This is a genomic window from Leeuwenhoekiella parthenopeia (assembly GCF_020782115.1).
Classification (GTDB): domain Bacteria; phylum Bacteroidota; class Bacteroidia; order Flavobacteriales; family Flavobacteriaceae; genus Leeuwenhoekiella; species Leeuwenhoekiella parthenopeia.
Genome location: NZ_JAJGMW010000003.1, coordinates 112,992 through 170,662 on the forward strand (window position 1 = coordinate 112,992; position 57,671 = coordinate 170,662).

Annotated in this window: 53 protein-coding genes (2 of these 53 cut by a window edge); 17 read left to right on the forward strand and 36 right to left on the reverse strand. The window is 42.0% G+C overall.

Annotated features, from left to right (window positions below):
- Window positions 1-150: the 5' end (the start) of a hypothetical protein gene (locus LLW17_RS03225; protein ID WP_228228828.1), read on the reverse strand. It extends 729 nt beyond the left edge of the window; the window shows 150 of its 879 coding nt (coding positions 1-150); the start codon lies at window positions 148-150; its stop codon lies beyond the left edge, outside the window.
- A 44-nt stretch (window positions 151-194) separates the two neighbouring features.
- On the opposite strand from LLW17_RS03225, the gene LLW17_RS03230 reads away from it, so the two are divergent.
- Complete coding sequence (locus LLW17_RS03230) at window positions 195-539, forward strand: TM2 domain-containing protein (protein ID WP_228228829.1); 345 nt, start codon at window positions 195-197, stop codon at window positions 537-539.
- Between the two features lie 77 nt (window positions 540-616).
- On the opposite strand, the gene LLW17_RS03235 is transcribed toward LLW17_RS03230, so the two are convergent.
- From LLW17_RS03235 to LLW17_RS03260, 6 genes are all read right to left on the reverse strand, one after another.
- Window positions 617-1,639 carry a phytase gene (locus LLW17_RS03235; protein WP_228228830.1) on the reverse strand — a complete coding sequence of 341 codons (1,023 nt, stop codon included), beginning with the start codon at window positions 1,637-1,639 and terminating at the stop codon, window positions 617-619.
- Window positions 1,640-4,468 (reverse strand): TonB-dependent receptor, encoded by a 2,829-nt coding sequence (locus LLW17_RS03240; protein ID WP_228228831.1) that lies wholly within the window; start codon window positions 4,466-4,468, stop codon window positions 1,640-1,642.
- Between the two features lie 164 nt (window positions 4,469-4,632).
- Window positions 4,633-6,195 carry a tetratricopeptide repeat protein gene (locus LLW17_RS03245; protein WP_228228832.1) on the reverse strand — a complete coding sequence of 521 codons (1,563 nt, stop codon included), beginning with the start codon at window positions 6,193-6,195 and terminating at the stop codon, window positions 4,633-4,635.
- Window positions 6,196-6,361: 166 nt separating this feature from the next.
- The gene (gene rpmA / locus LLW17_RS03250; protein ID WP_165145304.1) at window positions 6,362-6,625 is read right to left on the reverse strand and encodes a 50S ribosomal protein L27; all 264 of its coding nucleotides are present in this window, start codon (window positions 6,623-6,625) and stop codon (window positions 6,362-6,364) included.
- 34 nt (window positions 6,626-6,659) lie between these two features.
- Window positions 6,660-7,319, reverse strand: coding sequence for a 50S ribosomal protein L21 (gene rplU, locus LLW17_RS03255; RefSeq protein ID WP_228228833.1), 660 nt, complete (start codon window positions 7,317-7,319; stop codon window positions 6,660-6,662).
- A gap of 100 nt (window positions 7,320-7,419) precedes the next feature.
- On the reverse strand, window positions 7,420-7,887 hold the full coding sequence (locus LLW17_RS03260) for a DUF4199 domain-containing protein (protein ID WP_228228834.1): 468 nt from the start codon (window positions 7,885-7,887) through the stop codon (window positions 7,420-7,422).
- 205 nt (window positions 7,888-8,092) lie between these two features.
- Here LLW17_RS03260 and LLW17_RS03265 point away from each other — a divergent pair, with 205 nt between their 5' ends.
- Window positions 8,093-9,412, forward strand: coding sequence for a M16 family metallopeptidase (locus LLW17_RS03265; protein ID WP_228228835.1), 1,320 nt, complete (start codon window positions 8,093-8,095; stop codon window positions 9,410-9,412).
- A gap of 52 nt (window positions 9,413-9,464) precedes the next feature.
- Window positions 9,465-11,534 carry an insulinase family protein gene (locus LLW17_RS03270; RefSeq protein WP_228228836.1) on the forward strand — a complete coding sequence of 690 codons (2,070 nt, stop codon included), beginning with the start codon at window positions 9,465-9,467 and terminating at the stop codon, window positions 11,532-11,534.
- A gap of 31 nt (window positions 11,535-11,565) precedes the next feature.
- Here the strand turns inward: LLW17_RS03270 and LLW17_RS03275 are convergent, their stop codons facing one another.
- The 5 genes from LLW17_RS03275 to mutY all read right to left on the reverse strand — a co-directional run bounded on the left by LLW17_RS03275 (window position 11,566) and on the right by mutY (window position 16,108).
- Window positions 11,566-12,459, reverse strand: a complete 894-nt coding sequence (locus LLW17_RS03275) for a DMT family transporter (RefSeq protein WP_228228837.1) — start codon at window positions 12,457-12,459, stop codon at window positions 11,566-11,568.
- A gap of 50 nt (window positions 12,460-12,509) precedes the next feature.
- The gene (gene gldD / locus LLW17_RS03280; RefSeq protein WP_228228838.1) at window positions 12,510-13,076 is read right to left on the reverse strand and encodes a gliding motility lipoprotein GldD; all 567 of its coding nucleotides are present in this window, start codon (window positions 13,074-13,076) and stop codon (window positions 12,510-12,512) included.
- Window positions 13,077-13,092: 16 nt separating this feature from the next.
- Window positions 13,093-14,421, reverse strand: coding sequence for a gliding motility-associated protein GldE (locus tag LLW17_RS03285; protein WP_228228839.1), 1,329 nt, complete (start codon window positions 14,419-14,421; stop codon window positions 13,093-13,095).
- Window positions 14,422-14,465: 44 nt separating this feature from the next.
- Window positions 14,466-14,930, reverse strand: a complete 465-nt coding sequence (gene ssb / locus LLW17_RS03290) for a single-stranded DNA-binding protein (protein WP_228228840.1) — start codon at window positions 14,928-14,930, stop codon at window positions 14,466-14,468.
- Between the two features lie 92 nt (window positions 14,931-15,022).
- Complete coding sequence (mutY, locus tag LLW17_RS03295) at window positions 15,023-16,108, reverse strand: A/G-specific adenine glycosylase (protein ID WP_228228841.1); 1,086 nt, start codon at window positions 16,106-16,108, stop codon at window positions 15,023-15,025.
- 125 nt (window positions 16,109-16,233) lie between these two features.
- Here mutY and LLW17_RS03300 point away from each other — a divergent pair, with 125 nt between their 5' ends.
- From LLW17_RS03300 to LLW17_RS03310, 3 genes are all read left to right on the forward strand, one after another.
- Window positions 16,234-16,530, forward strand: coding sequence for an HU family DNA-binding protein (locus LLW17_RS03300; protein WP_099645595.1), 297 nt, complete (start codon window positions 16,234-16,236; stop codon window positions 16,528-16,530).
- Window positions 16,531-16,840: 310 nt separating this feature from the next.
- A complete protein-coding gene (locus LLW17_RS03305) occupies window positions 16,841-18,379 on the forward strand; it encodes an Rne/Rng family ribonuclease (RefSeq protein WP_228228842.1) in 1,539 nt (512 codons plus the stop codon).
- 201 nt (window positions 18,380-18,580) lie between these two features.
- Complete coding sequence (locus tag LLW17_RS03310; RefSeq protein ID WP_228228843.1) at window positions 18,581-19,063, forward strand: regulatory protein RecX; 483 nt, start codon at window positions 18,581-18,583, stop codon at window positions 19,061-19,063.
- Here LLW17_RS03310 and LLW17_RS03315 read toward each other — a convergent pair.
- From LLW17_RS03315 to LLW17_RS03325, 3 genes are all read right to left on the reverse strand, one after another.
- Window positions 19,060-19,926, reverse strand: coding sequence for a cupin-like domain-containing protein (locus LLW17_RS03315; protein WP_228228844.1), 867 nt, complete (start codon window positions 19,924-19,926; stop codon window positions 19,060-19,062). The two genes, LLW17_RS03310 and LLW17_RS03315, sit on opposite strands and share 4 nt — an antisense overlap.
- A gap of 18 nt (window positions 19,927-19,944) precedes the next feature.
- Window positions 19,945-21,024 carry a biotin synthase BioB gene (gene bioB / locus LLW17_RS03320; RefSeq protein WP_228228845.1) on the reverse strand — a complete coding sequence of 360 codons (1,080 nt, stop codon included), beginning with the start codon at window positions 21,022-21,024 and terminating at the stop codon, window positions 19,945-19,947.
- A 104-nt stretch (window positions 21,025-21,128) separates the two neighbouring features.
- Complete coding sequence (locus tag LLW17_RS03325; RefSeq protein ID WP_228228846.1) at window positions 21,129-22,349, reverse strand: beta-ketoacyl synthase N-terminal-like domain-containing protein; 1,221 nt, start codon at window positions 22,347-22,349, stop codon at window positions 21,129-21,131.
- Window positions 22,350-22,554: 205 nt separating this feature from the next.
- On the opposite strand from LLW17_RS03325, the gene LLW17_RS03330 reads away from it, so the two are divergent.
- Window positions 22,555-22,983, forward strand: a complete 429-nt coding sequence (locus tag LLW17_RS03330) for a cytochrome c oxidase assembly factor Coa1 family protein (RefSeq protein ID WP_228228847.1) — start codon at window positions 22,555-22,557, stop codon at window positions 22,981-22,983.
- A 7-nt stretch (window positions 22,984-22,990) separates the two neighbouring features.
- Here LLW17_RS03330 and LLW17_RS03335 read toward each other — a convergent pair whose 3' ends face one another.
- From LLW17_RS03335 to LLW17_RS03355, 5 genes are all read right to left on the reverse strand, one after another.
- Window positions 22,991-24,055: a Fic family protein gene (locus tag LLW17_RS03335; protein WP_228228848.1), complete on the reverse strand. Its 1,065-nt coding sequence runs from the start codon at window positions 24,053-24,055 to the stop codon at window positions 22,991-22,993.
- Window positions 24,056-24,185: 130 nt separating this feature from the next.
- Entirely contained in the window at window positions 24,186-25,451 is a 1,266-nt protein-coding gene (bioA, locus tag LLW17_RS03340) for an adenosylmethionine--8-amino-7-oxononanoate transaminase (RefSeq protein ID WP_228228849.1), read from the reverse strand.
- 52 nt (window positions 25,452-25,503) lie between these two features.
- A complete protein-coding gene (gene bioD / locus LLW17_RS03345) occupies window positions 25,504-26,124 on the reverse strand; it encodes a dethiobiotin synthase (RefSeq protein WP_228228850.1) in 621 nt (206 codons plus the stop codon).
- Window positions 26,117-26,533 carry a putative signal transducing protein gene (locus tag LLW17_RS03350; protein WP_228228851.1) on the reverse strand — a complete coding sequence of 139 codons (417 nt, stop codon included), beginning with the start codon at window positions 26,531-26,533 and terminating at the stop codon, window positions 26,117-26,119. The genes bioD and LLW17_RS03350 overlap by 8 nt, the downstream gene beginning before the upstream one ends.
- Before the next feature lie 26 nt (window positions 26,534-26,559).
- Window positions 26,560-27,813: an aminotransferase class I/II-fold pyridoxal phosphate-dependent enzyme gene (locus LLW17_RS03355; protein WP_228228852.1), complete on the reverse strand. Its 1,254-nt coding sequence runs from the start codon at window positions 27,811-27,813 to the stop codon at window positions 26,560-26,562.
- 474 nt (window positions 27,814-28,287) lie between these two features.
- Between LLW17_RS03355 and LLW17_RS03360 the strand changes: the two genes are divergently transcribed.
- The 4 genes from LLW17_RS03360 (at window position 28,288) to LLW17_RS03375 (ending at window position 31,466) form a co-directional block, all read left to right on the forward strand.
- Window positions 28,288-28,803, forward strand: coding sequence for a DUF2975 domain-containing protein (locus LLW17_RS03360; protein WP_228228853.1), 516 nt, complete (start codon window positions 28,288-28,290; stop codon window positions 28,801-28,803).
- Window positions 28,804-28,813: 10 nt separating this feature from the next.
- Window positions 28,814-29,395 (forward strand): DUF2975 domain-containing protein, encoded by a 582-nt coding sequence (locus tag LLW17_RS03365; protein ID WP_228228854.1) that lies wholly within the window; start codon window positions 28,814-28,816, stop codon window positions 29,393-29,395.
- Between the two features lie 3 nt (window positions 29,396-29,398).
- Window positions 29,399-29,626 (forward strand): helix-turn-helix domain-containing protein, encoded by a 228-nt coding sequence (locus LLW17_RS03370; protein WP_228228855.1) that lies wholly within the window; start codon window positions 29,399-29,401, stop codon window positions 29,624-29,626.
- Window positions 29,627-29,690: 64 nt separating this feature from the next.
- Window positions 29,691-31,466: a M61 family metallopeptidase gene (locus LLW17_RS03375; protein ID WP_228228856.1), complete on the forward strand. Its 1,776-nt coding sequence runs from the start codon at window positions 29,691-29,693 to the stop codon at window positions 31,464-31,466.
- A 2-nt stretch (window positions 31,467-31,468) separates the two neighbouring features.
- Here LLW17_RS03375 and LLW17_RS03380 read toward each other — a convergent pair whose 3' ends face one another.
- From LLW17_RS03380 to LLW17_RS03405, 6 genes are all read right to left on the reverse strand, one after another.
- Window positions 31,469-31,765, reverse strand: a complete 297-nt coding sequence (locus LLW17_RS03380) for a hypothetical protein (protein WP_228228857.1) — start codon at window positions 31,763-31,765, stop codon at window positions 31,469-31,471.
- A gap of 411 nt (window positions 31,766-32,176) precedes the next feature.
- Complete coding sequence (locus LLW17_RS03385; RefSeq protein ID WP_228228858.1) at window positions 32,177-32,455, reverse strand: F0F1 ATP synthase subunit delta/epsilon; 279 nt, start codon at window positions 32,453-32,455, stop codon at window positions 32,177-32,179.
- Window positions 32,456-32,552: 97 nt separating this feature from the next.
- Entirely contained in the window at window positions 32,553-34,061 is a 1,509-nt protein-coding gene (gene atpD / locus LLW17_RS03390) for a F0F1 ATP synthase subunit beta (RefSeq protein ID WP_228228859.1), read from the reverse strand.
- Between the two features lie 219 nt (window positions 34,062-34,280).
- Window positions 34,281-36,131 (reverse strand): glutamine--fructose-6-phosphate transaminase (isomerizing), encoded by a 1,851-nt coding sequence (gene glmS, locus LLW17_RS03395; RefSeq protein WP_228228860.1) that lies wholly within the window; start codon window positions 36,129-36,131, stop codon window positions 34,281-34,283.
- Between the two features lie 3 nt (window positions 36,132-36,134).
- Entirely contained in the window at window positions 36,135-37,736 is a 1,602-nt protein-coding gene (gene bamH, locus LLW17_RS03400) for a BamH family beta-barrel-assembly machinery protein (RefSeq protein ID WP_228228861.1), read from the reverse strand.
- Between the two features lie 12 nt (window positions 37,737-37,748).
- Complete coding sequence (locus LLW17_RS03405; protein WP_228228862.1) at window positions 37,749-38,558, reverse strand: glycogen/starch synthase; 810 nt, start codon at window positions 38,556-38,558, stop codon at window positions 37,749-37,751.
- 107 nt (window positions 38,559-38,665) lie between these two features.
- On the opposite strand from LLW17_RS03405, the gene panC reads away from it, so the two are divergent.
- From panC to radA, 5 genes are all read left to right on the forward strand, one after another.
- Window positions 38,666-39,514, forward strand: a complete 849-nt coding sequence (gene panC, locus LLW17_RS03410) for a pantoate--beta-alanine ligase (protein WP_228228863.1) — start codon at window positions 38,666-38,668, stop codon at window positions 39,512-39,514.
- Window positions 39,515-39,532: 18 nt separating this feature from the next.
- A complete protein-coding gene (panD, locus tag LLW17_RS03415) occupies window positions 39,533-39,883 on the forward strand; it encodes an aspartate 1-decarboxylase (protein WP_228228864.1) in 351 nt (116 codons plus the stop codon).
- 18 nt (window positions 39,884-39,901) lie between these two features.
- On the forward strand, window positions 39,902-40,870 hold the full coding sequence (locus LLW17_RS03420; RefSeq protein WP_228228865.1) for a lysylphosphatidylglycerol synthase transmembrane domain-containing protein: 969 nt from the start codon (window positions 39,902-39,904) through the stop codon (window positions 40,868-40,870).
- A gap of 74 nt (window positions 40,871-40,944) precedes the next feature.
- Entirely contained in the window at window positions 40,945-42,081 is a 1,137-nt protein-coding gene (locus LLW17_RS03425; RefSeq protein WP_228228866.1) for an alpha/beta hydrolase, read from the forward strand.
- Window positions 42,081-43,442, forward strand: a complete 1,362-nt coding sequence (gene radA / locus LLW17_RS03430) for a DNA repair protein RadA (protein ID WP_228228867.1) — start codon at window positions 42,081-42,083, stop codon at window positions 43,440-43,442. The genes LLW17_RS03425 and radA overlap by 1 nt, the downstream gene beginning before the upstream one ends.
- 78 nt (window positions 43,443-43,520) lie before the next feature.
- On the opposite strand, the gene LLW17_RS03435 is transcribed toward radA, so the two are convergent.
- From LLW17_RS03435 to LLW17_RS03460, 6 genes are all read right to left on the reverse strand, one after another.
- On the reverse strand, window positions 43,521-44,267 hold the full coding sequence (locus tag LLW17_RS03435) for a succinate dehydrogenase/fumarate reductase iron-sulfur subunit (RefSeq protein ID WP_099645570.1): 747 nt from the start codon (window positions 44,265-44,267) through the stop codon (window positions 43,521-43,523).
- A 26-nt stretch (window positions 44,268-44,293) separates the two neighbouring features.
- A complete protein-coding gene (locus LLW17_RS03440) occupies window positions 44,294-44,665 on the reverse strand; it encodes a four helix bundle protein (RefSeq protein ID WP_228228868.1) in 372 nt (123 codons plus the stop codon).
- Between the two features lie 34 nt (window positions 44,666-44,699).
- Window positions 44,700-46,703, reverse strand: a complete 2,004-nt coding sequence (locus LLW17_RS03445; RefSeq protein ID WP_228228869.1) for a fumarate reductase/succinate dehydrogenase flavoprotein subunit — start codon at window positions 46,701-46,703, stop codon at window positions 44,700-44,702.
- Between the two features lie 3 nt (window positions 46,704-46,706).
- On the reverse strand, window positions 46,707-47,363 hold the full coding sequence (locus LLW17_RS03450) for a succinate dehydrogenase cytochrome b subunit (RefSeq protein WP_228228870.1): 657 nt from the start codon (window positions 47,361-47,363) through the stop codon (window positions 46,707-46,709).
- Window positions 47,364-47,611: 248 nt separating this feature from the next.
- Complete coding sequence (locus tag LLW17_RS03455) at window positions 47,612-48,001, reverse strand: DUF2721 domain-containing protein (protein WP_099645566.1); 390 nt, start codon at window positions 47,999-48,001, stop codon at window positions 47,612-47,614.
- A gap of 10 nt (window positions 48,002-48,011) precedes the next feature.
- Window positions 48,012-50,855: a WD40/YVTN/BNR-like repeat-containing protein gene (locus tag LLW17_RS03460; RefSeq protein ID WP_228228871.1), complete on the reverse strand. Its 2,844-nt coding sequence runs from the start codon at window positions 50,853-50,855 to the stop codon at window positions 48,012-48,014.
- A gap of 249 nt (window positions 50,856-51,104) precedes the next feature.
- On the opposite strand from LLW17_RS03460, the gene LLW17_RS03465 reads away from it, so the two are divergent.
- Complete coding sequence (locus LLW17_RS03465; protein WP_228228872.1) at window positions 51,105-52,397, forward strand: aminopeptidase P family protein; 1,293 nt, start codon at window positions 51,105-51,107, stop codon at window positions 52,395-52,397.
- 146 nt (window positions 52,398-52,543) lie between these two features.
- Here the strand turns inward: LLW17_RS03465 and LLW17_RS03470 are convergent, their stop codons facing one another.
- The 4 genes from LLW17_RS03470 to LLW17_RS03485 form a co-directional block, all read right to left on the reverse strand.
- Window positions 52,544-52,984, reverse strand: a complete 441-nt coding sequence (locus tag LLW17_RS03470) for a hypothetical protein (protein WP_228228873.1) — start codon at window positions 52,982-52,984, stop codon at window positions 52,544-52,546.
- A 118-nt stretch (window positions 52,985-53,102) separates the two neighbouring features.
- Window positions 53,103-54,467 (reverse strand): endonuclease, encoded by a 1,365-nt coding sequence (locus LLW17_RS03475; RefSeq protein ID WP_228228874.1) that lies wholly within the window; start codon window positions 54,465-54,467, stop codon window positions 53,103-53,105.
- 62 nt (window positions 54,468-54,529) lie between these two features.
- Window positions 54,530-55,690, reverse strand: coding sequence for a hypothetical protein (locus tag LLW17_RS03480; protein ID WP_228228875.1), 1,161 nt, complete (start codon window positions 55,688-55,690; stop codon window positions 54,530-54,532).
- Window positions 55,691-55,701: 11 nt separating this feature from the next.
- Window positions 55,702-57,671 carry the 3' portion of a TonB-dependent receptor gene (locus LLW17_RS03485; RefSeq protein ID WP_228228876.1) on the reverse strand. 565 nt of this gene lie beyond the right edge of the window, so the window shows 1,970 of its 2,535 coding nt (coding positions 566-2,535); the start codon falls outside the window, past its right edge; the stop codon is at window positions 55,702-55,704.

Below are 57,671 nucleotides of genomic sequence, written 5' to 3' on the forward strand. Positions count from 1 at the left end.
ATCGTTTACCTTTTCAAAGGTAAGCCGGTAACTGATGAAGGACGAATCATTTAGTTTTATAACCCCCAGGTAGTCATAGCTTTGAGCAAACAGGCTAATCGATGAAAAGAGAAAAATTAAGAAAAAGGAAAATTTATTTTTAAGAATCATACTTTTTACTCGTACTTTTAGGAAACTAATTTAATACATTAACTATGAACTTAAGAATTACTTTTCTTTTTGCTTTACTACTTATGGTAAGCATTCCGGCATTTGCAGGATTCCCTGTAGAGCGCCGTGCAGCAGCAGAAACAACTACTCTTGTTGCAAACGAAGATGAAGCTGCTGACGAACTGGTAAGCCCTGCTGCTTATGCACTAGATAGCCAAATGACAGCCCTTTTACTATGGGTTTTCTTATGGCCTTTTGCTGCTCACCGCTGGTATCTTAAAAGTCCAATAGGATGGAACATTTTATTTATCCTCACTTTTGGAGGTTTAGGTATCTGGGCAATTGTTGACCTTATCGACATCATTACCGGAAGCTATCCCGGACTATAGTCTAAAGCCTTTTTAAATTATAAAACCCGCCAGAGTCCTGGCGGGTTTTTTTATTGGTCACTAATTTTGAAGAACGTTTATTTCAGTTTACCCAAATCGTAATAATAAAAAGTACCATCATCATTCATCGCGACAAACAAACCGTTTTTAAACGTTCCATTTAAAGGAACAGTAACCACCTCACAACCATCTGTTTCGGTAGTTGTAAGGTTTAAAGCCTTAATAAATGCGTTAGTCTTACGATCGTAAAGATTAAACTGCCCACGCTGCTGGTCTGAAACGATAATCATCCCACTACCATCAGGGTAAGATGCAATCGCAATCCCTTCAATGTCTTCTAAAAAATCCTCCTGACCAAAAGCTGCCAGTTGCTCATTCCCTTTAGAAGGTTCTGCATAATATTTTTTTACGCTATCCCCTTCGTCAGAATAGTAAACATAGCCCAGAGCATCATCAACAGCAATAGCCTCTATTTCTTTCTTACCACTAAAGCTTCCAAACTTACGCACAAGGTCAAATCCTACAAGGCTGTCTGCTTTTGAAGTAATTTTATATTGGTAGAGGTAATTCTCCAAAGGACCTGTTTTGCGCCCCACTATTGCATAAAACGCTCCATCAATTGGAGATTTATAAAGGCTCACCCCCATTGGGTATTGAAATGCTTCATTGCTATCATCGTCAAAAACCGGAAAGCCCCCGCCGTCCAATGCTTTCATATCGGGCACTGAGTAGATGCGTAGCATTTTCCGTTCCCGCTCGGTAAAGGCAATGATGTCTGTTTCGGTAGAATCGGTTAAAGGAAAACCATATCGCAAATCGACATTATTGGGACGCTCAATATTTGTAATCGATTTTTCGGGAATGATCTTTCCTTCCAAATCAAAGGCGAAAACTCCCCCGTCTGTATCCTTATCTGTACCAAAAACAATGCTGGCCGAAGCATCTTGTGCATTAATCCAGATCGCAGGATCATCGGTATCATAGTTTACGTGTTCGGTAATAATATCCGGTTTAATTTCGGTCAATTGCGACTTTTTACTTCCGCAGGAAACTAAAATAATTACTGTGCTGCATGCAGCGATATACTTAAATTTTTTCATCTAGAATAAATCATATTTTATACCAAAGGTCAAACGTGTGCTGTAGTATTCCATTTGCATGGTAAGGTTTTTCACTCCCTGATAATAACGCAATGGCTGGTTTGTAATGTTGTTTAAATTGGCATAAACCTGAAGGTTTCTGGATATGAAAACGGTCGCGTTAAAATCCAGGAAAAACTGCTCGTCATAAAAACGATCTTCAAAGGCATTACCGCCTAATTCATCTATATAGGCATCAGAATAGTTTGCCGAAAGACGAGCACTAAACACCTTATCTGCATACGAAAGTGATGCGTTAAACATATTAGGTGAAGAACCCGGCAGTTCCAGATCACCGCGCATATCGCCGTCTTCGTTAGCAATACCTTTAGCTTCAGAATTTAGATAGGTGTAGTTAGCATAAATACCGAAGTTTTTAAGGAAGCCGGGAAGGAAATCAAGCTGACGCTGAAAGGCTAATTCTGCGCCAAAGATGCGTGCTTTATCCCCATTTAGCGGCTTATATAATTCATAACCCGTGGTTTCTTCTTCTGAAACACTGGTGTAAATAAAATCATTCAAATCTTTGTAAAACACCCCTCCCGAAAGAATCCCAACAGAACTGAAGTATCTCTCAGCCATAAAATCAAAATTCATCGAAGTGGTAGGATTCAACTGCGGGTTACCAACAGAAACCTCATCATCTTCACGCTGCCTGTACGGCACCAGGTCGATGTAATTAGGCCTTGCCAATGTGTTAGTCCAGGCAAAACGCAATACCGTATTTTCTGAAGCATTATACTTAAAATGTACACCGGGTAAAACATTGGTATACGTACTCTCATCATTGATCTGCGTAAATGCTTCGGGTTCATCAACGTCAAAGCTGTTACCGGTACTTTCAATACGCGTATTTTCGACACGAAGCCCCGCAATAACACTCAGTTTATCTGACAGTTTTTGATTGGTCATCACATAACCTGCATAGACATTTTCGGTTACGTCAAAATTGTCACCCAGATACTCATCGGGTACTGCTTCGCCTTCAAATGCCGCATTATCATTCAGGTTAAGGCTGCCCAGAAACTCTGGTGACGCAAAAACTCCCGGCTTATATTTAGCTCCCGCCAAAAAATCATTGTCATTATAACTACGCTGATCTACCATTGCCAGGTTGTCTAACGCAGCGTTAAGCGGTGTATATTCGAAGAAATTATTGGCTCTGTTTTTATTTTTAAAACGGCCACGCACCCCAAACTTTACGGTGCCATCACCATGGGTAAAGAAATCTGCAGGAAGCTCAAAATTTGCAAAGAAATTCACATCCTTTTCTTCGGTAAACTGATATTCTTCAGTCAATTCATCTAATTCAAATTCTGAAAAATCTTCTGCAGCTACGGGTGTATGAATAGGCTTACGTGTATCGTTGATTTCGTTGTTAATTTCACATTCTGTAGCATACACCAGATAACGCTCGTTAGGCCGCTCTTCTGACGCCTTGGCATAAGAACCCATCCAGGTGAATTTCAGGTTTCCAAAAAGGTGATTCCCACCTAAACTGTAATTCTGCATCCGTTGATCTTCAAGGCGTCTGTTCTGAGTTCGACCACCGGGGATACCTCCTTTAGTCTCCCGCTTTACTTCTACCGGAAAACGGGAAGGTGTATTGTTTACCATATCAAAATCGCCTTGCAGAATGTCTTCAGCATCTAATACCTCGCTTGAATAAGCGAAGCGATTTTCACGGTCGTCCCGCCAGTTGTACATGGTTTTCAGGTAAACCTCGTTGTTTTCATCGAAATTGTAATCAAAATTGGCGGAAAAACTGCGTCTTACACGTTGCACCAAATACTTGCGGTTTTCATAAACACTGGCATAGGGATTTACAGCTTCTTCCACTTCCTCGCCATCTGCATTGGTGTATGAAAAAGTATCAGACCATTCAGCTTCTACATTATCACTGCCAAAATCATTATCATTTATAGAGGCTGAAACCATCCAGCCAAATTTTTTATCCCTGGTGCGGTCACCTACTAGAAACGATCCGCTCCAAATACGTTTATCGGTGATAAAATTGATTCCCGAGCCACCTGTGGCCGAAAGTCTGAAACTTTGCGGAGTAGAGCGCGTCACCAGATTTACCGAACCCCCTAAGGCATCGGCATCCATATCAGGGGTTACGGCCTTATTCACCTCAATGGTCTGGATCATATCAGAAGGAATAAGGTCCATCTGCACATTACGGTTATCTCCTTCTGCTGAAGGGATACGGCTTCCGTTTAAGGTCACCGAGTTTAATTGTGGAGCAAGACCTCTAACGATAATGTTACGGGCTTCGCCCTGATCAACCTGCATCGTGATCCCGGGAATACGCTTAGTCGCGTCACCAATATTAGCATCCGGAAATTTCCCAATTTGATCTGTAGAAACAACATTGGTGATGTTTACATTGTTTTTCTGCGTATTTAATGCTCTGGCCTGACCACCCGCACTAAACCCTACAAGTTGTACATCGTCAAGTTCTGTTTCTTCCGAAGCCAATAAAATAGAAACTGAGGTAGTCTTTCCCGCTGTTACGGTTATTTCTTTATTGGTATCTGAAAAACCAAGATACTTAATAGTAAGGGTATGGTTGCCTTCCGGTATTTCCACAAAGGTGAATTTTCCGTCCTGATTAGAAACAGCACCTTTATTAAGGTTCTTTATCATGATTGCGGCACCGGGAACGTTGATGCCGTATTCATCTGTTATTACTCCCTGAATAATGCCCTCCTGTGCAGATAATCCGGAATAATTTAAGGTAAAAAGCAGCGTTACAATAAGCAACTTTAAACTGGTAATTAATTTCATTTTTTTGATGTTTTGTTTGCACCAAATTTACCGGAGCCCTTTAAAGACGGGCTAAATTAAAGTCTAACAAATTGTAAAGATTCAGGATTTTAGAGGGCTACATCAAGGCAACAATTACCTAAATTTTACACAGCCTTAACCTTTGTGAAAAGAACAGGCCTCTTTTATAAATTCAACATAAAACCGGCGAGCTCTTCCTGTGTTTCAATAGGAAGTTTCTTGCGTAAACGATACCGGGCGACCCGTACGCTGTCTGGAGTAATTCTTAGGATAGAGGCGATCTCTTTTGAAGAAAGATTCAAACGTAAAAGCAGACATAAGCGCAGCTCTGTTGCGGTGAGTTTTTGAAGGGATTTCTCATTTAAATTGGTGACAAACCCGGGATGTATCTCTTCAAAAAGCAGCATAAACTGATCCCACTCGTTATCCTCTTTCAAATGCACTTCCAGATCCTGTGCAATTTCATTGATTTTAGCAGGGAGGTCCATGCGCTTACGCGAACTCAACTTTTGCAAGGTACCCGATACGTCTTCGATCACCTTATTCTTTTGAGCAATGGTTAAACTGTATTTTGATAAGGTTGCGGTCTTAAGCTGAATCTCACTTTCCAGATTGCGTGCTTTCTCTGCCCGGGTCTCGAGTTCGGCTTCCAGAGCCCGCTGTTTATAAAGCTGAAGATCTAAAGCAGCCTGACGCTTCTTTTTCTTTAAATAGAACACTATGATGCCCGAAGCTATAAGTGTAAAAACCAATAAAGACAAGGCCAATAACCGGGCTTTAGAAGTTTTGTTTTGCTCTTGCAGTAAGGCTATTTGAGCCTCATTCTCGCGGGTATCAAAAATAGTTTGTAAGGCATTGAGCTGGCTGAAATTCTGAGAGTAAAACTGATCTTCCTTAAGCTTCTCATACTTAAGTAAAAACCGGTGGGCATTTTCAAAATCCCCGATTAAAGCATAGGTTTTTGATAAATCCTTATATGCACTGGTGATTTGATGTGTATTGGCATAGTTCTGTGCCAGGTTCAGAGCCTGGTAGGTTTTAGTTAGTGCCGTAGAATAATCTCCTGTTTTCCGGTAAATATCAGACAGGTTGTTTAGGGCATTAACCTGTCGCTCATCTCCGACTGCTTTAAAATACACATAGGCTTTTTCAAAATACAGATAGGCCTTTTTAAAATCCCCCAAATCCTCGTAAACACTGCCTATACTTTCATTTACCGATGCCTCGCCCACAGCATCCTTTAAAGTTTCATAAACCGCAAGACTTTGGCGCTGAAACGCCAAGGCTTTATGAGGATTCTCCTGCTTTTCCCAGCAGGCCCCTATGAGTTGTAAACTTTTGGCTTTAATTCTTAAGTTTTTGGTTTTTACCGAAAAATCTAAACTTCGGTTTAGATAATACCGGGCTTTAGAATAGTTATACAGCGCGATGTAGATTTCGCCCAAACTGATATTGATAGTTGCCGAATACAACTCGCTATGTTGAGTTTTTTCTTCGGAAGCAAGCTTGTAATGCTCCACAGCCTGCGTATAAATCTGGGCGTTTTTATAAAACTCTGCCAGCTGATACTGTTTAGCATAGATACTATCTGCATTTCCGTCCTGCAGAGCACGGTCCAGCTGTGTTTTATAGGAATAAAATAAAGAATCATTAAATGCCTGAAACGTGTAAGAATCTGCACTAGCCTGGGCAAACACCGGCCGGGTCAGTACTAAACAGATACTCACAACAGAATATGCAAAAAATCGTAATGGGTTCAAAGGCTACACATAAAATCAACAATATAGCCCGCCCATATTACTCAGAGATTATCTCAAGTTTAAAAAGCTGTAAATAAAAAAAGCGTCTACCTCAAATGAGATAGACGCTTTTTAATGATAAACAAACTCTTAATTAAGCTTCTGCGCTAGGCACTATAGAAACGTAAGATTTGTTGTCTTTCTTTTTGGTAAACTTAACGATACCGTCCACTTTAGCGTGAAGGGTATGATCTTTACCACCGTAAACATTCTCACCTGGGTGATGTGTGTTTCCACGTTGTCTAACGATGATGTTACCGGCAACAGCAGCCTGACCACCAAATATCTTAACACCTAGACGTTTAGATTCTGATTCTCTACCGTTCTTAGAACTACCTACTCCTTTTTTGTGAGCCATCTTATTCTAGTTTTAAGGTTATACTTTAACAGGATTATTTTTCGATCCCGCCGTCTAATTTCTCTTGTAATTCTTTAAGCTCATCCCACTTACCTTCAGCAGCTAAAGCAGCTTGCTTTGGCCATGTGTCTGTAACGATGTGGCTTAATCTTGAGCTGGCTTCCGTAAGGATTTCGCTCAATTTCTCTGGAGTTGAAGCTGCAACTTTAGCAAAGGTATCAATACCTGCTGCTACTAATGCTTCTGCAGCCTTAGGGCCTGCACCTTCGATCTTTTTAAGATCATCTCCTTTTGATGAAGCTTTAGCTTTCTTTTCTGCCTTTGGGGCTTCAGCTTTTGCCTCTTCTTTTTTCTCTGCCTTTGGAGCAGCTTTTTTACCACCTTTAAGAGAAATATCACCAATTACAATCTCGGTTAGAGATTGACGGTGACCATTTTTCTTTTGATAGCCTTTACGTCTTTTCTTTTTGAAAACAATTACTTTGTCTCCTTTTAAGTGACGTGAAATCTTTGCTCCAACAAGAGCTCCTTCTATAGCCGGGGCGCCTAAAGTGATGTCGTCACCATCTCCTGCAAGAAGAACTTTATCGAAAGAAACCTCGTCTCCTTCTTCTCCTGACAGACGGTTTACAAATACCTTCTGATCTTTCGCAACTTTAAATTGCTGCCCTGCTATCTCTACAATTGCGTACATAGCGTTGTGTTTATAAAATAAGTTAAAACTTAAACCTTCCGGCTTAAGAGGGCGCAAATATACGGCTATTTACTTATTATACAAACCTATAAATAGAAAATCAGGAGATGTTTTTTGAAGACTTCTTTTTGGGATTCCAGCTTTGCTTAAACAACTGCATAAAGCTGAGGGTGAGTACTGCACTCGTTGCAAAGCCCATAATAGCCACTACAAAAACCACGCTACCCAAACTGGTGTTGTAAGTGGTTTCCCATTTGGAAATCATCACACTTAAAAAATCCGGGTTTAGATTGGCTGCATACAGGGCGAAAAACGCAGTGAATAATATCGTAGATACAAAGCCGGTAACAATGCCCACTGCAAAGCCGTCACCATACTCAAAGTCCTTTCCCTTGCTTAGTTTATAATACTTAATAGCCTCGTAGATCCCGAAGCCGGTTATGACTCCATTAAACAAACTGTAAATAGGATTGGTATGGAGGCCAAATAAGGCCAGCACTAAAAAATAAGCAATTAATCCGGCGGTAATTGCAATTCCGAAACGTATGGGTAAAGCTACTTTAAGCATGCTATTTTTTGATTTTTAGGATTAATTCTAAATTTCAGGATTTCAATTTCAAAATCAGCTAAAAAGCTGTTAAAAATTTAATTATTCAATGCTCCATTACCACAAGTAGTGAGCGCATTATTCATAACTATTAAAAATCAACACCGGTCCTTGTAACATATAGGCTACAGGTGCTACTTATAGTTTAAATTTTAAAATTTTACTTATGAAAAAGACGTTTTTATCAATTGCTTCTATTACTGCGCTTGGCTTTTCGCTTTGCGCTCAGGAAGTAGCTTTTGAAGAATACGATTTAGATAACGGCCTGCACGTTATTCTACATCAGGATAATAATGCTCCTGTGGTGACTACAGCAGTTATGTATCACGTGGGCGGTAAAGACCGGGAAGATGGTCGCACAGGTTTTGCACATTTTTTTGAACATCTTCTTTTTGAAGGCACCGAAAATATAGAGAAAGGCAAATGGTTTGAGATCGTAAGCTCCAACGGAGGAACCAACAATGCAAACACGTCTCAGGATCGTACGTATTACTATGAAGTTTTTCCTTCAAACAATTTGGAGTTGGGATTATGGATGGAATCGGAACGTATGCTTCACCCTATAATCAAACAAGAAGGTGTTGACACCCAAAACGAAGTAGTCAAAGAAGAGCGTCGCTTACGTTATGACAATTCACCTTACGGTCAGTTTTTATTTGCCATAAGTGAGCAACTCTTTGAAAAGCACCCCTACAAAGATCCCAATGTAGGGTATATGGAAGATCTGGATGCTGCTTCACTTGAAGAGTTTCAGGCTTATTTTGATAAATATTATAAGCCCAGCAATGCCGCACTGGTCGTTGCAGGTGATATTGATATCGCAAAAACCAAGAAAATGATTCAGGACTATTTTGGTCCTATCCCCAGCGGTCCGGCTTTAGAACGTACCTATCCACAGGAAGATCCTATAACCGAAACCAAAAGGAGTACCTTTTACGATCAAAACATTCAGGTTCCCGCAATACTTACTGCATACCGTACACCGGGCTACGGAAGCCGTGACGCTTATGTGCTTAATATGATTTCTTCGTATCTAAGTGATGGTAAAAGCTCTAAGCTTTACAAAAAGATGGTTGATGAAGAAAAGAAAGCTTTACAAATAGGCGCCATCAACCTGGAGCAGGAAGATTACGGGATGTATATTATTTACGGGCTTCCGCTTGGCGAAACCAGTTTAGAAACCCTGCTTGAAGGGATGGAAGAAGAAATTACAAAACTGCGCAATAACCTTATTTCTGAAAGTGACTACGAAAAGCTTCAGAATAAGGCGGAAACCAATTTTGTGAATTCCAATTCAAGTGTTGAAGGTATAGCGAGCACGCTTGCGACAAACTATATGCTTTACGACGACACCAACCTCATCAATACTGAAATTGATATTTACCGCTCCATTACCCGCGAAGAAATCAAAGAGGTGGCTAACAAATATTTGAAGCCAAATCAACGTGTTGAAGTAGAATACCTGCCTAAAAAAGACGAACAATAGACTGAAGGATAGTTTCAAGCCTTTGATAAGTCATTCCATAAAAAACATTTAGATGAAAAAATTAATATTAAGCCTTCTCCTTACCTGCAGTCTTGGTGCTGTAGCTCAGGTTGACCGAAGCACCCAGCCCAAAGCCGGCCCTGCTCCCGAAATAAATTTAACCGAACCACAAACCTTCAAACTTAAAAATGGACTGCAGGTCATCGTGGTAGAGAACCATAAATTACCACGGGTATCCTACACACTTACCTTAGATAACCCGCCTATCGCTGAAGGAGAAAAAACCGGAGCAGCTACGCTTTCGGGCGCACTTTTGGGCAAAGGTTCAACCAGCATCAGTAAAGATGACTATAATGAAGAGGTAGATTATATGGGAGCCCGGGTAAACTTTGGCTCACAATATGCCTCTGCCAGCGGACTTTCCCAGTATGCCAACCGCATTTTAGAACTACTCGCAGACGCAGCGATCAATCCTAATTTTACTCAGGAAGAGTTTGCAAAAGAACAGAAACTCTTAATTGAAGGTCTGAAGACTAACGAAAAGAGTGTTGAAGCAGCTGCCTCAACCTTAAGCCGCGCCTTACTTTACGGCAAAGACCATCCTAAAGGAGAGTTTGAAACACCCGAAGGTGTTGAAAAAGTTACCCTTGCAGACGCTAAAGCTTTTTACGACAAGGCATTTATCCCCAACAATGCGTATCTGGTTGTAGTGGGCGATGTAGATTTTAAAGACATCAAAAAAGAAATCACTAAAAACTTTGAAGACTGGAAACCGGGCGCTGCTCTTTCTAATGAGTATAAAACTCCTGAAAATGTCGCCACAACAGAAATCAATTTTGTAGATATGCCTAATGCTGTTCAGTCTCAGGTAATTGTAGAAAATCTTGTTGATCTCAAAATGAGCGATCCCGACTACTTCCCTGTACTTATGGCTAACCAAATATTAGGCGGCGGCGGCGAAGGCCGACTTTTCCTGAACTTAAGAGAAGATAAAGGCTATACCTACGGTGCTTATTCAGGCATTGGAAATGATAAATATGGGAAGACCACATTCAGTGCTTCAGCTAGCGTGCGCAATATGGTAACAGACAGTTCTGTGGTTGCTTTTCTTGAAGAGATAGACAGAATACGCCAGGAACCGGTTTCAGAAAAAGACCTGAAAAATGCCAAGGCAAAGTATGTGGGAAGTTTTGTTCGCTCGTTAGAACAACCTGCAACAGTTGCCCGTTTCGCTTTAAACATTGAAACCGAAAATCTACCGAAAGATTTTTATCAGAACTACCTCAGTAAAATCAATGCAGTAACGCTTGAAGATGTGCAGCGTGTAGCTAAAAAATATTTTCTTGCAGACAACGCCCGAATTATCATAGCCGGAAAAGGCAGCGAGGTTATTGAAAACCTTGAAAAGGTACAATTTAAAGGCAAAACCATTCCGGTTAAATATTATGATAAGGAAGCCAATGCGGTTGAAAAACCAACATTTGAAATCGCAGTTCCTGAAGGAGTAACAGCAACCACGGTTCTTGAAAACTACATCAAAGCTATTGGCGGCAAGGAAGCGATTGCAAATGCAAATGCTATTACAATGCTGGGTGAAGGCAGCGTACAGGGCACTCCCTTAAAACTCACTATCAAGAAAACCGATAAAGGGCAGTTCTTACAGGAAATTTCGGTGATGGGCAATGTGATGTCAAAGCAGGTTTTAAACGGCGATAAAGCTTCAATTTCTGCGCAGGGACAGACCATGACTCCCAATGAAGAGCAAATCGCTGAGCTCAAAAAAGGAGCTGCGATTATACCTGAGCTCGATATGATCAACGACGAGACTATCGCATTAAGTAAAATTGAAAATGTAGATGGTCAAAATGCCTATGTGCTAAACCTGAGTGATTCTAAAAAAGCATTTTATGCTGTAGAAAGCGGTTTAAAACTGAAGGAGGAAACCACCAGAGAAATGCAGGGTCAAAGTTTTGTACAAACTGTTACTTATGGTGATTACAAGCCGGTACAGGGTATCATGTTTCCTCATAAACTGGGGCAATCAATGGGTCCGCAGAATATTGAGTTTACCTTTTCAGAAATAAAGGTAAACGAAGGCGTCAGCGACGCAGACTTTCAATAAGAGTTAATTAGATTTAGCTGCAAAGACCGACCTAAGCGTCGGTCTTTTTTTGTTTACGCCCCGAATTCACAAGATACACTCCGGCCAAAATTACCAGGGCTCCTATCCCATGCATCCAGGTAAATTGCTCCCCATCGAGTATACCCCAAAAAATACCAACCACCGGAATCAAATAGGTAACCGAAGTTGAAAAAACCGGCGAGGAGATCTGGATGAGTCGATTAAACAGGATTTTTGCAATCCCGGTTCCCACAACCGAAAGCAAAGACACATAAAGCAGGGCTTCAAACACCCTGTCATTTGAAAAATCCTTTTCCGGCAAGCCGGCAAAAAAACCTACAATCAGTGCCGGCACGATCATCACGGCAAAATTACCCACGGCGATAGCTTTTGAAGACACTTCCTGAAGTTTAGCCTTTATAATATTGGCATTGGCACCATAGCACAAGGCTGCAAAAATGACCAGCCCGGCAAACCAGTAATTCTGGTCAGGATTAACCGATACGCCATTAAAAATAAGTAGCGCAGCTCCTGCCAGACCAACCAGAACTCCCGAAAATTGAAGCCCCGTAAAACGCAGTTTAAAGGCGAAATAGCCTATCAAAATAGTGAAAAGTGGCACCAGCGAGTTGAGCACCGAAACAATACTGCTGTCGATTTGAGTTTCGGCAAAAGAAAACAGAAATACAGGCAAAAAAGTACCGCATAAAGCACTTAAAGCAACCCAGGGCCATTGGTTACGGGTTATGGTTTTTAACGATTTAAAACCGATGGCAAAAAGAAAAGCAGTTGAAAAAATAATGCGGATGGCACCAAGTTGAAACGGACTAAAGCCTCCCAGCGATTTTTTAATCAGAATATACGAGCTTCCCCAAACCAGTGAAAGAATAATGAGATACAGCCACTTTTTTTGATCGCTTTGCATTGCGCAAAACTAGCTTTTTTAAACCGGCTGCATCGGTTTGGAGTATAATTTTACTCCTCGTCTTTCCAGCGTAAGCTTTCCATCAAATGCCTGATGTCTGTCTTGAGATAAGCGGCTGCTGGGAGTATACTGTCGTAATTAGGCGTTACGTTGAAGTAGATAGAACCGGTGATGAAGTGCGAAGTGCTGTCAGTAACGTAAAATTGAGATTGTGAAGCCGCATTACCCGTTACATCGTAAAACATCCCATAAACCCGGTACTCGGGATTGATGTATTTTTCTTCAATGATATTGTCTGCCTTGACCACGTGCTCGTAGGTAAGTTTCTGAGCATCGGTAAGCAATTGTCTGATGTTTCCATCTACTTTGCGATAGGTAAGATATAAAGCACCATCGAGGCCGGGATATTCTAAAACTGCCGAGCAATCTTCCTTATATTTTACCTTAGCCTCTGTGTTTTTCATAAAGCCGTACGGACAATCATCTCCGCTGTAATCTACATACTCAGGAGCCTCATAATCCAGGGCTAAAAATCCGTTGGGTTTGGGCAGCACCTCTTCCTTGCACGACCAGCAAAGGATGCTTAATGCTAAAATGAAGAAGCTATACTTTTTCAACTGAAAGGAATTTGATTTAATCAAGGTCTCGGATGGTAAGCTTAACCTGCTTGATGCGTTTTTGATCGATAACTTCAATGGTAAACGCGTAATGCTCAAAGTTTAGTATTTCATTCTTACGCGGGAAGCCTTTAGATATCTCCAGAATAAAACCTGCTAAAGTTTCGGCTTCTCCCTTATTATCTTCAAAAGACTGCGGATCTTCTAAGCGGAGGACTTTGTAAAAATCTTTAAGCGAAGTCTTTCCTTCAAAAATATAGTTGTTGTCATCCAGCTTAGAGAACACAATATCTTCATCATCAAACTCATCGCTAATATCGCCTACAATCTCTTCAATAATATCTTCCAGCGAAATCAATCCGCTGGTGCCGCCATATTCATCAACTACAATAGCAAGGTGATTGCGCTTGTCTTTAAACTCGTTAAGCAAATCATCGAGTTTTTTATTTTCGGGCACAAAATAGGGATCACGCAAGAGGCTGATCCAGTCAAAATCTTCTTCATCAATATGAGGCAACAGATCTTTGACGTATAAAATACCGGTGATGTTGTCTATGTTTTCATCAAAAACAGGAATACGTGAATATCCATTTTCAATAACTAACGGAATGATTTCAGCATACGACCACTCCATATTCAATGCGAAAATATCCATACGAGGCTTCATCACCTGTTTGGTATCGGTATTACCGAAGCTTACGATTCCGCGTAAAATCTTTTGCTCTTCAAGCGAGGTATCTTCTTCACTGGTAAGCTCTAACGCCTGCCCCAACTGGTCAATGCTGATGTTTCCTTTTTGTTTACCAAAACGATCCTGCAAAAACAAAGTCATAGCCCGCATAGGAGTACTAAGTGGCGAAATGATAAAGTCTAAAACCACCATTGGGTAAGCCATTTGACCCGAAAATGCCACTTTATTACGACTGGCGTAAACCTTTGGCAGGATTTCACCAAACATCAAAATAAGAAAGGTAATCGCTACAACTTCTACAAAAAACCGAAGGTTAATAAACCCAATTTGCACCGACTCCAGCCCTGTAAAGAGCGTCTCTCCCAGATTGGCAAAAATGAGCACGATGGCGATATTGATAAAGTTGTTGGCCACAAGTATGGTAGCCAGCAGTTTTTTAGGTTTTTCGAGCAGGCGAACAACAATCTGATCTTTTCGGGTTTGTTTCTCGGGGTCGAGCTCCAGATCTGCAGCTGTAAGGGAGAAGAAAGCCACTTCGGTACCGCTAATCAACGCCGAGCATACCAGAAGGATCAGCACGGCAACGATCTCAACAACAGTTGTAGCCGAAAAACTATTTTTAACTAAAAATAAACTTGGGGGGTCAGGATCCAATGCTTAACTGTTTTATCTCGTGAACTCTAATTTCCAAAACTGGATTAGAATGGCAAATCATCTTCATCATCATCTTCATATCCCGGTGAAACTGCCGGTGCGGAAGGCGCGGCAGACCGTGTTTGTGCGGCCTGAGGCTGGCTGCTGCCTTGTTGCGGCATACCACTGGCATCTTTAGGCGTAAGAAATGTAAAATCGGTACACTGTATTTCGGTACTATACCGCTCATTACCGGTCTCGTCCTGCCATTTACGGGTCTTGATACGACCTTCTATGTAAACCTTGTCGCCTTTTTTTAGGTACTTTTCACAAATCTCAGCACCTTTATTACGCACTACAATATTATGCCACTCGGTATTGTTAACGCGTTCTCCGGTGGTGCGATTGGTATAGGTTTCGTTAGTCGCCAGCGGAAAACGGCCTATTGCACCGCCTCCTTCAAAATAGTGCATCTTCACATCATCTCCCGTGTGGCCTATAAGCATAACTTTATTTAACGTACCTGACATAATCTGTAATTTTAAAGCTCAAAAGTAACTAAAATTAAGCAGTCGCTCAACTATACTTTAGCGTTTTGAAAAGCGCAGAACAGCCGGGCGCATTACAAATAGCGCTTATAATCAAAGTCTTCCATAAAACGGTCTATAACACGGGGCACCGCATAACTTTCAAAGGCTGCAAAAGGAATGGTCTGCAAACCGGAAACATCCTGCAGTTTTAGTAACCAAAAGTGCACGTGAAGCTTTTGGTGGGAGAGTTTATGAATAATGGCTTCAGGAGTCAACGCAACCAGACTTTCTACTTCTAAACCTTCAAGCAGGACGACAGAAGAAGCTCCGGGTAATTTGAGCTTTTTTACGCTTTCGCGAAAGCGCAACTCTTTTAAAGGCTTTTCGGTTTCCAAAAGCGGAAATTCAAAAAGGCCGCGCCAGATTCCTTTTTTGTCGCGTTGGCTTAAGATCGTTTCGCCCGAAGGACCCAAAACAATCACATAATTAAAATACCGGTCCCGCACTTTGGTTTTACCCTGCTTTACCGGCAGTTCATTTATTTTGCCACTGGCATAAGCCGCACAGTCATTCTGAAACGGGCAATGCAGGCAATAGGGATTTTTGGGCTTGCATTGCGTGGCACCAAACTCCATCACCGCCTGATTAAAGGTAGCAGGATCTTTAGGTTCTATCAATTGCTGGGCAAGGGCCTTAAACTCCTTTTTGCCGGAAGTACTATCTATAGGAGTATCAATCCCAAAAACCCGGGAAAGCACCCGGTAGACATTACCATCAACTACAGCTTCGGCCTCATCGAAACAAATAGATGCAATGGCACTGGCCGTATAGTCACCTATTCCTTTCAGTTTCTTGATTTCGGTATAGGTATTAGGGAACTCGCCGTTGAAGTCAAGAGCCACCTTTTTTGCTGTTGCGTGTAGATTTCGCGCACGCGAATAATAGCCCAGTCCCTGCCATAATTTCAAAATAGCATCTTCAGGGGCATTGGCAAGGGCCTTGATGTCAGGATAGGCTTCCACGAAGTTAAAATAGTAGGGCATCCCCTGCTCAACACGGGTTTGTTGCAGGATAATTTCAGACAACCAGATGCGATACGGGTCTTGTGTCTTGCGCCAAGGGAGTTCACGCTTGTTTTGTAAATACCAGTCTATGAGTTTTTTAGAAAAATTGAACACAAAAAATACCTTTTCTTCAAATTAACCGTTTATCTAGTTATATTTTAATCTTTTACGTTTGAAATATTGATTTTTTAATGTGTATATTTGCACCCTTAAATTTTAACCCCCTAAAATAATACGTAATGACAAAAGCAGATATTGTTGCGAAAATTTCTGAGAAATTAGGAATTGAGAAAAATGATGTACAGGCTACTGTAGAGACTTTTATGGATGAAGTTAAGAACTCGCTTGAAGGTGGTGATAATGTATATCTGAGAGGTTTTGGTAGCTTTATTATTAAAACACGCGCTGAGAAAACCGGTCGCAACATCTCAAAAAACACTACAATTAAGATACCTGCGCATAACATTCCTGCATTTAAGCCTGCCAAGGTTTTTGTAGAAGGTGTTAAGTCTAATGTATCTGTAGACGAAAACTAACTATTAATTTTAAACTGAGCTCTTATGCCAAGTGGTAAGAAAAGAAAAAGACACAAGGTAGCCACGCACAAACGTAAAAAACGTCGTCGCGCTAACCGTCACAAGAAGAAAAAGTAGTCTAGCACTACTTTTTCTTTTAATATACCTGTTTTAAGGTATAACATTACGTTCATTGACATCTGGAGATTATTATTGAGCTGGGCAGTTATGCATCAGCCGTAAACTCCTGCCGGTACACAAAATCCTGTGAAAAATAATAATGTTTAATCTTTTGTCCCGTACCTACGGGGCGGATATAATTTAATGAAGCGTGAATAATGAATTAATAATTCGATCCAGTTCCACTTCAGTTGATTTTGCCCTTTTAAAAGATGGTAAACTAATAGAATTACATAAGGATGAAGAAGATAACCAGTTTAGCGTAGGTGATATTTTTATTGCCAAAATACGCAAGACGGTTTCAGGTCTTAACGCTGCGTTTGTCAACGTAGGTTATGAGAAAGATGGGTTTTTACACTATCACGATCTCGGACCACAACTTCCTACCCTTTTGAAATTTGTAAAACGTGTAAGCACAGGTAAACTCAAGGATTACTCCTTACAAAAATTTCCTGCAGAAAAGGATATCGATAAGAATGGAAAGATAGCAGACGCTTTAAAATCCAATCAATCGCTCCTTGTGCAAGTAGTAAAAGAACCTATTTCTACCAAAGGCCCCAGAATAAGCAGTGAGCTTTCTATTGCCGGAAGGTATGTGGTTCTTGTTCCTTTTTCAGACCGAATCTCGATCTCACAAAAAATCGAATCGCGCGAAGAAAAAGCCAGGCTTAAACGCCTTATGCAGAGCATACGTCCCAAAGGTTTTGGGGTAATCGTACGCACTGTAGCTGAAGGAAAACTGGTTGCAGAACTAGACAAAGATCTACAAAACCTGGTGGACCGTTGGACCGCCATGTGTAAAAAATTACACAATGCTCATTTACCCAGCAAAGTACTGGGCGAGATGAACCGCGCCTCTTCTATGTTAAGAGACCTGTTTAATGACTCGTACACCAATATTTGTGTGGACGATGAGACATTGTATTACCAAATCAAAGAATACCTGCAAGAGATTGCACCTAATAAAGAAAATATCGTAAAACTCTATCAAAATTCGGTTCCCATCTATGAAAAACATGGGATTGAGCGTCAAATTAAGACTTCATTTGGCAAGACTGTTTCGATGAGCCGCGGTGCTTATCTGGTGATTGAACACACCGAAGCACTACACGTCATCGATGTAAACAGTGGTAACAGGTCTAACAAGGCCAAAAGCCAGGAAGAAACGGCCCTCGAGGTCAATTTAATCGCCGCCACCGAGATCGCCAGACAATTGCGTCTGCGGGATATGGGTGGTATCATTGTGATAGACTTTATCGATATGGGTAAAGCCGAAAATCGTAAGAAGCTCTTCAATCACCTGCGTGATGAGATGAGCGACGACCGCGCCAAACATAAAATCTTACCTCCAAGTAAATTTGGTCTCATCCAGATCACACGTCAGCGTGTGCGCCCTGAGATGAATATCAAAACCCGGGAGAAAGATCCTAATGGCGATGGTGAGATTGAAGCTCCTATAAGTGTTGTCAATCGCATACAGGCAGATTTGATCAAACTATTCAAAAAAGACTATAAAAAGATCACGTTACACACGCATCCCTTTATAGCGGCCTTCCTGACAAAAGGCTTCCCTTCAGCACGTTCTAAATGGTTTATAGAACACAAAAAATGGGTTAAAATAATGCCCAGAGATGCTTACACGTATCTCGAGTACCGCTTTACTGATAAAGACGGGAAAGAAATTAGATAAACTGAAACAACCCTCATCGTGAAAACGGTGGGGGTTTTTTATTGGCAGCCCCCTAGCCCCCTAGCCCTCTAGCCCCCAAAGGGGAATAATAGATTTGGAATAGTATTTCCAACACTCTCTCCCTCGGGGAGAGATGCCGAAGGCAGAGAGGGATTCTTCAGAAATCACTAATTTTACAATTACAGCCCACATTTCTAAATTTTGAATCAACACTCCGTAAAAACCTACACTGTAGAAGAAGCCAAGCGAAAGCTGGAAAAGTACTGCGCCTATCAGGATCGTTGTCACAAAGAAGTGCGCGATAAACTGGTAGAAATGCGTATGATTCCGGAAGCGGTTGATGCCGTACTCTATCACCTACTGCAACACAAGTTTCTGGATGAAGAGCGCTTTGCCCGCAGTTTTGCACGGGGAAAATTTCGCCATAAAAAATGGGGCAAAAACCGAATAAAACAGGAACTGAAACAACGTGAAATAGGCGATTACCTCATCAAAAAAGCCTTTACCGAAATCCCGGATAGTGATTACCTCAACACCTTTGATGAACTGGCTCAAAAACGTTTTGACCAACTCACCGGCGAAACCGACAAATACAAAAAGCGCAAAAAACTAGCCGATTATCTGGCTTACCGGGGCTGGCCCGGAGACTGGATTTATGAAAAAGCGAAGGAGCTGATTCCTTAAACCGCCAATCCATGTTTTTTATGAGTCTCTGCAATGGCCCGCTCATTTTTCTCGTCAATCCACGCCTGACCTTTACGGCGACGCATCAGGTTATCAAAATGACGCATCACAAAAACGTTATAAACCGCCTGTAAGAGGTGTTTAGGCTTACGCGGCAATGCACGCAGGCTCATACTAAAACCGGGCGTTACATACTTCATATAATGCCAATACCCTTCGGGCATGTAGAGCGTCTCTCCATGGTTGAGTTCGCAGATAAAACCTTCGGCTTTTTTAAGTATTGGGAATTTCTCGTAATCGGGGTGATCAAAGTCAATATCCTCGCGGGTAATAAGCGAATGCGGTACTTTATAGAGATTTTCGGTCTGGTCCGGAGCAAAAAGGATACACTGCTTTTTTCCGTGGAAATGAAAGTGCAAAATATTTGCCCAGTCGATGTCATGGTGCATAAATACTTTAGAGTTTTCACCCCCAAAGAACACCATCGGGATTTGCTTCAACAAACGCAAACCTATTTTCGGAAACTTAAAATCCTTCTTTAACGAAGGCACTTCCTTCATGATATTATAAAGAAAGATGCGGTAATTGGTAGGCTCGCGCTTAAGCAAATCAATATAGTCTGCCATTTTCATTTTGGCATGCGCCTGGTTAAAACCGTCTTCGTGTGTCACCGGACGATCATCATACAAAGGCACTTCGCGGTCACCGGCAACCTCCTTAATATAATCCAGATGCCATTTATCATAGGCCGGCCAATCTTCAATAAGATTCTCAATAACCACCGGTTTTTGCGGCTTCAAGTAGTCCCGCACGAATTCGGTTTTGGTAATGGTTTTTACCCTATGTATCTGTTTAAGCTTCAAGTATAAAAATAAATTAAATTAAGCCTTGGCTTTTGCCTTAGCCTCTTCATTTCGTGGAATGGTATGCCCGGGTCTTGACCATTTTGGTTTTTCGCCTTTTGGCAAATGCTTAGAATCTGCTGCTTCTACGGTTTCAGGCTGTGCTTTTTTCACAAAAGGTGCCTGCGGGTTAAGCCCCAGCAGTTTAAACATTTCCATATCCTCGTTCACATCGGGGTTGGGTGTGGTTAACAATTTATCCCCTGCAAAAATGGAATTTGCCCCGGCAAAGAAACACATCGCCTGCCCTTCTCTGCTCATTTGTGTACGACCGGCACTTAGTCGTACCTGAGTCTGAGGCATTACAATACGCGTGGTAGCCACCATACGCACCATCTCCCAGATCGAGATAGGCTCAATATCTTCCATAGGTGTACCTTCAACCGCAACCAGAGCATTAATGGGTACACTCTCAGGCTGAGGATCTAAAGTCGCCAAAGCAACGAGCATACCTGCGCGATCTTCAACCTTTTCGCCCATACCAATAATCCCCCCGCTACACACGGTAACATTGGTCTTACGCACATTACCTATCGTGTCGAGACGATCCTGAAACGCACGGGTAGAAATCACATCTTTATAGTAATCTTCAGAAGTATCGAGGTTGTGGTTGTAGGCGTACAAACCGGCCTCAGCAAGACGCTGCGCCTGATTTTCGGTAATCATACCCAGTGTACAGCACACTTCCATATCGAGCTTATTAATGGTACGCACCATTTCCAAGACCTGATCAAACTCCTCCCCATCTTTTACATTACGCCAGGCCGCACCCATACATACGCGTGAACTGCCGGCAGCTTTTGCGCGCAAAGCCTGAGCTTTTACCTGCTGCACACCCATCAAATCATTACCTTCAATATTCGTGTTGTAACGGGCAGCCTGCGGGCAATATCCACAATCTTCGGGACAACCCCCTGTTTTTATAGAGAGCAGAGTAGAAACCTGAACGGTGTTGGGGTCATGATGTTGACGGTGTACCGTTGCCGCTTCATAAAGCAGCTCCATCAAAGGTTTGTTGTAAATATCGAGGATTTCCTCTCGGGTCCAATCGTGTTTCATGGGTCTGTTTTTAAATCTTTAATGCCTTAAAAAGTCCTGGTAATTTTTCGGGCAGTAGGAGATGGCTCAAAAATACTAAATCTGTTGTTTATAAAGTTGAAAAACTAAGCCCTCGTTATCAAAATACTCACGGCATTGCCGCCAAATCCTACGGCGTTTACGAGTATGTTTTTCAATTCTTTGGGTTTAGCCTGCGGCGAAAAAAACGGTGCTTCCTCCCATTTTTGGGTCTGAAGCATCTGAATTGCAGTGTCTAAACTGAGTAGCCCACTTGCGCCGAAAGTGTGCCCTATTTTCCATTTATTAGTTGTTAATAACGGAAGCTTGTCACCAAATAGTTTTTGAATCGCTTTATATTCCGATTGATCGCCAAGAATGGTCCCCGGCGCGTGCATCACAACCGCATCTATATTCTTAGTCATTTCCGCGAAGGTCGAAATCTGACTATTTTTTTTCATTTCCGCGAAGGCGGAAATCCCATCATTCTCAGCTCCCCCAAACGCGCTTTCAACCGCCATTCTCATGGACTTTTGAAAGCAGGTGGCTTCGGCAGAAACCGAAACCGCATGTTGCAAAGCTTCGGTAGCATAACCCACGCCGGTTATATAAGCCAGAGCATTCTCGTGGGTTCCTTTTTCCATACAAATAGAAGCCGCTCCTTCACCTAAAACCATAGTGTTTTCGGTCTTTTCCAAATCAAAAGACAGACACGGAAAATCAGCATCCTCTCCAGCACGGCTGTAGGTTTTGAGCGCTTGCATTTGTGCAATCGTAAAAGGCGTTAAGGCCGCCTCGCTGCCGCCTACCAAAAATTTATCGCACATCCCGGCCTGCAACCAGGCGACACCATTTAGCAAGGCATGTAAGGCGGTTGAGCAGGTAATGGAATGGGAAATTTCAGGTCCCTCATTTTGTAAATCCTGGGCAACCCAGGATGCAATATTGCCTAAAGTCGTAGAAGGCGATGCTAAAGTTTCGGCTTTACCGGTTTTAACAAAAGCATCGTAATACTGCTCAAAAAGTTGGGTGGCACCGCGAGACGAACCGATATTGATCCCGAAAGCATCACCTTTTTCCCATCCGGCCTGGCGGGCTGCTAATCGCGAAACGTAAATCGCATAGAGAACTGAGGCGTCTAATGCCTGAAAATTTCGGTTTTCGTTACGTAAGGATTCGATTTTAGTTTTTAAGCTTTCCGGAAGGCGACCCACCCAGGCATGGAGATTCTGATCAAAAGACAACGCATGTTTTTGATTGAATACCTCTGAATTGTTTTCGCCAAAGGCGGAAACAGAAGCGCTACCGGTAATTGCAATAGGTTGCATCACGACAAAATTTAGAGTGCAAAAATAGTATTTACACATCGGAGCGCATTGAAAAAGTACTTTTCAATTAAAACCATTAGTTTAGCAGTATCAATGATGATCTGGGGTAAGGCGACCAGGAGTTCGTTGAAAACAAATTTTCACTTTCAAGGCAAGCCTCAGAATATTAAACCCATTGGCGGCGCCAATAAAAAATCAAAAAATCATGAACGAACTTGAACATGAACCCCGCAGCTGGTGGTCTAAAAACTGGAAATGGGTGGTGCCAGTGGGCGGTTGTTTTACGATAATTGTATTGGGAATACTACTTTTAGGCACCGCTATTTTTGGGTTTTTCAGCTCTGTAAAATCCAGTACAGGCGCTGATGAGATATTGATTATGGCACAGAATAATCCTAGAGTTATTGAACTTCTGGGAGAGCCTATAGAAAAAGATGGCTTCGGAAATTACTCGATTAAAATCAATAACGGCGAAAAAACCAGCGAAGTAAGCTTACCCATAAAAGGGCCTAAGAGTGAAGCAACTTTAAAAGTCAAAAGTTCGGGATCTGATTATAATCGCGTTTATGAAGTTTTTGAAATTTATATTGAAGAAACCGGGGAGCTTATTGATTTGAAAGATAGTCTTGAATAGATAAGTACTATCTTGTTTTTAGAATCCGCATTAATTCGGTGTTAAGATAATAATTACTATTACCAACACGTACTTTTTCAAGAATACCAAAATCTACTAAAGCATTTAAATAGGAACTTGCCGTATTTCGGTGAATATCCAATTCGCGGGATAGAAAGTCGATCCGGCTGTAAGGATGTTTAAAAAGGATATTGATTAAATCGTGGCTGTAGAAACTGAAATTCGCCTTGATGTCCTTTTTAATTTTATCCATTAGGACTCTGATTTTGTTGACTACGATAATCGTTTCACGGGCAGTTTGTTCAACACCGCGCAGCATCCATAATATCCATTCTTCCCAGACTGCTTCGGTGCGCACTTTTTGTAAAAGGTTATAATAGTCTGTCTTATTCTTGATTATATAACTACTCAAATAAAGCACTGGAATATCAAGTAGATTTTGCTGTATTAAATAGAGAATATTAATTATACGTCCCGTTCTGCCATTGCCATCATAAAAAGGGTGAATGCTTTCAAACTGGTAATGGATGATGGGCATTTTAATCAATGCATCTATGTCGTGCAATTCATCGATATTCATATAAGCTTCCAAGTTTTGCAGGAGCTTAACTATAGTGTTGTACTCCTGTGGTGGCGTATAAATAATTTCACCGGTAGCGGGGTTTTTTAATACCGTCCCCGGAATTTTACGAATGGGATGGTTTTCAGAAACAATTTCCTGAATTTTTTGAATGTCATTTGTTGTGATTATACCCTTTTCTCTAACCAAACTCAATCCTAATTTTAGCGCTTCCGCATATTTTGTGGCTTCCTTCGCCGCTTGAGAAGTAGGACTGACATCAACAGAAGCCTGATATAATTCATCATCAGTCGTAACGATGTTTTCGATCTCATTACTGTCTTTTGCTTCTTGTAAGGAAATTGTATCCAAAAGGATTTGTGAATTAGGAATCTTCTTTACTTCCCCTTTTAATTCTGCTAAAGCTCTGCTCGCTTTAATAGAAACTTTTAAAATCGCTTTGGTCTCACAATTTGTAGCAGGTGGTAGAAAATTTAGGTTTTCAGATTCCATAATTAGTTTATATCTATGCACAAAATAATCAAAAATTTGTGCATAGACAGCAATCTATGCACAAAAAATCAAGAAATTTGTGCATAGATTAAAGGCTATACACAAAAATCCTGAAAATTTGTGCATAGGTTTAAAACCTATCCAACACCTTCCTAATCGCAGCATAAACCCGATCCATCTGCTCTCGGGTGGTAATATAGGGAGCCAGGATATAAATGGTCGCACCCAGAGGGCGTAAATACACACCTTCGGCCATACAAAACTCATAAATCTGGTAACGCAGATTGCCATACCGCTCCATTTCCACATTTAATTCTAAAGCGAAAATAATACCCTGCTGACGGGTAACCCGCACTTTGGGATGCCCTTCGAGATCACGGGCAAATTCCTGATGCCAACCGGTTATCGCCTTGATATTCTTTTGTATTTCGTCTGATTGTAACAATTCGATACCCGCAATGGCCGTTGCGCAGGCGATAGGATTTGCCGAATAGGTGTGTGCATGGAACAAGCCTTTACCCAAATCATCATCGTAAAATGCATTGTAAATTTCCTGCGTGCAGGTAGTAATTCCCATAGGAACAAGTCCGGCAGTAAGCGCTTTGGAAAGACACATCACATCAGGTTTTATGGCGACGTGGTCTGACGCAAAAAAGCTTCCGGTTTTCCCAAAGCCAGTCATCACCTCATCGGCAATCGTAATGATGCCAAGCTCTTTGCATTTTTCAAGTATAGGCTCCAGATGTTGAGCCTTATACATTTTCATTCCGGCGGCGCCCTGTACCAAAGGCTCATAGATAAATCCCGCCAGCGGACTTTCCTCATGAAAGTCTTCAATAGCTTTCAAAATTTGCGGAATGTTTTCGCCGTCAGGCAATGGAATGCGCTTTACATCAATAAAAAACTCCTCAAACGGACCGTTATAAACCGAGAGTCCGCTCACAGACATCGCACCCAGTGTATCGCCGTGAAAACCTTCTTCAAAGGCTAAAAGCGTTTTGCGATTCTGCCCCTTGTTGTGATGGTACTGCAAAGCCATTTTAATCCCGATCTCGGTAGCGGTAGAACCGTTGTCGTTAAACATCAGCTTTTGCTGATTTCCCGGCAAAATGGCCATCAGTTTTTCAGACAGTTCAACCGCCGGCTCGTGCGTAAATCCGCTAAAAATAATCTGGTCGAGCTGCTGCATTTGTTTGTGCGCGCGCTCAATAATAAAATCATTGCAGTGCCCGTACATCGCCGTGTACCAGGAAGAAATCGCATCTACATAATCCTTGCCCTCCTCATCGTACAATAAAGCACCTTTTGCACGTATAATAGGCTTAGCTTCCGGGTGCAATTTATGCTGGGTAAGCGGGTGCCAAATGTGTTTTTGGTCGCGTTTAGTTAGATTCAAAACTCAAAGTTTAAAATTTAAAAATTTGTACAAGCCTGCACACTGCTATTGCCTACTGCAAACTGTCTTTCAAAGAATCAGCATATTCTTTAACCACCATTCGGTCAAAATAAGGCTCTTCATCAATGCGACCCAGAACCGGAACGCCGCTCATCTTTTTGATGACTGCCTCGGTGGTGGGATGTTCAGCTCCGCTAAAAAGGATTCCAAATACTGTTTTCCCGGCCTGTTTCAGCTTATCAATCGTGAGCAGGGTATGGTTAATACTGCCCAAATAATGCCGCGAAACCACAATCACACGGTCTTCGGCATCGATCAAATCGAGAATGGTTTCTGTATCGTTTATAGGAACCAATAAACCGCCTGCTCCTTCTATTACCAGATGATTTTTGGTTTTTGGCCTTTTGATTTCCGCGGCTTTGATGTGCACTCCGTCGATTTCGGCCGCGGCGTGCGGACTCATAGGCGTATTCAGACTAAAGGCATTGGGGTGAAACTGCGTCTTTGTGTTAGAAACGAAATCTTTAACCTTATGTGTGTCTGAATGCTCCAGATCACCTGCCTGAATGGGTTTCCAGTAATCAGCTTCCAAAGCTTCAGTTACAATGGCCGAGGCTACTGTTTTGCCTACTTCGGTCGAAATTCCGGTGATAAAATACGTGTGTTTAGCCATTTAAATTGAATTGATTTTTACAGTTTTCACAACGGTATTCATACTTGGTATAGATTGGCAAAACCGAAACAAGCAACGTCACCAAAAACGAGGCGAAAGCCTTAAAACTGTTGACCGTAGTGTAATACTTCACCTGCGTACTGTTACACTGCGGGCAATGCAGGGCTTTACCTTCATCATCAACAGAATATTCGGCAACGCTTTCTAAAATGGTTTTAGCCCGCAGCACATCTTCGGTCCAGACGGCCAGTTTCACACCTCCTATCGCATTGCTGATCAAAGGGTCGGTATCAATGGTGTACTCATCCTGTAAAAAAGCTTCGATCCCGTCTGCCTCCAACCTGCCTTTGATGATTTGCGCTTCGGTAGAATAGGTAAACTGCGCGATTACTTTGAGTTCCGATTTCATAGTTGCAAAAGTACAATGCAACGGCTTCAATCGGCATCGGCAGCCGGTAAGTTTTTGAGGAAATTTGCCAGAAGCTCAAGCACGGTTTGTATTTCGATTTGCGAATTGTAGCTGTGTAAACAAAAACGCAGGCGCTCCTGCCCTAAAGGAACTGTGGGCGAAAGAATGGCTTTCACATCAAAACCTTCTTCTTTAAGCTTTCGCGAAATGGCCTTAACCCGATTATTCCCTGCGATAATTGCCGACTGAATAGCCGAATCACTAGTGATAAAATAGGCCTGAAGATGCTGTTTTTTGATCTCCTCCCGGAAGTATTCGATGTTTTTACGCAGGTTTTTTAAAGCGGAATTTGGTTTTTTTCCTTCGCGCGCTACGTGTTGGTAAGCTGCTAAAATAGTCGCAACCGAATGTGGCGGAAGGCCTGTAGTGTAAATCAGACTTCGGGCGAAATTGACCAGGTAAGATTTGAGTTGGGCAGAGCCCAAAATCGCCGCCCCGTGGCAACCCAACGCTTTTCCAAAGGTTACCAGCCTCGCAACTCGGTGCCCGAGACCCAATTTATCTATCAATCCTGTATTAAAAACTCCCAGCGCATGGGCCTCATCAACCACAAAATAAGCCTTATACTTTTCACTTAAAGCTGCCATTGCATTAAGATCGGGACTATCCCCATCCATAGAAAAAACCGATTCGGTGACGATGTAGATGACCGGCCCATCTTCCCTTACCGGCTCCACTTCGACAGGCTCAGTGTGGCACACTCGACTTCTTGACTGCACTTCGACAGACTCAGTGTGACACACTCGAAGTGACAGTTTTGACTCCAAATCTGCGAGATCGTTGTGTCTGAATTTATAAGCTTTTGCGTGACTCATTTGAATACCGTCGCGGATGCTGGCGTGAATAAATTCGTCATAAAAAATCACATCACCGCGCTGGGGCACACTGCTGAAAAAACCCACATTGGCATCGTACCCCGAATTAAAAATCAAAGCCGCCTCAACCTGATGCGTTTGAGCAATACAGTTTTCGGTCAGTTCGTAGAGTTTATGATTCCCCGAAAGCAAACGCGATCCGGTTGCCCCGTTGTACTCCAGGTTATGTTCGTTAAGAATTTCGCCGGCGCGTGCGAAAATCGCTTCGTTTTTAGCGAAGCCCAGATAGTCGTTTGAAGAAAAATCTATGGCCTCCCCCAACCCCTCCGGAGGGGAGCTTAAACTGCGTAAAGCATTCGCTTCACTTCGCAGCTTGAGTTTATCCTGTAGTTTTTTGGGTAGCATCGCACAAAGATACATTCCTCCCTCGGCCCCTCCAAAGGAGGGGAGAAAATGCGCTCGACAGCTCTTTTGTAGACCTCACTATAGACCTCACAGGTTTTTGAAACCTGTGAGGTCTATATGAAGTTGTTGAAAAAGCTGATTAGTTATTCATTGTCAGTCTGAGCCTGTCGAAGACTATTTAGTTACCGGTATTTTAAAACTTCGACCCCGAAACTTCGGGGCAGTTTGACATCTTAGATATTGCTTTTTTAGTCGGGCTCTTTTGGAGGGGATGTTCAAAACCCCACGAATTTTTTATAAAAAATTATTGTTTTTCAATAATTAGTTTATATTTGTTATCGTAAAACGATAATATTTAAATTATGAAAACGAAAAAACTATTACTTGTTCTCGCTGTTTCGCTAGTGATTATTTTGGGAGCGATGGCTTTTATTGCAGATGAAATCAGTATTGGTGTAACCCATTATTAAAACTATGAACCTAAACACCTTCTTTAAGCGCCTTATCGATCTGGTATTTTACCTGATGGTACCGATTGTGGTATTCTTTCCGGGAACCATCCTGTATGTGTTGATGTTCCCGGAACAGACGATAATTAACCTAAACATACCCTACGCCGAAAATGGGTTTAGCGGTAAGGCCTTGTTGTTTAGTATGGGATTTTTCGCCCTGTTCCTGTTATTTTTTGCCGGACTTTATCAACTGCGCAAGTTTGCCGGTTTGTTGCTTAAAAACAGGTTGTTTTCGCAGGAAGTGGTCAAACGCACCCACAAAACCGGAACCTTCTTTACCGCCTGCGCTCTGGGCTCTATAATTTTTATAGGTCTGAATGCGCTATTTTCCTATGAGGGTAAAATCAGCGTGCCTTTTAGAACTTCAAATTTGAGTCTACTCCTGTTCTTACTCATTGTAGGCGTATTGTTCTTGCTGCTAAGCGATGCTTTTGCCAGAGCTTTAAAGCTTAAAGAAGAAAATGATTTAACCGTATAAAACCATTGATATGAAAAAAAACACGCTTCTAACTATTGCCTACTTTATTTGTAAATTGATAAATGCTGTAATACTAGTTACCATTATTATGTTTACCGTATTTTTTATTCATTTTCAAATAGACAAATCAGCTTATCAAAACTGGAATTTTATGGATAAAGGAAGCAGTAATTCTATAATATCACTTGAATCTAAAATAGATTATTCACAGAATTCAAAAACTGTAAGTCAACAAAAGCCAAATTTTCTAAACTTTTCAACTTTATCACTTTATTTTAATTATTTAAAATTCACAGTAAGTGCTTCATTGATTTTTATATCATTACGGTTGTTTGGAAAAGTTATTGCTTCCGTAAAAAACCGAAAAACTTTTGAAAAGATTAATGCTTTCGCTTTTAAAAGAATAGGAATTTATTGTTTTATTATAGGTATAATCTCGTCCTACGACTATTATGACTTCGAAACTCAATTCAAGTTGACCAGAATTAGCTTGAATTTGACTTTCTATATAATAGCTCTAATTGCATTAGTGCTTAGCGAAATCTTCAAAGAAGGTAATAAATTGAAGTTGGAAAGCGATCTTACCATTTAGACTATGCCCATCATCATCAATTTAGATCAGGTATTGGCAGACCGAAATATGAAAAGCAAAGAGCTGGCGGAAATTGTAGGCATCACCGAAGCCAATCTTTCGATCCTCAAGTCGGGCAAGGCCAAAGCCGTACGGTTTTCAACTCTGGAAGCGATTTGTGAAGCTTTAGACTGCCAGCCGGGGGATATTTTGGCTTTTTCCTCCTCTAATTCCTCCGAAGGAGGGGAATAGAAACAGCCCGGGTTTCAGCAGCGATTTGTATTTGTTTGAGTATTTTTAGCGTAAATACATTTTTATGAAACTCTGGATTGCCTTCCTGTTTTTAAGCCTTGCTCTTCAGGCTCAAACCAATTTTTACGAAATCTCTTTTGACAACGCCGTGCATCACGAAGCTGTGGTGCAGGTGACTTTTCCGCATGTTAAATCAAATACCCTGCGCGTGAGGATGAGCCGGTCTTCTCCGGGGCGCTATGCGATTCACGAGTTCGCCAAAAATGTTTACGGTCTAAAAGCCACAAACGGAACCGGAGAACCGCTTGAAGTCAAACGCGACGATCCCTATAGCTGGATCATCAATAACACAGACGGAACCATTAATGTGGAATATACCTTGTTTGCAAACCGCGGCGGCGGCACCTATTCTCAGATAGACGGTACCCACGCCCACCTGAATATGCCGGCAACTTTTATGTATGCCGAAGACTTAAAGGAACGTCCCATCAAAATCACATTCAACGCCCGAAAAGATCTGGACTGGAAGGTGGCCACCCAGCTTAAACACGAGGAAGGCACTACGTTTTACGCGCCCAATCTGTATTATTTTATGGACAGCCCCACCGAAATAAGCAACTTTAAAGAGCGGGAATTTGAGGTGGCCGGACAAACGGTAAAATTCGTATTGCACGACCCGGGTACTGAAGCCGAGTTTGATGAGTACTGGGATAAGGTTCAGAAAATTGTGTTGCAGGAAGAAGCCGTTTTTGGCGAATTGCCTAACTACGATTACGACACTTATACGTTTCTCGCCTGCTATATGCCGAATGTTTCCGGTGACGGGATGGAGCATCGCAACAGCACCATTCTAACCGATACCGAAACCCTCGCCAATGGTGGAATGACCGGAAATATCGGTACCGTTTCGCACGAATATTTCCACAGCTGGAATGTGGAGCGCATTCGCCCCGCAGACTTAGAGCCTTTTCATTTTGATAAAGCCAATATGAGCAACAGTCTCTGGTTTGCTGAAGGTTTTACAAGCTATTACACCAATTTGATCCTGGAGCGTGCCGGAATCATCAGTGCCGAAGACTACGTGAAAAGCCTTAACGGCAGCTTTAATTACGTATGGAATTCGCCTGCGCTTCAATACTTCAACCCTATTGAAATGAGTAATCAGGCGCCGTTTGTAGATGCGGCAACCTCGGTAGATCCGGTTAACCGGGAGAATATGTTTATCTCGTATTATTCCTACGGAAGCGTTTTAGGTCTGGCTCTGGATTTAAGCTTACGCGAAAAGAGCCTTAATCTGGATGACTTTATGCAATTGATGTGGAAGCGTTTCGGTAAAACCGAAGTAGCCTATACGGTTGAAGATATTGAAACCAGCCTGGCTGATTATGCCGGGAATGCTTTCGCCCAAAACTTTTTCAGCAACTACATCTACAACAGCAAGATGCCCGATTATGAAAACCTGCTTGCTTCTGTAGGGCTTAAACTTTCTAGAGCAACAGAGAAGCCCTATTTCGGCGCTACATTTGCTGAAACTTCTAATGGCCTCGAGATCGCAAGAAACACCTTTAAAGGCAGTCCGGCTTATGAAGCGGAGCTCGATAAAGGCGATGTGATTACTGCTGTTGATGGTATCGCGATGACCTCTAAAGAAGCTTTTGACTCGATTTTAAGCGCCAAAAAGATTGATGGAATGCTAGAGATTACCTTTATGCGTTTTGGTGAGGAATTGAAGACCAGCGCACGACTCAGCGCTGACCCCACCTATTCTATAGTTCTGGATGAAAAAGCTAACAAGGATGCTGTAAAATCCAGAGAGGCGTGGCTAAAGTCCAACTGGTAAACTTATTCTTGAATAGTGTCCAAAATTCTAGGATTGCGAGGGTCTGAGGCATCCATAATTTGGAGTTCTAATACTTCAGCAACGTAGTGAGCTTCAGCTAAAACATCTTCATATTCAGTAAAGACGTCAAACGTAAAATGTTTGTTATTTAAGAACCAAATATTCAGTTCGTAGAAATCGTGGTTATTCTTAAAAATACCTACACGTTTCAGATTTGAAAAGGATTCCCAATCTCCCCAATGAATAGGTCCAACAAACTCTTCGATTTTGTAACGCTTTTTTTCTAAATCAAATATCACTCTATTTCGCTTAGCCAAATTAAAACCAAACTGTAGGAAGATAAAAAAGAAGAAGAAAACAGCCTCAAAACCTTTGTTCCAGCGGGAAAAACCAAAGTAATCAGCCCAATTAATACTTTTGTCAATAAAGGATAAAACCAGAAAATAAAGGAGTAATAAACCTATCGTAATGAAGATAGCAGCAGCAATTTTGACTCCCCACGAGGGGTCGTATTGCCTGACTATTTTAAATTATGACACCTGCATTTAGTAAAAATAAACTTCCCAAGGACAAGTCCAAAAAGTATTTCTTAAAAGCAAATTATCATGTTTGAGGGAAGCCTCGTGTGGTATTAATCCAGTTTGGCATTGCAAAAAAAAGCGCTTAATTCAAATGAACTAAGCGCTTTTCTATTTTTAGATTATTTCAGCTTAATCTGCCAAAACAATTACTTTATTATCTTTCATCTCAACAGTACCCGATTTGATCGCTAAGGTGATTTCATCGGCTTCTTTTCCGGCAGAAAAGTGTTTTCTCGCCTTATCAGAAAGCTTGGCTCCTTTTACTTTCACAATACCTTCTTCTAAAAGCGATACGATGGCTGCGTGATTGTCGAGGAGTTGAAACGCTCCGTCAGTACCGGGAACGGTTACTGAAGTAGCCTCACCACTGTACAAAGTTGCTTCGGGACTTACTATTTCTAAATACATAAAATTATCCTTCTTTTTCTTTTCCGCGCAGGCGGAAAACTATTCAAAATAACTGATTAGATTTCCGCCTTCGCGGAAATGAAATCAATAGTTCGATTTACGCTTCCGCAAGCATTTTCTCTCCGGCCTCGATAGCTTCTTCAATGGTACCTTTAAGGTTGAAGGCAGCTTCAGGAAGGTGATCAAGCTCACCATCCATAATCATATTAAAGCCTTTGATGGTTTCTTTAATATCAACCAAAACTCCGGGGATACCGGTAAACTGCTCTGCTACGTGGAACGGCTGAGATAAGAAACGTTGTACACGACGTGCACGGCTTACCGCAAGCTTATCTTCCTCAGAAAGTTCTTCCATACCAAGAATCGCGATAATATCCTGTAATTCTTTATAACGCTGTAACAGCTCTTTTACGCGCTGAGCACAATCGTAATGTTCTTTACCTAAAATATCTGCTGTAAGAATACGTGAAGTAGAATCCAGCGGATCTACCGCAGGATAAATACCAAGCTCAGCAATCTTACGTGAAAGTACGGTAGTCGCATCAAGGTGGGCAAAGGTTGTAGCCGGTGCCGGGTCAGTAAGGTCATCCGCAGGTACATAAACTGCCTGTACCGATGTAATAGAACCTTTTTTAGTTGATGTAATACGTTCCTGCATCGCACCCATTTCGGTTGCAAGTGTAGGCTGATAACCTACAGCAGAAGGCATACGACCTAGAAGTGCCGATACCTCAGAACCTGCCTGAGTAAAACGGAAAATGTTATCTACGAAGAACAGTACGTCTTTACCTTGAGCATCTCCTGCCCCATCACGGAAGTACTCAGCAATAGTAAGACCGGAAAGCGCCACACGAGCACGTGCTCCGGGTGGTTCGTTCATCTGACCGAATACGAAAGTAGCCTTAGACTCTTTCATAACCGCTTTATCTACTTTAGAAAGATCCCATCCGCCTTCTTCCATAGAATGCATAAAGTCTTTACCGTATTTGATAATACCAGACTCTAGCATCTCACGAAGCAGGTCATTACCCTCACGGGTACGCTCACCTACACCGGCAAATACAGAAAGACCACCGTGACCTTTTGCGATATTGTTAATCAACTCCTGGATCAATACGGTTTTACCAACACCAGCACCACCAAACAGACCAATTTTACCCCCTTTTGCGTAAGGCTCAATCAGGTCGATTACTTTGATACCTGTAAATAAAACTTCTGTAGAAGTCGATAAATCTTCAAATTTTGGAGCCTCGCGGTGAATAGGAAGACCATTTTTTCCTGTTTTAGGAAGGTTACCTATACCGTCAATAGCATCACCAATTACATTAAATAGACGACCGTAAACCTCATCACCAATAGGCATTTGAATAGGCGATCCGGTAGAAACAACCTCTGTACCTCTGCTCAAACCATCAGCAGAATCCATCGCGATGGTTCTTACTGTGCTTTCACCCACGTGAGACTGTACTTCAAGAACCAAAAGGCTTCCGTCTGCTTTAGTAATTTCAAGCGAATCATAAATTTTAGGGAGATCTGCATTATTTGCAAACTCTACATCTACAACAGGGCCTATAATTTGGGCAACTTTACCTGTAACTTTTGACATTCTTAACTATTTAATGTTTAGCGAAATATGTAGCCGAAAAAAATGAAATTCATAAAAATTAATCTGCTTTTTTTCGTCGTGCAAAGATAGTTTTTAATCTTTAAAAACCTAAAAGACTTTTAGTGAATTTATAAGCCAAAAATGTTGACCCTCAAAACCTGCCTCCCAAACTAAAAAAAGACCATCACTGATGGTCTTCCGTATTCTAAATGAGGCCTTTTACTCAACCGTGACCGACTTGGCCAGGTTACGTGGCTGGTCAACATTTTTACCTAGCATTACTGCAATGTGATAAGACAGTAACTGCAATGGTATTGTGGTAAGCAGCGGTGACATCGAGTCCATCACTTCGGGAACTTCGATCACATGATCTGCCAATTCCTTTACCGTCACGTCTCCCTTGGTCACAATCGCGATAATTTTACCTTTTCGGCTTTTGATCTCCTGAATGTTACTTACAATCTTATCGTAATGCCCGCGACGGGTTGCAATCACCACCACCGGCATCTGTTCGTCAATAAGCGCAATAGGACCGTGCTTCATTTCGGCAGCCGGGTAACCTTCTGCGTGTATATAGGAAATTTCTTTAAGCTTCAACGCTCCTTCCAGTGCCACCGGGAAATTAAATCCACGTCCCAGATACAGGCAGTTGGAAGCATCTTTGTAAACCTCGGCTATCTTCCTGACGTGCTCGTTATTCTTCAGCGCTTCTTCTACTTTTTCAGGAATCAAACGCAATTCTTCGAGATGCATATGAAAGTCGGAAGTAGAAATTTTGCCTTTTGCTTTAGCGATTTTCAGTCCCAAAAGGGTTAGAACTGTAATTTGTGTGGTGAAAGCTTTGGTCGAAGCCACACCAATTTCAGGCCCTGCGTGGGTATAAGCGCCCGCGTGTGCTTCTCTGGAAATCGAAGATCCCACAACATTACACACTCCAAACACAAAAGCTCCGTGCTCTTTGGCCAGTTTCATTGCCGCCATGGTGTCTGCAGTTTCTCCGCTTTGGGAGATTGCTATAACCACATCGTCTTTCTCAATTACCGGATTGCGGTATCTAAACTCTGAAGCATATTCTACCTCAACCGGAACACGCACCAGCTCTTCAATAATGTATTCTGCAACCAGACCGGCATGCCAGGATGTACCACAAGCCAGAATAACCAGACGTTTTGCATTTAAAAATTTATCGATATGATCGTCAACACCGGCCATTTTGATAATGCCTTTGTGCTCGCGCATACGCCCTCTAAAGGTATCGCGTATGGCCTGCGGCTGCTCGTAAATTTCCTTGAGCATGAAATGCGGATAACCGCCTTTTTCTATCTGCTCCAGATTGAGTTTTAGCTCCTGAATATACGGCTGGCTCACCAACGCATCATCCTGAATATTAAATACCTTAACCTCACGACCCCGGCGTACAACAGCCATCTCGCCATCTTCAAGATACAGCGCATTTTGGGTATATTCAATGAAAGGAGAGGCATCTGAGGCGATGAAAAACTCATCTTCGCCAATGCCAATAGCAAGCGGACTCCCTAAACGGGCAACCACAATTTCGTTAGGCTTTTTCTTATCAAAAACAGCGATGGCGTAAGCTCCTACGGTTTCATTTAAAGCAATCTGTACAGCTTTACCCAGCTTTACGTTTTGTTTGATCTGAACGTCTTCAATAAGATTTACTAAAACTTCGGTATCCGTTTCTGATGTAAAGGTGTAACCGCGCTTGGTAAGTTCTTTTTTAATCGCATCATAATTCTCAATGATTCCGTTGTGAATAATCACCAGATCACCGGAATTTGAATAATGGGGGTGTGAATTTATGTCGTTAGGCACACCGTGAGTTGCCCAGCGTGTGTGACCTATTCCTAAAGTCCCTTTGGTAATGCCTGCCTGCTCCGCTTTTTTCCTAAGATCTTCAACTTTACCTTTGGTTTTGCAAAGCGAAATCTGCTCTCCATCATAAATCGCAATACCTGCACTATCATAACCCCGGTACTCTAAACGCTGTAAGCCTTTGAGAACAATGGGATACGCCTGTCTGTGACCTATGTAACCTACGATACCACACATAAATTATTGATTTGAAACTTCAGCATAAAAAATTCTAAGCTTGAGCTTTTGTGCCTCAGGCACATTAGCTCCCGTACCGTACAACACTGTACCTTGCTGAGAGATTATTGAAGTAAAAGGCAAACGGTTAGGCCGGTCTTCATCAGTAGTATTCTCAATCATTCCGGTTCCTGTAAAAATCAAATTTTGACTTACTACAATTCCCAGTTTGGTCGCCGGATTTTCGTTATCAGGATTGAGTAATCCCTTAACGTGTTCGGTAATACGTATTCTGTAACTTCTATCGCCATTATCGCGTTCTCTCAAGGGACCCAAATGTGAAGTGCCTACTGCCGCAACTACTCCCTGTGAGCTTACAGAAGCATCAGCGTTATAGTCTGCCAATGGCTGATTGGTCTCCAGATTATAGATATAAATACGGGGAGCAATTTGTACTGCGACATTATTTGTAAACGCGTTTATCAAATCGTCATTCACAAAGAATTCGAGATTGGCCTCCCTGATAATGCGCTGTTTTGAACGCTCGGTTTCCAATACGTCTGAAATCCCGTCGTCATCAGAATCAGGACCCCCAAACAATTCAATCACCGCCATACTGCCCTGACCTCCTTTTAGCAACAGGTTGTCATCGCCTTCGGTTGTATTAATGGTGCCAACCTCTGCTTCAACTTCTGCTTTAAAATCATTTTGATAACCGATAACGGAATTCCCTTCAAAATTTATTCGAACTGAAGATTCCTCGCGATCGGTATCAGGTCCCGATTTATACTTTATGGTAATGCCCGAATTAGCGCGGTCAAACAAAAAGTAGTTTCCGGTACCTCCTATAGATTCCGCTTTCAGATAAATTCCTCTGAAGTAATTTCGGAAACTGTTTGAATTAAAAAGCGCATCACTTCCTTCCTGATCAAAAATTGCCTGTTTCCAAAAATCTTTTGTATCCTGATCGGTTAATTTGAGGCGCAAGCGCGGACTCACCAAAGTGGTATCTACAGTACCCGTTGATCCTTCAGCAACATTAGGTACAGCCTCATCAGAAGGAACTAAACTATTAACTTCAAAAAGGATTCTGTCTTCAATGCCTGAAAATTGCTGTAAGTCATTCGAATAATAGACCGCACTTTCTGTAAAGTCCGGCGGAGCTGTTTCGCTTAAAAAATACTTAGAACGATAAGCCGTAAGCTTAATCGGGTTGTTGCCATAAACCGAATCTAAGCTATACTCGGTTTCGTTTTCTGCATTTATGCTTGAGGTACTGTAATACGTAATATCTATTAATACCGTATCTATAACGGGATTTTCACCAAAACTGGGGTTATAGCTGGTTAAACCTACCTGCGTAAGATAAGATGCCGTGGTATTACCATAAATGGTATCCTGATAAAAACCAAGAGCTCCGGCAGACAGTCCGTTAGTCTGAACACCGCTTCCGTTAAAGAAAGGACGGTTATAGGCGACTACATCTAATTCTGAACTTTCGGAGGTAAAATTGGAGGCATCTACAAGGCCATTACCCACTTCCTGAAAATCATCCTGACAAGATACCAGTATAAAAAGAAACATTAGAGAACCCAATGTTCTCGACAGCACGGTATTCAATTTCATTCGTTTTTTGTTTTAATCTAGCACTTTAGTCGTGTAGAATTCTTCATAAGCCTGGGCAAATTCCTCTTTTTTCTTGAAGGGTAGCACAGGGATTTTTGTCACATTTAAGTACTTGGCCAACTCCTCATCAAGATTTGCCGAACCAATAATCGCAGCATCCGAATTTTTAACCGCTACTTTCATCAAATTAACGTAAGTGGGTTTTTCTAATTCTGAAATATCGCCTTTGTCGATCCCATCAAAAGCAATCTTATCTATAAGCTGCTCATTTAACGTGTCATCAAAACCTGTATTGTAAACCGATGTTACAATCTTGCTTTGTTTAAAGAGGGGCTCACTTGCATAGTACTGCTTCAGGTATAACGGAAGCAAAGATGCCAGCCAGCCGTGAACGTGAATGATATCTGGAGCCCAGTTTAGTTTTTTCACCGTTTCGACCACTCCTTTTGCAAAAAATATCGCCCGCTCATCATTATCAGGAAATAAATTTCCATCCTCATCTGTAAACGTAGCCTTTCGCTTAAAATACTCCTCATTATCAATAAAATAAACCTGAATACGCTCTTTAGGTATTGAGGCGACTTTAATGATAAGCGGCATGTCAAAGTCATTTATGACAAGATTCATTCCGGACAAACGTATCACTTCGTGAAGTTGGTGACGTCTCTCATTGATATTGCCGTATCTGGGCATAAAAATCCTTATTTGACCTCCTTTGCTATTTACCATTTGAGGTACTTCGAAAGACATGGATGCGATTTCAGTCTCTGGTAAATACGGTATAACTTCAGATGATACGTACAATATCCTCTTATCTTTCATAAATGTGCTTCTAAGTTTCTGTTACGGCTAAAAAACACGCAAAATTACGAAAATTTATGCAGATTGCCAGTAATATAGTAATTTTGCCGCCTGTTAAATTAGTCCGGATGCACGTATACACTCATAGACCGCAAATTTCTGCGGCTGTTGCAAATCACAAAAAAAAAGGAGCCAAAGTAGGTTTTGTACCTACCATGGGAGCCCTGCACCGGGGACATGCGAGCCTTTTTGATTTCGCCCAGAAAAACTGTGATCTTGTCGTGGTAAGCATCTTTGTAAACCCTACTCAATTTAATAATCCGAAAGATTTAGAAACTTATCCGCGCGATTTACAGGCTGATTTAGCGTTTTTAGAAGGTATAAATCCCAACATTCTTGTTTTTGCGCCGAGCACTACAACGATATACGGCGAAAATGTGAGTGCGTTGGATTTTGATTTTGACGGTCTTGACGCGGTTATGGAAGGTGCTTTCAGACCCGGTCATTTTGAAGGCGTGGCAACCGTCCTGAAATACCTTTTTGAGATTGTTAATCCCGATATGGCTTTTTTTGGCGAAAAAGATTATCAGCAATTACAAATCATTAAAAAGCTTGTGGAGCTGGAACAAATTCCGGTAGAAATAATAGGTTGTCCCATAAGCAGGCATGATGACGGCCTGGCCGAAAGTTCACGCAACCAAAGACTCTCAAAACAGCATCGGGAAGCCGCCCCTTTCATCTATAAAACCCTGATGCAAGCTAAATCCCTTTTTAACGACAAAAGCACGAGCGAAGTAGAAGCTTTTGTTGAAAATGAATTTAAGGGACACGCACTTTTAAATCTGGAATATTTTGAGATTGCCAATGCCAATAGCCTGGCTCACGCGAGCGAAAAGAAAGCAGATGAGCAATACCGCGCTTTTATAGCGGCCTTTGCAGATGAGGTACGCCTTATTGATAATATCGCCCTAAATTAAAAACCCTATTTTTACATCATGTTAGTTAACGTTGTAAAGTCAAAAATTCACCGCGTCAAAGTAACCGGCGCCGAACTCCATTATATAGGAAGTATTACGATTGACGAAGATTTAATGGATGCTGCCGGCATTATTGAAGGGGAGCGCGTTCAAATCGTAAATGTTACCAACGGCGAGCGTCTGGAAACCTACGCCATCCCGGGACCCCGTAAAAGCGGCGAGGTTACCCTCAATGGGGCTGCAGCCCGCAAAGTAGCAAAAGGGGACACGCTTATTCTTATAGTTTATGCTTTCATGGAACTTGAAGAAGCCAAAGCATTTAAACCTTCTCTGGTTTTTCCTGACGAAGAAACAAACCTGCTTAAATAACCTGACTTCCTTTTAAAATTGAGTAAAAAATCCCTGATTAAACTTTTAAAAATCATACTCCCGCTTGGGATTGGGATTTTTCTTATTTACTACTCCTTAAGTTCTGCCACTGCTCAGGAACGGGCTACGCTCTGGGAAAATATCAAACTGGCCAATCCCTGGTATGTTTTGCTCTCTCTGTTTTTTGGGGTTTTGAGCCACTTATCGCGTGCCTACCGCTGGAAATACCTGCTCGAACCTATGAGTTACCAGACAGGACTTGCCAATAGATTTATGGCCGTGATGGCCGCCTACCTTGCAAATCTGGGTATTCCCCGTAGCGGCGAACTGCTTAGAGGGGCTTTGATGACCACTTACGAAGAAGTTCCTTTTGAAAAGGCATTTGGCACCATCATTTCAGAGCGTCTGGCAGACTTTATTATGTTGCTTTCGCTAGTCGCCATTGCCTTGATATCCCAAACCGATCTGCTTCTTCAGTATTTCGCAGAGCGGAATATAAACCCACTCTACACCTTAATTGTTCTTGTCGCTCTCGTGGCTATGATTTTCATTGGTTTCAGACTTATCAAACGTGCAAAAAGCGGAATCCTGCTCAGGATAAAAAACATTGCTGCCGGTCTGGTTGAAGGCATGCTGAGTATTTTAAAAATGAAGCAGAAATGGGCTTTTATAGCGCATACGCTATTTATTTGGGTGATGTATGTCGCCATGTTCTGGATCATTAAATTTACCATCCCCGAGATCGCAGCGGCACCTTTTAGCGTGATCCTCGCGGCATTTATCATCGGTTCGTTTTCCATTTCGGTGACCAACGGCGGGATTGGGGTTTACCCTATTGCCATAGGTGCCCTGTTTGTATTTTTTGGTTTCAGCAAAGAAGGCGGAGAGGCCTTTGGCTGGATCATCTGGGGATCTCAGACCCTGCTGGTTGTGGTTCTTGGCGCCCTGTCCTTTTTACTTTTGCCTTTGCTCAATCGCAACCGCTAATTCTGCGGCCACAAAACTTTAGAGGTAGCTTCGGTTTTTATCGCTAAATTCACGCTACCTAAAATCTACCTCAAATGAAAACTATTACCTACTTCCTGCTGTTTCTGGCATTCAGCAGTCAGGCACAGGTGCTTTACGAAAGCGTGCCTTCTTCTTCCCTTCGGGAACCGCGAAATGTAAAAATTCAGCTTCCGCGTAATTATGAGCAAAACAAAGACAAAAGTTATCCCGTAATTCTAGTACTTGACGGTGATTATCTATTTGAGCCCGTTGCCGGCAGTGCAGATTATTACGGTTACTGGGAAGATATGCCTCAGGCCATTGTGGTGGGTGTGATGCAGCCCGACCGTATGGCCGACACCTATTACAGCGACGAAAACTTTTTGCCCGCAGAGACCGGAGCCGCTTTTTTCGAATTTCTAGGAATGGATCTTTTTCCGTGGCTCAGTAAACAATACCGCCTGGCTCCTTTTAATGTGGTCGTGGGCCATGACGTGACGGCAGCATTTAGCAATTACTATTTAATGAAAAGTCCGCCGCTGTTTAACGCCTACATCTCATTAAGCCCCGATTTTACACCCGAAATGACTAACCGCCTTTTGCCTGTTTTTCAGAATACCGAAAGTCAGCTCTTTTATTACCAGGCCACCGGCAGTGAGGATATCGAAGACTTACGGGAGCGTATTTTGGCCTTTGATCAGGAATTAAAAGCTGTACAGAATGATAAGTTTCATTATTATTTTGACGATTTTGAAAACGCCTCGCATTATTCGCTCGCAGGACGAGCCATACCCAATGCTCTGGAAAAGGTGTTTTCGGTTTACCGCCCCATAAGCAAAAAGGAGTTTAATGAAGTAATCTTAAAGACCGAGTCGCCTTATGAATACCTGATAAAAAAATATGAGACCGTACAAAATCTCTTTGGTCTCAATGATCAGATTCGGGTAAATGACTTTATCGCTATTGCGGCCGCTCTGGAGAAAAATGCAGACTGGGAAGGCTTTGAAAACCTGGGCAAACTGGCCCGTAAGGAATACCCCGAAACCATTTTGGGCGCGTATTATCTGGGAAGAGCACTTGAAGGTCAGGGCGAACCCAAAAAAGCGATGCGCACCTACGAAGGTGCCTTGGTGCTTAAAGATGTGGGGAATATTAATAAAGATTTACTCATGATGCGTGCCCAGCGCATAAAAGATGATTTTGGATATTAATGGCTAAAGTAAAAACTACCTTTTTCTGTCAAAACTGCGGTGCCCAATATGCCAAATGGCAGGGGCAGTGCAACTCCTGTAAGGAATGGAACACCATAGCAGAAGAAGTCGTTCAAAAAGCAGAAAAAACAGGCTGGAAAGCCGAAACACCTACAGCGAAACGCGTAGCCAAACCCCAGCGTATTCAGGAGATTGACACCACACGGGACGCCAGGCTTAATACTAAAAACAATGAGCTCAACCGGGTACTCGGCGGCGGCCTCGTGCCGGGTTCGCTAACCTTGCTGGGCGGACAACCGGGCATTGGTAAAAGCACGCTGATGCTTCAGATTGCGTTGATGCTGCCCTATAAAACGCTTTATGTTTCAGGGGAAGAAAGTGCCCAGCAGATTAAAATGCGAGCCGAACGCATCAATGCTGAAGCCGAAAATTGTTTTATTCTTACGGAAACCAAAACCCAGAATATCTTTAAACAGATCGAAGCGATTGAACCCGATATTGTGATTATCGATTCTATTCAAACCCTGCACAGCGATTATATTGAGAGCGGTGCCGGAAGCATTTTGCAAATACGTGAAACCACTACCGAACTCATCAAATTTGCCAAAGAAACCGCTACTCCGGTTATTTTAATCGGTCATATTACCAAAGACGGAAACATCGCCGGACCCAAAATCCTGGAGCATATGGTGGATACCGTACTGCAGTTTGAAGGCGACCGCAATCACGTGTACCGCATTTTAAGAGCGCACAAAAACCGTTTTGGGTCAACCAATGAATTGGGTATTTATGAGATGCAGGGCAGCGGCTTGCGGGAAGTCTCTAATCCGTCTGAGATTTTGATCTCCAAGAATGATGAGGAATTGAGCGGGACAGCTATAGCTGCCACCTTAGAGGGGATGCGCCCGCTGATGATCGAGATACAGGCTTTGGTGAGTACCGCGGTCTACGGCACGCCGCAGCGCAGCGCAACGGGTTATAATGCCAAGCGGCTCAATATGATTCTCGCGGTGCTTGAAAAACGTGCGGGTTTCAGACTTGGGGCGAAAGATGTTTTTTTAAATATCACCGGTGGAATTTCGGTTGACGATACAGCCATTGACCTGGCCGTAGTGGCTGCAATTCTTTCAAGCAATGAAGATATTGCTGTTGCAAAAGACATCTGCTTTGCGGCAGAAATCGGACTTGCAGGAGAAATAAGACCCGTCACCCGCGTAGAGCAACGCATTCTGGAGGCTGAAAAATTAGGCTTCGGTACGATTATGATTTCTAAATACTGTAAAATTCCGAAAAACAACTACGGCATCAACATCGTGAAAGTCGCGAAGATGAATGATGTGGTCGAGTGGTTGTTTGGGTAGATTTAAGCAAAAGAAAAGACCTCACAGGTTTTTGAAACCCGCGAGGTCTAATTTAATAATTTCCGCTTTGCGAAAAAATTATCCTTTGCTTACTGCGCTTAAATACTCACGATTCATACGGGCGATGTTCTCTAAAGAAATACCTTTAGGACATTCTATTTCGCAAGCCCCGGTATTGGTGCAGTTACCAAAACCTTCCAAATCCATCTGGCGCACCATATTTTGAACACGCTCAGTAGCTTCTACCTCTCCCTGTGGAAGCAAGGCAAACTGAGATACCTTAGCAGATGTAAACAACATAGCCGAAGCATTCTTACAAGCCGCCACACAAGCTCCACAACCTATACAAGTAGCAGCATAGAATGAGTCGTCTGCATTTTGTTTTTCGATGGGAATTGCGTTTGCATCAACAGTGTTTCCTGAAGTATTAACTGAGATATACCCGCCCGCTTGTTGAATGCGGTCAAAAGCAGAACGATCTACAATCAAATCCTGAATCACCGGAAACGCTGTTGCTCTAAAAGGCTCGATAGTAATAGTGTCTCCATCATTAAACTTGCGCATATGCAACTGGCAGGTAGTCACCAAACGATCCGGACCGTGAGGCTCCCCGTTGATTTGCAGCGAACAGCTACCACAAATTCCCTCGCGGCAATCGTGATCAAATTCAACCGGCACTTCACCTTTATTAATCAAATCTTCATTAAGCACGTCTAGCATTTCAAGAAAAGACATATCTCCGTCAATCCCATCAATCTGATAGGTTTTCATCGCTCCTTTTGCCTTAGCGCTTTCCTGACGCCATATTTTTAACGTAAGTTTCATAAACGTTATTTGTTAATTGTTAAATGTTAATTGGATGCGCGTTTCAAATAATTGATATAACCATTCAAAACCGCTAAACAATCATACACCTGCTTTTTATATTTATCTAAAACTTCCTGATCTATATAACCCTCGTCAAAAGCAGTTATAAACTGATCAAGCAATTCGTGCAAAGAGCCACGTGAGGTTCTACAAAACTGTATATTCTCCTTGTGGTGAAACCTTCCGTAGCCTTCTGCAATATTATGTGTTACTGATCTTGAAGCTCTTCTCATCTGAGCAATCAATTCAAATTTTTCATGATCCGGGAATGTTTTCAAAAGTCTACTGATATCATTTCGAAGTTCTCTTGCCATTTTCCAGCAATTTAAATCTTCAAAACTTTTGATATCACTCATCCCCAATTAACCATTAACACATAACTTTTAACTTCTATTTGTACGAACGGGTCTTAACTTCAATGTTTTCAAAAACCAATTCCTCCTTATGAAGTTTAGCTTCTCTGGGGTTTTCATTGTATTCCCAGGCAGAAACAAAACTGAAATTCTCATCATCACGCAAGGCTTCCCCTTCCGGAGTTTGATATTCTTCTCTAAAGTGACCTCCACAAGACTCGTTACGCGTTAATGCGTCTTTAGCAAACAATTCTCCCAATTCAAGGAAATCTGCTACCCTTCCGGCTTTCTCCAGCTCCGCATTTTTCGAATCAATCGTTCCGGGTACTTTTACATTTTCCCAGAAATCCTTGCGCAACTCAGCAATCTCATCCATCGCCTCCTGTAATTCTTTCGCATTACGAGACATTCCACATTTATTCCACATGATTTTACCCAATTTTTTGTGGTAATAATCAACGGAATGCGTGCCTTTACCGCTCATCAACTTCGTCATACGATCGCGTACATCTTTCTCAGCCTGATCAAACTCGGGAGAATCTGTTGGGATTTTACCGGTTCGAATGTCTTTTGAAAGGTAATCTCCTATCGTGTAAGGCAAAACGAAATACCCGTCAGCTAAACCTTGCATCAAAGCCGAAGCTCCAAGACGGTTAGCCCCGTGATCAGAGAAATTGGCTTCACCGGCGGCATAACAACCGGGGATGGTAGTCTGTAAGTTGTAATCTACCCAAAGACCTCCCATGGTGTAATGCACAGCAGGGTAAATCATCATTGGGGTTTTATACGGATCTTCATCAACAATCTTCTCGTACATCTGGAAGAGGTTTCCGTATTTGTTTTCTACAACCTTTTTACCGTAATCGTAAACCTCCTGATCGGTAGGATTTTGATTTCCGTTAATCAAAGCTTCTTCTTTTCCGTAGCGGATGATCGCACTCTTGAAATCAAGATATACAGCTTCTCCTGTTTTATTTACTCCAAAACCGGCATCGCAACGCTCTTTTGCTGCTCTGGAAGCCACATCACGAGGCACCAGGTTACCAAACGCAGGATAACGACGCTCCAAGTAGTAATCGCGGTCTTCCTCTTTAATTTCGGTAGGTTTTAATTTACCGGCACGTATCGCTTCGGCATCTTCTTTTTTAGCCGGAACCCAGATACGCCCGTCATTACGCAGCGATTCAGACATCAAGGTCAGTTTAGACTGATGATCTCCCGAAACCGGAATACAGGTAGGGTGAATCTGCGTATAGCAAGGGTTTGCAAAGTATGCACCACGACGGTGTGCTCTCCACGCTGCCATCACGTTACTTCCCATCGCATTGGTAGAAAGGAAGAATACGTTACCATAACCACCACTGGCTAAAACCACGGCGTGAGCCGAATGTCTTTCGATCGCACCGGTTACCAGGTCACGGGCAATAATCCCACGCGCCTTGCCATCTACCAGCACTAAATCTAACATCTCGTGACGGTTAAACGGCTGAATTTTACCCCGGTTTATCTGACGATTCATCGCAGAATAGGCTCCTAAAAGCAACTGCTGACCGGTTTGTCCTTTCGCATAAAAAGTTCTGGAAACCAAAACCCCACCAAAAGAACGGTTGTCTAACAAACCACCGTATTCGCGGGCAAAAGGAACCCCCTGTGCCACGCACTGGTCAATAATATTTGAAGAAACTTCAGCAAGGCGATACACGTTTGCTTCGCGCGAACGGTAGTCACCTCCTTTTATCGTATCGTAGAATAAACGGTAGTTTGAATCCCCGTCTCCCTGATAGTTTTTTGCCGCATTGATACCTCCCTGTGCTGCAATAGAGTGTGCACGACGTGGAGAATCCTGATAGCAAAATGTTTTAACGTTGTAGCCCAATTCTGCCAGTGTAGCAGCAGCACTACCTCCCGCAAGACCCGTCCCAACTACGATAACATCAATGTTACGCTTGTTTGCCGGGTTAACGAGATTAATATCGTTTTTATGTTTAGTCCACTTTTGAGCAAGTGGTCCGTCTGGTATATTTGATTTTAATTCTGACATGGTCTAGTGATTAAAATGGTGAAACAACGCGATGAAAATAAAACCTGCAGGGATGGCGATTGCATAAACCTTGGCAAACTTCTTTAAGCCGGTCGCGTATTTGTTATTAAAGCCCACGGATTGAAACGAAGATGCAAAACCGTGAAACAGGTGCAAAGCCAGAAATACAAACGAAATCACGTAAAAACCCGTACGAAGCGGGTCGTGAAATTTCTCTACCAACTCCCCATAATAGCGTGTAGCATCTTCTGGATTTGATTCTACATATTTGTGAACCATTTCCGGAAACCAAAAGTCATAAAAGTGCAATCCTAAAAATGCAAGCACCACAAGACCGGTATAGATCATATTGCGACTTACCCAGCTGGAGTTTGCATTTCCTTTATAACTCACATAGCTGATGCTACGCGCGGAACGGTTGCGGGCTTCCAGAATAAAACCCATCACAAAGTGAAAAATAACTCCAAAAATCAGAACGGGCTGTAAGATAGCCTGTACCAAAAAATTGGTTCCCATAAAATGAGACCAGGAGTTGAAGGTTTCCGGACTAAAAGTCGAGGTTACATTGATTGTAAAATGCTGACCTAAAAACAATACAAGGAACAAACCTGAAAGTGCCATAGCTACTTTTCGGGCGATAGAAGAGGAAATGATTCCCATTTATTTACGTTTTTAATTTAGTGATGCAAAAATACGGCTCAGCGCTTGTTTTCACAAACTTTGAGACCGCTTTTGGAATGGTTTTAAATAACTTGAAAATTGTTTAAGATTTCTTCCGAAAACCTTTGAAATATAGGCTTCTCGTTAAACAGAGAATCTTAAAAGATTCTAAAAATCACTGCTGACAATCAATCTATTGAGATTTATCTATCCGAAATATTTAGCATTGAATTTGCGCGCAAGGAGCATTAATCTTCCATATCATTGAGTTGTATTCCCAAAGCTTTGGTACTTAATTGCACTTCTATAAACGAAAGACTTAAAGAAATCATCAATGCAACCAGACTTATCCCGAAAACCAGGTTGGCTACTATTTTCATTTCGATATAAATCAAAAACATCGTCACTACGGCCAAAATAAAGCTGATGATCGCCATTGCCTGCATCGCCTTGATAATTCCCAAACGTTTACGCAGTTGCTTGATTTGCTTTTTTACCGGACTTGAAGAATGATTTTGATACTGCTTATGCAAATCGCGAATAAGCGCTGCAATGGCCAGATAGCGCGCGTTATAGGCCAACATCGTTAAAGAAATGGCCGGAAACAACAAGGCCGGGATGCTCAGATTTAATTCCATTGGGTTTGGGTTAGTCCTCTTCCGGACTGTTAGCGGCAGCCTGCGCAGCATCTCTGCGGCGGTTGCCTTCTTTTACTTCCAGACTAGTGGTTTTAGAATTTCCATCCAACTTAACCTCCAACGTATATTTCCCTGCGGGTAGGTAATACAAGCCGTTATCGGCTTTCTTCATTTTAAGGTCTTTATTTGCTTTTTCGAGTTGGTCTTTACCGTTTTCGGTGATACTCAAGTCGTAAGGCACATAATTAAAGCCTTTATCTACCGAGGCTTCCCAGGACTTAAGTGTTTTTCCTGCTTCAGACTGAATGTTTAGCGTTGCAGTTCCTGTAACCGGCGCATAAAACCCGATTTGAATTTCAGGCGTATAGGCCTCTCTCCAGGCGCTCCAGCTTCTGCCCCAGTTGGTCGAATAATCAACATCCTCTATTTTGAAAAGCTGTAAAGCTTCGGTCTTAGCGGGATCAAAACTTTGAATATCATTTAAACTGGAAATAAAAATTGAGCGGCCGTGTGTCCCTACCACAAGATCGTTTGCTTCGGTCTGCACTACCATATCGTGTACTGCCACGGCGGGCATACTTCCTTTAAATAACGCCCAGGATTTTCCGCTATCGAACGAAACGTAAGAAGCTTCATCAGTACCCAAATACAGGATATTTTCTTTTACAGGATCTTCGATAATCACATTTACAGGAGAATCGGGCAGGTTAGCACTAATGTCTTTCCAGGTTTTACCAAAATCTTCACTCACATAAACATAAGGTTTAAAATCGTCGTAACGATAACCGTTAAGGCTTGCATACACACGGCTCTTTTTATGTTTGGAAGCCAAAACTGTACTAATCCACAATTCCTGTGGAAGCGTTTCAGAGATGACATCCCAGCTTCCACCGGCATCCTGAGTAGCCTGGATGAGTCCATCGTCACTACCGGTGTACAAAAGTCCAAACTGAAAAGGAGATTCACTGATGGTGGTTAAGGTTCCGTAAGGCACATTGCCTTTTTTGCCGCCGGTGGTCAGATCGGGCGAAATTGCCGTCCAGTCTTTCCCCTGATTCATAGAACGCATCAGCTTGTTTCCTCCCAGATACAAAATACCCTGATTGTGCGAAGAAAGCAAGATAGGCGTCTCCCAATTGAAGCGATAGGGCTCTTCGCCCACTGTGTGACTGGGTCGAATGAATTCGCGTTCACCGGTTTCCAGATTGATGCGGTTATAATACCCAAACTGCGAACCCACGTAAATAATATCGCTGTTTCTGCGATCTATTTGCACCTGCATACCGTCACCACCACCCACACGCTCGTACGGATATTTACCTTCTGCCTCCCATTCTTTTGAAGCTTCATAGGTGCTGGGGCCTTTCCAGGTACCGTTATCCTGTAATCCGCCATATACATTGTAGGGCTTTTCATAGTCTACATTAATCGCATAAAACTGACCTAAGGGCATCGAATTCAGTTTTGACCAGGTTTTCCCGCCGTCGTAAGACATATTGAGACCACCATCGTTTCCGTTAATGAGGTGATTCGGCATTTTTGGATCAATCCACACCACGTGATGATCTACGTGCAGATTGGGTTCATCAATATAACTGAATGTTTTCCCGCCGTCTGTAGATTTTACGACAGGCACACCCACCATATAAAACTCATCAGGATTTTGTGGGTTTACCGTCATCTCCGCGAAAACATATCCGTACGAAAAGAAGAAATCATCAATATACCCTTCGTGGGTTCTGTTCCAGGTTTCACCACCGTCTGTGGTTTTAAATACTTCAGCCCCTATCACCTCACCTTCCTCTTCGGTCGCGTTGCGATCGTAGGTGTATTTAAAGAAATCAATTGGTTTGAGTTCGTCGTTTTTAACCAAATCCTTAACCTTCTGCACATCGTATTCTCTGGGGAAACGTTTGGTTTGCAGGTAGTCTTTCAGCTTTGCTTCTTCAAGTGCCAAAAATTCGGCTTTAGTCATTTCCTGAAATTGCTCAGGCTCCAACTCGTCTTTCTTTTTAGCTTCTTTGTTTTCGCCCGCATCCCTAAAATTCTGGTTATCGTGAACCGCATAAACCGTGTTGGCATCCACTACGGCAAGACCTATTCGCCCGGTGCCCTCGCCCAGCGGAAATGCCGTATCTGCAGTTACCAGCTGCCAGGTATCACCGGCATTGGTAGACTTATAAATGCCTGAATTAACCCCGGCACCTCTGAAATTCCACGCAGCACGCTCACGATCCCAGGATGCCGCGTACATCACCTTTGAGTTATCGGGCGCAGCAACGAGACTGATAATCCCCGCCTGATCGCTTACGAAAAGTGTTTTGGTCCAGGTGTCGCCACCATTGGTGGTTTTAAATACGCCGCGCTCATCGTTAGGCGAATACAAATGCCCCAAAGCCGCTACGACTACCACGTCCGGATTGCTTTCATCTAAAATAATATCGCTGATGTGATGCGAATCGAGTAGTCCCTTTTGTTCCCAAGTTTTCCCGTTATCGGTACTTTTTAAAATTCCGATCCCGGCATAGGAAGAGCGGGAAGAAATGGTCTCACCGGTTCCTACCCAGATGATGTTTTCATCCCAGTTTATGGCGATATCGCCCACGTTTTGAGTAGGTGCTGCATCAAAAACCGACTCAAACGTAATTCCATTATTGACGGTGTGCCAGACTCCGCCAGTAGCGTAGCCTACATAAAACTCGGCACTGTTTTGTGGATTGACATCAATGTCAACCACCCGGCCACTCATAATCGTAGGGCCTACATTTTTAAACGGAATATTTTTTACGATAGATTCCTGAGCAAAGCCGACAAGGGAAAACAGAAAAGAAAAAACAAGAAAAAACGGACGCATAGTAGAGTGTGTAAAATTAAGAAGCCCTAAAATACCCTTTTTATGAGGAATGTCCTAACCTCCAAATCTAAAACATCCCTCACTTCGAAGGGAGGGCATATTCACTTTATTTCAGCATCCCTACAATTTCCTGTACCTTTGAAAAAATTCAAATTCAATTATGAAATGTCCATTAGCAAAGTCGTTGCAAACCAACCAAAGATTATAATTGGACATTGCATCTGACCTTTAAAAAATAAATAACAACAGATGAAATACGACCCTATAGACCGCAACTTATTTATCAAAAACCGTAAAAATTTTATGGAGGCTATGCAGCCAAATAGTCTTGCGGTGTTTAACAGTAACGATATTTACCCCATAGGTGCAGACAGCACGATGCCTTTTCAGCAGAACCGCGATTTGTTCTTTTTAAGCGGAGTAGATCAGGAAGAAAGTATCCTGGTGTTATTTCCTGATTGCCCGAAAGAAAAGCACCGCGAAATCCTGTTCTTAAAGGAAACCAATGATCATATCGCTGTTTGGGAAGGTGAAAAACTTACCAAAGAACGCGCGTATGAAGTGAGCGGTGTAAAAACGGTTTACTGGCTTAAAGAATGGGATAAAATCTTCTACGAACTGATGACTCAGGCCGAAACGCTCTACATCAACACCAACGAACACTACCGTGCTAATGTTGAAACCGAAACCCGTGAGGCACGTTTCAACAAAGCCGTGAAAGAACAGTATCCCGCTCATCGCGTAGCAAAAAGCAATCCTATTTTGCAAAGGTTGCGTTCGGTTAAAGATCCTATTGAACTCGACATTATGCAGCAGGCCTGTAACATCACCGAAAAAGGTTTTAAGCGCGTGCTGCAGTTTGTAAAACCCGGCGTGATGGAGTATGAGATTGAAGCCGAATTCATGCACGAGTTCCTTAGAAATCGCTCCAGAGGTTTTGCCTATACGCCTATTGTCGCAAGCGGAAACAACGCGAATGTTTTGCACTATGTAGTCAATAATTCTGAATGTAAAGCCGGAGAATTGATCTTGCTGGATATAGGTGCAGAATATGCCAATTACAGCAGCGATATGACCCGAACCATCCCGGTAAGCGGAAGGTTTACAGAGCGTCAAAAAGAAGTTTACAATGCCGTGCTGCGTGTAAAAAAGGAAGCGACCAAGATGTTAGTACCCGGAGCGCTCTGGGGACCCTATCACGAAGAAGTGGGTAAACTGATGACTTCGGAATTAATAGGTCTTGGGCTTCTTGATAAAGCTGATGTTCAAAACGAAAACAAAGACTGGCCGGCTTACAAAAAGTATTTTATGCACGGCACTTCACACCATATTGGTCTGGACACCCACGATTACGGATTGCTGCACGAACCCATGCAAGCCAATAATGTGTTTACGGTAGAACCGGGTATTTATTTGCCCAATGAAGGTTTTGGTATTCGTCTGGAAGATGATGTAGTAATTCAGGAAAGTGGCGAACCTTTTAACCTGATGCGCAACATTCCGCTTGAGGTTGAAGAAATCGAAGACTGGATGAATCGTTAGACGTTAGACGTTAGACGTTAGACGTTAGACGTTAGACGTTAGACGTTAGACGTTAGACGTTAGACAAAATTAAAAACCCTATAAATAGCGCGCTATTCATAGGGTTTTTTTATCTAAATAATTGGGTCTAAAATCTCAGGTCCAATTTAAAACCAATTAGCCCACGGAATGCGTGTTAGCATTACGATCAATGCAAGGGTATAAAAAATAGCCAGTAATTTAAACTTGGGCTTTGATGTCAGTTTCTTTTTGTGTTTGCTGTAGCCAATCGTTATGAATACTACGGTTACAATCATCGCGAGCGGATGCTCCACAACGTACAACCTCAGATTAGGATCTTTCATTGCAGCACTCATCCCTTCAGAAGCGATTGCTTTAGCGCCCAATGGTGAAACAAAGTAAAGTACGATTCCTATCAGCAACTGAATATGCGTCACAATCAGTGTAAAAAGTGCCAGACGAAAATCACGGGCGCCAAATTCTTTATTTCCAAAATAGGAAACGATCACATTTATAGTCGTTATGGTAAGTACGATGAGCACAAGATAGGCCCAATAGGAGTGTACAAATTGAATGGTATTATACATGATTCAGTTTTTGTTTTTCAAAGATAACTTTTTGAGGTGAAACCCATGCTTTTAAAAACAGCTGAAACCAAAAAACCCTTCCGTTGTGGGAAGGGTTTTTAGAATTTTGAGGTGTCGGTTACTGCCAGGTATTCTGGGCAGGTGTGCCGCCCCATATCAAGGTAATCAGATACGGATTGTCAATAAATGGGTTACGATTGCCCTGAGCACCCTGAATTACATTATTGCGCTGCTTTTCGAATTCAGACACTGGATCTTCTCGGTTCCATTTTAGAAAGAGATCAATGTTGCCTACTTTATTAAAGTCTTCTCCATAACGAATATTTAGGTAAAGTACCATACGCGCTACATCTCCCTTCCACTCATCGCCGGGATACCAAGAATTGTCGTTAACCAACTTGTAAATACCGCTTCCATCTACAAACGGATAATTGAGACGCAATGAGTTTATCGCGTCATCTGTAGAACGTAGATGGTGCAGATCAGTCACTGCATCTTCGGTAGATAAGAGGGATTGTGGGAAAATATGTTCCGTATTAAAGGTCTGTGGCGAATGTGGATTACTACCCGACGTCCACTCTCTGCGATCGCGACTTTCACCCGTATACATCAGTATTACATTAGCAGAGTTTGACGGGTCTTCGTCTGCATCGTAGAGGTAATCGTGACGCTGAAAATAGGTGAGGATTGTAGTGTGCTTGTCTTGTGTTAAATCTGAAAGCGCATCAAATGTCAAATCAGAATTTTCAAAGAAACTAGTTGTCCCGTAGTATGGCTGAAGTTCAGCAGGAATGTTAAAACTTAGCGGATTAAGTACGGTGACTGTAACTGTAGCCGTTACACAAGTTGCCGGAGTATCGTTATCACAAAGGCTATAGGTAAAAGTATCTTCACCTACAAAATCTGTTGTGGGAGTATAAGTTACCGTTCCATTTGAATTGAGAATTACCTGACCCTGAGATGAGCTCCCATCTACTTCTGTTAGTACAGCACCATCCAGCAGTTCATCATTATCAAGCAAGTCATCAACAGTAATACTTTGATTTTTTGCTGTTCCTATTTCATCATCATTTGCTATTGGAGTACCAGCATCAGCCACTGTGATTACCACAGTTCCAGTCGAGCAGATGCTAGTATCTGCATTTAAACAAAGCTCATAATTGAAGCTGTCTTGACCGGTGAAATTTTGAGGAGCTACGTAGGTATAGGTGCCACTACGATTATCTGCAATCGCACCCCCTTGAGCTGTAGTAGAAGTTACAAATGTAATACGTGCACCTCCGGCAGCATCATCATTTGCTGTCAGATTTTCAATAATCAACTCCTCATTTTCTGTTCCTGAAACAGCATCATCGTTAGCAACCGGTGCTTCTAGCTCTGGTTCAGGTTCTGGCGAAGGGTTAACTGTTCCGTCATCAGACCCACTACAGGACAGTAATAACAGCGATGTTAATCCTAGAAACCAAATATTACTAATTTTCATAATCCTTTTTTTAAACAAAAAACTCCTTTAAAAAAGGAGTTTTTCGCAGTTCTATATGGCATTTACTGGTTTAAAACCCAGTCTCCGTTAGATTTAATCAATCTGTAACTTACAGTTATGGTACTACCAGTGTAAACCGCAAAAGTCAAAACATATTTTTGTTCCTCTTCCGCGTTAGGATCAAGCTGATCTAGAAAAGCATCCATAGCTTCAAGCAACATATCGTCACTCCAATAATTAGAACTGGCAGATCTACGATCAAAGCTACCAAAGAAACCAACATTATCTGCAGGACCCGGATAGGTGTCAATAAATAGACTAGAAACTGTGTTGTAATCCTCTCTTTCAAAAGTATAGTTAATGGTATTATCAGGCACCCAGACACCATCTTCGTAACCGAATTGTAGAGTTTCAGATAATATATTATTATACTCTACCCAATTCTCACCATTATAAACAAAGTTTTTAATAAAACTATAATCTAAGCGTTCGCTTGTATTATCGTCTCCGTCAAGATCACTTTCATCTCTCAAATAAAGTTTATACATTGTTTGTACTATGGTATTAACCATTGGCTCCTCTTGAAATTCATCCCGTCTCTTTAACATACGAGGAATCTTAAACTCGGCTTCATCTTCTGATGAAAAATTAGCAAAAACTTCTCCAGCCTCATTATACTCATCTTCAGTAAAACCGGTAATGAATGACCATTCGCCTCCAGAATACAGAAAACCATTATTTACAGTTTCAGCAAACCTTCCATTATAAAGTTTGTATGTGAGAGAAACTAACATACGATTTACGGCGTTAGGATACTTCTCCTCCAAAAATGGAATTACATCTTCATTATTACTAAAATTTCTAAATCTAGCTGTTGCAGGATAATTTTCATAGTCGTCATTGGTGACAGTGTATACAACAAGACTATCTTCGGTGCTTTTTCTAAAAAAACGATCATATCCAACAAAAGCGGTAGATCCCTCTCCTAAAATTGGATAAACAGAATCCAATATAATTGGTATTAGTTGACCTGCTTCTTCGATACTTCCAAAATTTGGAAAACGCAGACCAAGAGTTTCTGTATAGTCGTCTTCTTCTAAGGTGTATTCAACTACACCATTAACATCTGCTTCTGCCGCCTCGAGTTCATCGTAGATCTCATCCACTGGATTACAAGCGGTGATGCTAAGCAGAAGCGCTAATAAATAATATAAATTTTTCATTGCTTTTATTTTTAAAAATTAATTGTTGCTCCCACAGAGTAGGTTCTACCAGGCCCAAAAAATACTTGAGCATTGGCTGCATTTGACCCTGGTCCATCCTGAGAATCAGAAATATACTCAGTATCTAAAACATTAAACACATTTGCTCTCAAAACGGTTGCGAAGCCTCCAAACTGAAAACGATGAGTTAGCCCTAAATCTAAAAGACCATAATCTGGCATTTTCCAGGTTTGAGGACCTGCAGAGCCCCTGTCTGATGGATCAAAATCAGAATAATAATCACCCGCAAAGAAATAATTTGCTCTTAAGGTAGTACTTGGAATGATATCGTAGCTTCCTCCTAGTGCAAAGGTAGTTTGCGCAGAGTTACCCACCTTCAAACCATCTATAATTACATCTACAGTTTCTACCAATTCTCGTTCATCATTAAAAAGCTCAACGCCCTCAACGTTGTTATTCCATTTCCAGTCTCCTATTGAAACCATACCGTCAAAACTCAATTTATCGGTAGGTCTGTATTCAAATTCAAGCTCAACACCCTGGTGTAGTGCGTTTACTCCTAAAATATTTCCAATAATAACTTCTTCATCAGTAGATCGGTTGACAATTTCAGTACGATCATTCCACTGGGTACGATATAGGTTTACATCAGCACGGAATTTAGAAGTTCTTAAACCATAACCAAGCTCAGCACTGAATATTTTTTGATTCACTGCATCTTCGTTCTCCAGGTTTGAAAAGTTTAAGAATACAGCATTGTTGAATGGTGCCCGTTCAAAATAACCGATGTTAGCAAAAACATTATTTACGCCATCCAGATTATAGTTTGCACCACCTTTAATACTTCCGCCGGTAAAACCTATCCAGTCTGTTTCTTGAAGTGGGTCTCCATCTTCATAATTGAAGTAGTCTATACGCTTATAACTTGTTCTGTTAGCAGCCGCAGAAACAAAAGCTGAAAGTTCATCTTTACTATATTCTGCCTGCGTAAATACACCAGCCCAACGGGTAAAACCTTCATCATAATATAGGATTTTATCTCCTTCTTTTGCAGCAAAAACTGGGTTATTTACGTTGCTATCATCTAAGAAGTATCGTCCTCCCAATAAGTCGGTCAATTCTGTAAAATGCTCTCCTTTATACCATCTAATATCAAGACCTCCACTAAAGTCAATATTCTCTGTTAGTTCTGTCGATAAAGTAGAAATCGCACCGTACCACTGGTGGTTGTTTCTTGATGCTCTTAAAATAGTTTCAGAACCTTCAATGCCCAAAGCTTTGTTCTCGTCAACGATGATGTCAAGATTAACAGGACCATAAATCTCATCACGATAGTTTAAATTATCTGCCTGAAATTTATTCACCCCAGAGCGACCACCTCCACCTCCAGTTCCATAAGAGGCATAAATTGAAGTGGCAAGTCTTGTTTTGTCATTGATATCCCAAAAGTGGTTAAGCATTGCTTTTGGTTTATGGTAGAAGTTATCTTCAATACTAACAAATTGACCATTAAGATAACCATAGTCAATATTTGTTTTAATACCGCGCTCACTTACTCTAAAATCGTTAATCAATAATCTGTTTTGACGCTGACCGTGTACTTGAGGCGCACCAAAAACTGTAAGAGATAAACTTTGATTTTCATTTATTTCTTTAGCGATATTTAGAAAATAGGAATACGCTTCAAAAGGAGTTCCATCTACGAAACCACGCCCTGAAGTTTTAGAAGCGGCAATTGTTGCTGCCCATCCATTATCCATTAAGCCAGTAGAAAGTGTAAAACCGTACTTAGTGTAACCGTCATTACCCGTCATCATATTTACATTACCACCCTTTTCTGCATCAGTTGACTTTGTTACGATATTCATTGTACCACCAATAGAAGGAACCGCCAATTTAGAAGCTCCCAAACCTCTTTGAATTTGAATAGTACTTGTAACATCAGAAAGACCAGCCCAGTTACTCCAGTATACACGACCAT

Excerpts from the sequence above, each read along its gene's own strand:
- LLW17_RS03230 (WP_228228829.1), top strand. The coding sequence starts at position 195 with ATGAACTTAAGAATTACTTTTCTTTTTGCTTTACTACTTATGGTAAGC.
- LLW17_RS03235 (WP_228228830.1), bottom strand. The coding sequence starts at position 1,639 with ATGAAAAAATTTAAGTATATCGCTGCATGCAGCACAGTAATTATTTTA.
- LLW17_RS03240 (WP_228228831.1), bottom strand. The coding sequence starts at position 4,468 with ATGAAATTAATTACCAGTTTAAAGTTGCTTATTGTAACGCTGCTTTTT.
- rpmA (WP_165145304.1), bottom strand. The coding sequence starts at position 6,625 with ATGGCTCACAAAAAAGGAGTAGGTAGTTCTAAGAACGGTAGAGAATCA.
- rplU (WP_228228833.1), bottom strand. The coding sequence starts at position 7,319 with ATGTACGCAATTGTAGAGATAGCAGGGCAGCAATTTAAAGTTGCGAAA.
- LLW17_RS03260 (WP_228228834.1), bottom strand. The coding sequence starts at position 7,887 with ATGCTTAAAGTAGCTTTACCCATACGTTTCGGAATTGCAATTACCGCC.
- LLW17_RS03265 (WP_228228835.1), top strand. The coding sequence starts at position 8,093 with ATGAAAAAGACGTTTTTATCAATTGCTTCTATTACTGCGCTTGGCTTT.
- LLW17_RS03270 (WP_228228836.1), top strand. The coding sequence starts at position 9,465 with ATGAAAAAATTAATATTAAGCCTTCTCCTTACCTGCAGTCTTGGTGCT.
- LLW17_RS03275 (WP_228228837.1), bottom strand. The coding sequence starts at position 12,459 with ATGCAAAGCGATCAAAAAAAGTGGCTGTATCTCATTATTCTTTCACTG.
- ssb (WP_228228840.1), bottom strand. The coding sequence starts at position 14,930 with ATGTCAGGTACGTTAAATAAAGTTATGCTTATAGGCCACACGGGAGAT.
- LLW17_RS03300 (WP_099645595.1), top strand. The coding sequence starts at position 16,234 with ATGACAAAAGCAGATATTGTTGCGAAAATTTCTGAGAAATTAGGAATT.
- bioB (WP_228228845.1), bottom strand. The coding sequence starts at position 21,024 with ATGAAACACGATTGGACCCGAGAGGAAATCCTCGATATTTACAACAAA.
- LLW17_RS03325 (WP_228228846.1), bottom strand. The coding sequence starts at position 22,349 with ATGCAACCTATTGCAATTACCGGTAGCGCTTCTGTTTCCGCCTTTGGC.
- LLW17_RS03330 (WP_228228847.1), top strand. The coding sequence starts at position 22,555 with ATGAACGAACTTGAACATGAACCCCGCAGCTGGTGGTCTAAAAACTGG.
- LLW17_RS03335 (WP_228228848.1), bottom strand. The coding sequence starts at position 24,055 with ATGGAATCTGAAAACCTAAATTTTCTACCACCTGCTACAAATTGTGAG.
- bioD (WP_228228850.1), bottom strand. The coding sequence starts at position 26,124 with ATGGCTAAACACACGTATTTTATCACCGGAATTTCGACCGAAGTAGGC.
- LLW17_RS03350 (WP_228228851.1), bottom strand. The coding sequence starts at position 26,533 with ATGAAATCGGAACTCAAAGTAATCGCGCAGTTTACCTATTCTACCGAA.
- LLW17_RS03355 (WP_228228852.1), bottom strand. The coding sequence starts at position 27,813 with ATGCTACCCAAAAAACTACAGGATAAACTCAAGCTGCGAAGTGAAGCG.
- LLW17_RS03360 (WP_228228853.1), top strand. The coding sequence starts at position 28,288 with ATGAACCTAAACACCTTCTTTAAGCGCCTTATCGATCTGGTATTTTAC.
- LLW17_RS03365 (WP_228228854.1), top strand. The coding sequence starts at position 28,814 with ATGAAAAAAAACACGCTTCTAACTATTGCCTACTTTATTTGTAAATTG.
- LLW17_RS03370 (WP_228228855.1), top strand. The coding sequence starts at position 29,399 with ATGCCCATCATCATCAATTTAGATCAGGTATTGGCAGACCGAAATATG.
- LLW17_RS03375 (WP_228228856.1), top strand. The coding sequence starts at position 29,691 with ATGAAACTCTGGATTGCCTTCCTGTTTTTAAGCCTTGCTCTTCAGGCT.
- LLW17_RS03385 (WP_228228858.1), bottom strand. The coding sequence starts at position 32,455 with ATGTATTTAGAAATAGTAAGTCCCGAAGCAACTTTGTACAGTGGTGAG.
- atpD (WP_228228859.1), bottom strand. The coding sequence starts at position 34,061 with ATGTCAAAAGTTACAGGTAAAGTTGCCCAAATTATAGGCCCTGTTGTA.
- glmS (WP_228228860.1), bottom strand. The coding sequence starts at position 36,131 with ATGTGTGGTATCGTAGGTTACATAGGTCACAGACAGGCGTATCCCATT.
- bamH (WP_228228861.1), bottom strand. The coding sequence starts at position 37,736 with ATGAAATTGAATACCGTGCTGTCGAGAACATTGGGTTCTCTAATGTTT.
- LLW17_RS03405 (WP_228228862.1), bottom strand. The coding sequence starts at position 38,558 with ATGAAAGATAAGAGGATATTGTACGTATCATCTGAAGTTATACCGTAT.
- panC (WP_228228863.1), top strand. The coding sequence starts at position 38,666 with ATGCACGTATACACTCATAGACCGCAAATTTCTGCGGCTGTTGCAAAT.
- panD (WP_228228864.1), top strand. The coding sequence starts at position 39,533 with ATGTTAGTTAACGTTGTAAAGTCAAAAATTCACCGCGTCAAAGTAACC.
- LLW17_RS03425 (WP_228228866.1), top strand. The coding sequence starts at position 40,945 with ATGAAAACTATTACCTACTTCCTGCTGTTTCTGGCATTCAGCAGTCAG.
- radA (WP_228228867.1), top strand. The coding sequence starts at position 42,081 with ATGGCTAAAGTAAAAACTACCTTTTTCTGTCAAAACTGCGGTGCCCAA.
- LLW17_RS03435 (WP_099645570.1), bottom strand. The coding sequence starts at position 44,267 with ATGAAACTTACGTTAAAAATATGGCGTCAGGAAAGCGCTAAGGCAAAA.
- LLW17_RS03440 (WP_228228868.1), bottom strand. The coding sequence starts at position 44,665 with ATGAGTGATATCAAAAGTTTTGAAGATTTAAATTGCTGGAAAATGGCA.
- LLW17_RS03445 (WP_228228869.1), bottom strand. The coding sequence starts at position 46,703 with ATGTCAGAATTAAAATCAAATATACCAGACGGACCACTTGCTCAAAAG.
- LLW17_RS03450 (WP_228228870.1), bottom strand. The coding sequence starts at position 47,363 with ATGGGAATCATTTCCTCTTCTATCGCCCGAAAAGTAGCTATGGCACTT.
- LLW17_RS03455 (WP_099645566.1), bottom strand. The coding sequence starts at position 48,001 with ATGGAATTAAATCTGAGCATCCCGGCCTTGTTGTTTCCGGCCATTTCT.
- LLW17_RS03460 (WP_228228871.1), bottom strand. The coding sequence starts at position 50,855 with ATGCGTCCGTTTTTTCTTGTTTTTTCTTTTCTGTTTTCCCTTGTCGGC.
- LLW17_RS03465 (WP_228228872.1), top strand. The coding sequence starts at position 51,105 with ATGAAATACGACCCTATAGACCGCAACTTATTTATCAAAAACCGTAAA.
- LLW17_RS03470 (WP_228228873.1), bottom strand. The coding sequence starts at position 52,984 with ATGTATAATACCATTCAATTTGTACACTCCTATTGGGCCTATCTTGTG.
- LLW17_RS03475 (WP_228228874.1), bottom strand. The coding sequence starts at position 54,467 with ATGAAAATTAGTAATATTTGGTTTCTAGGATTAACATCGCTGTTATTA.
- LLW17_RS03480 (WP_228228875.1), bottom strand. The coding sequence starts at position 55,690 with ATGAAAAATTTATATTATTTATTAGCGCTTCTGCTTAGCATCACCGCT.